Annotated in this window: 52 protein-coding genes (2 of these 52 cut by a window edge); 30 read left to right on the forward strand and 22 right to left on the reverse strand. The window is 42.5% G+C overall.

The features are described 5' to 3' along the window. From H8B21_RS05040 to H8B21_RS05070, 7 genes are all read right to left on the reverse strand, one after another. Positions 1-1,432: the 5' portion of a SusC/RagA family TonB-linked outer membrane protein gene (locus H8B21_RS05040; RefSeq protein WP_223814842.1), read on the reverse strand. The gene continues 1,892 nt to the left of window position 1, outside the view; the window shows 1,432 of its 3,324 coding nt (coding positions 1-1,432); the start codon lies at positions 1,430-1,432; the stop codon falls past the left edge of the window. A 186-nt stretch (positions 1,433-1,618) separates the two neighbouring features. After that, positions 1,619-2,803, reverse strand: a complete 1,185-nt coding sequence (locus H8B21_RS05045; RefSeq protein ID WP_190312663.1) for a FecR family protein — start codon at positions 2,801-2,803, stop codon at positions 1,619-1,621. Positions 2,804-2,878: 75 nt separating this feature from the next. Then, positions 2,879-3,442, reverse strand: a complete 564-nt coding sequence (locus H8B21_RS05050; protein ID WP_223814843.1) for an RNA polymerase sigma-70 factor — start codon at positions 3,440-3,442, stop codon at positions 2,879-2,881. Positions 3,443-3,529: 87 nt separating this feature from the next. Then, the gene (locus tag H8B21_RS05055; RefSeq protein WP_190312664.1) at positions 3,530-4,459 is read right to left on the reverse strand and encodes a dihydrodipicolinate synthase family protein; all 930 of its coding nucleotides are present in this window, start codon (positions 4,457-4,459) and stop codon (positions 3,530-3,532) included. 9 nt (positions 4,460-4,468) lie between these two features. Next, positions 4,469-6,031: a sodium:solute symporter gene (locus H8B21_RS05060; protein WP_190312665.1), complete on the reverse strand. Its 1,563-nt coding sequence runs from the start codon at positions 6,029-6,031 to the stop codon at positions 4,469-4,471. Continuing rightward, complete coding sequence (locus H8B21_RS05065) at positions 6,028-7,674, reverse strand: ribulokinase (protein WP_190312666.1); 1,647 nt, start codon at positions 7,672-7,674, stop codon at positions 6,028-6,030. The genes H8B21_RS05060 and H8B21_RS05065 overlap by 4 nt, the downstream gene beginning before the upstream one ends. A gap of 160 nt (positions 7,675-7,834) precedes the next feature. Continuing rightward, positions 7,835-9,442: a fucose isomerase gene (locus tag H8B21_RS05070; protein ID WP_190312667.1), complete on the reverse strand. Its 1,608-nt coding sequence runs from the start codon at positions 9,440-9,442 to the stop codon at positions 7,835-7,837. 147 nt (positions 9,443-9,589) lie between these two features. Between H8B21_RS05070 and H8B21_RS05075 the strand changes: the two genes are divergently transcribed. Further along, positions 9,590-10,444: an AraC family transcriptional regulator gene (locus tag H8B21_RS05075; RefSeq protein ID WP_190312668.1), complete on the forward strand. Its 855-nt coding sequence runs from the start codon at positions 9,590-9,592 to the stop codon at positions 10,442-10,444. A gap of 22 nt (positions 10,445-10,466) precedes the next feature. Here the strand turns inward: H8B21_RS05075 and H8B21_RS05080 are convergent, their stop codons facing one another. The 8 genes from H8B21_RS05080 to H8B21_RS05115 all read right to left on the reverse strand — a co-directional run bounded on the left by H8B21_RS05080 (position 10,467) and on the right by H8B21_RS05115 (position 23,494). After that, positions 10,467-11,969 (reverse strand): arylsulfatase, encoded by a 1,503-nt coding sequence (locus tag H8B21_RS05080; RefSeq protein WP_190312669.1) that lies wholly within the window; start codon positions 11,967-11,969, stop codon positions 10,467-10,469. Further along, a complete protein-coding gene (locus H8B21_RS05085) occupies positions 11,956-13,500 on the reverse strand; it encodes a sulfatase (protein ID WP_190312670.1) in 1,545 nt (514 codons plus the stop codon). Before H8B21_RS05085 ends, H8B21_RS05080 begins: the two co-directional genes overlap by 14 nt. Further along, positions 13,501-15,036, reverse strand: coding sequence for a sulfatase family protein (locus tag H8B21_RS05090; RefSeq protein ID WP_190312671.1), 1,536 nt, complete (start codon positions 15,034-15,036; stop codon positions 13,501-13,503). It lies immediately after the preceding gene. Positions 15,037-15,047: 11 nt separating this feature from the next. Then, the gene (locus H8B21_RS05095; protein ID WP_223814844.1) at positions 15,048-16,502 is read right to left on the reverse strand and encodes a sulfatase; all 1,455 of its coding nucleotides are present in this window, start codon (positions 16,500-16,502) and stop codon (positions 15,048-15,050) included. A 17-nt stretch (positions 16,503-16,519) separates the two neighbouring features. After that, positions 16,520-18,190, reverse strand: a complete 1,671-nt coding sequence (locus H8B21_RS05100) for a RagB/SusD family nutrient uptake outer membrane protein (protein ID WP_223814845.1) — start codon at positions 18,188-18,190, stop codon at positions 16,520-16,522. 2 nt (positions 18,191-18,192) lie between these two features. After that, the gene (locus tag H8B21_RS05105) at positions 18,193-21,531 is read right to left on the reverse strand and encodes a TonB-dependent receptor (RefSeq protein WP_190312672.1); all 3,339 of its coding nucleotides are present in this window, start codon (positions 21,529-21,531) and stop codon (positions 18,193-18,195) included. A 162-nt stretch (positions 21,532-21,693) separates the two neighbouring features. Continuing rightward, positions 21,694-22,839 carry a FecR family protein gene (locus H8B21_RS05110; protein WP_190312673.1) on the reverse strand — a complete coding sequence of 382 codons (1,146 nt, stop codon included), beginning with the start codon at positions 22,837-22,839 and terminating at the stop codon, positions 21,694-21,696. A gap of 52 nt (positions 22,840-22,891) precedes the next feature. After that, positions 22,892-23,494 (reverse strand): RNA polymerase sigma factor, encoded by a 603-nt coding sequence (locus H8B21_RS05115; RefSeq protein WP_190312674.1) that lies wholly within the window; start codon positions 23,492-23,494, stop codon positions 22,892-22,894. 403 nt (positions 23,495-23,897) lie between these two features. On the opposite strand from H8B21_RS05115, the gene H8B21_RS05120 reads away from it, so the two are divergent. After that, a complete protein-coding gene (locus H8B21_RS05120; protein ID WP_190312675.1) occupies positions 23,898-24,680 on the forward strand; it encodes a hypothetical protein in 783 nt (260 codons plus the stop codon). A 13-nt stretch (positions 24,681-24,693) separates the two neighbouring features. Here H8B21_RS05120 and H8B21_RS05125 read toward each other — a convergent pair whose 3' ends face one another. Then, a complete protein-coding gene (locus H8B21_RS05125; RefSeq protein ID WP_190312676.1) occupies positions 24,694-26,508 on the reverse strand; it encodes a hypothetical protein in 1,815 nt (604 codons plus the stop codon). A gap of 267 nt (positions 26,509-26,775) precedes the next feature. Here H8B21_RS05125 and H8B21_RS05130 point away from each other — a divergent pair, with 267 nt between their 5' ends. The 8 genes from H8B21_RS05130 (at position 26,776) to H8B21_RS05165 (ending at position 32,870) form a co-directional block, all read left to right on the forward strand. After that, positions 26,776-27,102, forward strand: a complete 327-nt coding sequence (locus H8B21_RS05130) for a YhgE/Pip domain-containing protein (RefSeq protein WP_190312677.1) — start codon at positions 26,776-26,778, stop codon at positions 27,100-27,102. Positions 27,103-27,123: 21 nt separating this feature from the next. After that, positions 27,124-27,549 carry an RCC1 domain-containing protein gene (locus H8B21_RS05135; protein WP_190312678.1) on the forward strand — a complete coding sequence of 142 codons (426 nt, stop codon included), beginning with the start codon at positions 27,124-27,126 and terminating at the stop codon, positions 27,547-27,549. Positions 27,550-27,616: 67 nt separating this feature from the next. After that, positions 27,617-28,165 carry a hypothetical protein gene (locus H8B21_RS05140; RefSeq protein WP_190312679.1) on the forward strand — a complete coding sequence of 183 codons (549 nt, stop codon included), beginning with the start codon at positions 27,617-27,619 and terminating at the stop codon, positions 28,163-28,165. 86 nt (positions 28,166-28,251) lie between these two features. Continuing rightward, positions 28,252-28,938, forward strand: a complete 687-nt coding sequence (locus H8B21_RS05145) for a hypothetical protein (protein WP_190312680.1) — start codon at positions 28,252-28,254, stop codon at positions 28,936-28,938. Between the two features lie 37 nt (positions 28,939-28,975). Beyond that, the gene (locus H8B21_RS05150) at positions 28,976-29,530 is read left to right on the forward strand and encodes a hypothetical protein (protein WP_190312681.1); all 555 of its coding nucleotides are present in this window, start codon (positions 28,976-28,978) and stop codon (positions 29,528-29,530) included. Positions 29,531-29,583: 53 nt separating this feature from the next. Further along, positions 29,584-30,156, forward strand: a complete 573-nt coding sequence (locus H8B21_RS05155; protein ID WP_190312682.1) for a hypothetical protein — start codon at positions 29,584-29,586, stop codon at positions 30,154-30,156. A gap of 22 nt (positions 30,157-30,178) precedes the next feature. Beyond that, on the forward strand, positions 30,179-30,877 hold the full coding sequence (locus H8B21_RS05160; protein ID WP_190312683.1) for a hypothetical protein: 699 nt from the start codon (positions 30,179-30,181) through the stop codon (positions 30,875-30,877). 40 nt (positions 30,878-30,917) lie between these two features. Beyond that, the gene (locus H8B21_RS05165) at positions 30,918-32,870 is read left to right on the forward strand and encodes a DUF1963 domain-containing protein (protein WP_190312684.1); all 1,953 of its coding nucleotides are present in this window, start codon (positions 30,918-30,920) and stop codon (positions 32,868-32,870) included. Between the two features lie 35 nt (positions 32,871-32,905). Here H8B21_RS05165 and H8B21_RS05170 read toward each other — a convergent pair whose 3' ends face one another. After that, positions 32,906-33,850, reverse strand: a complete 945-nt coding sequence (locus H8B21_RS05170; protein WP_190312685.1) for an aldo/keto reductase — start codon at positions 33,848-33,850, stop codon at positions 32,906-32,908. Positions 33,851-34,005: 155 nt separating this feature from the next. On the opposite strand from H8B21_RS05170, the gene H8B21_RS05175 reads away from it, so the two are divergent. After that, positions 34,006-34,515, forward strand: a complete 510-nt coding sequence (locus H8B21_RS05175; RefSeq protein ID WP_165294651.1) for a GNAT family N-acetyltransferase — start codon at positions 34,006-34,008, stop codon at positions 34,513-34,515. Between the two features lie 38 nt (positions 34,516-34,553). Here the strand turns inward: H8B21_RS05175 and H8B21_RS05180 are convergent, their stop codons facing one another. Next, positions 34,554-35,585, reverse strand: coding sequence for a threonine aldolase family protein (locus H8B21_RS05180; protein WP_190312686.1), 1,032 nt, complete (start codon positions 35,583-35,585; stop codon positions 34,554-34,556). A gap of 444 nt (positions 35,586-36,029) precedes the next feature. Between H8B21_RS05180 and H8B21_RS05185 the strand changes: the two genes are divergently transcribed. The 5 genes from H8B21_RS05185 (at position 36,030) to H8B21_RS05205 (ending at position 42,910) form a co-directional block, all read left to right on the forward strand. Next, positions 36,030-37,871 (forward strand): glycoside hydrolase family 2 protein, encoded by a 1,842-nt coding sequence (locus H8B21_RS05185; RefSeq protein ID WP_190312687.1) that lies wholly within the window; start codon positions 36,030-36,032, stop codon positions 37,869-37,871. 329 nt (positions 37,872-38,200) lie between these two features. Continuing rightward, positions 38,201-40,621 (forward strand): TonB-dependent receptor, encoded by a 2,421-nt coding sequence (locus H8B21_RS05190; protein ID WP_190312688.1) that lies wholly within the window; start codon positions 38,201-38,203, stop codon positions 40,619-40,621. Positions 40,622-40,653: 32 nt separating this feature from the next. After that, positions 40,654-41,589, forward strand: a complete 936-nt coding sequence (locus tag H8B21_RS05195) for a DUF4625 domain-containing protein (RefSeq protein WP_190312689.1) — start codon at positions 40,654-40,656, stop codon at positions 41,587-41,589. Positions 41,590-41,667: 78 nt separating this feature from the next. Next, on the forward strand, positions 41,668-42,150 hold the full coding sequence (locus tag H8B21_RS05200) for a DUF4625 domain-containing protein (RefSeq protein ID WP_190312690.1): 483 nt from the start codon (positions 41,668-41,670) through the stop codon (positions 42,148-42,150). Positions 42,151-42,208: 58 nt separating this feature from the next. Then, on the forward strand, positions 42,209-42,910 hold the full coding sequence (locus tag H8B21_RS05205; protein WP_190312691.1) for a hypothetical protein: 702 nt from the start codon (positions 42,209-42,211) through the stop codon (positions 42,908-42,910). An 88-nt stretch (positions 42,911-42,998) separates the two neighbouring features. Here the strand turns inward: H8B21_RS05205 and H8B21_RS05210 are convergent, their stop codons facing one another. Then, a complete protein-coding gene (locus tag H8B21_RS05210; protein WP_190312692.1) occupies positions 42,999-43,499 on the reverse strand; it encodes a hypothetical protein in 501 nt (166 codons plus the stop codon). Positions 43,500-43,598: 99 nt separating this feature from the next. Here H8B21_RS05210 and H8B21_RS05215 point away from each other — a divergent pair, with 99 nt between their 5' ends. The 9 genes from H8B21_RS05215 to H8B21_RS05255 all read left to right on the forward strand — a co-directional run bounded on the left by H8B21_RS05215 (position 43,599) and on the right by H8B21_RS05255 (position 49,301). Next, positions 43,599-43,781, forward strand: a complete 183-nt coding sequence (locus H8B21_RS05215) for a hypothetical protein (RefSeq protein ID WP_190312977.1) — start codon at positions 43,599-43,601, stop codon at positions 43,779-43,781. Between the two features lie 68 nt (positions 43,782-43,849). After that, complete coding sequence (locus H8B21_RS05220) at positions 43,850-44,338, forward strand: hypothetical protein (RefSeq protein WP_190312693.1); 489 nt, start codon at positions 43,850-43,852, stop codon at positions 44,336-44,338. Further along, on the forward strand, positions 44,338-44,835 hold the full coding sequence (locus H8B21_RS05225) for a hypothetical protein (protein WP_190312694.1): 498 nt from the start codon (positions 44,338-44,340) through the stop codon (positions 44,833-44,835). The genes H8B21_RS05220 and H8B21_RS05225 overlap by 1 nt, the downstream gene beginning before the upstream one ends. A gap of 6 nt (positions 44,836-44,841) precedes the next feature. After that, positions 44,842-46,044 (forward strand): GTP-binding protein, encoded by a 1,203-nt coding sequence (locus H8B21_RS05230; RefSeq protein ID WP_190312695.1) that lies wholly within the window; start codon positions 44,842-44,844, stop codon positions 46,042-46,044. Further along, positions 46,022-46,993, forward strand: a complete 972-nt coding sequence (locus tag H8B21_RS05235) for an NAD(P)/FAD-dependent oxidoreductase (RefSeq protein ID WP_223814846.1) — start codon at positions 46,022-46,024, stop codon at positions 46,991-46,993. The genes H8B21_RS05230 and H8B21_RS05235 overlap by 23 nt, the downstream gene beginning before the upstream one ends. A 35-nt stretch (positions 46,994-47,028) precedes the next feature. After that, positions 47,029-47,700 (forward strand): GTP cyclohydrolase I FolE, encoded by a 672-nt coding sequence (gene folE, locus H8B21_RS05240; RefSeq protein WP_223814847.1) that lies wholly within the window; start codon positions 47,029-47,031, stop codon positions 47,698-47,700. A gap of 6 nt (positions 47,701-47,706) precedes the next feature. Next, a complete protein-coding gene (locus tag H8B21_RS05245) occupies positions 47,707-48,117 on the forward strand; it encodes a Fur family transcriptional regulator (RefSeq protein WP_190312696.1) in 411 nt (136 codons plus the stop codon). A 69-nt stretch (positions 48,118-48,186) separates the two neighbouring features. After that, positions 48,187-48,600 (forward strand): CobW family GTP-binding protein, encoded by a 414-nt coding sequence (locus H8B21_RS05250; protein ID WP_190312697.1) that lies wholly within the window; start codon positions 48,187-48,189, stop codon positions 48,598-48,600. A 2-nt stretch (positions 48,601-48,602) separates the two neighbouring features. Continuing rightward, positions 48,603-49,301 carry a hypothetical protein gene (locus tag H8B21_RS05255; RefSeq protein WP_190312698.1) on the forward strand — a complete coding sequence of 233 codons (699 nt, stop codon included), beginning with the start codon at positions 48,603-48,605 and terminating at the stop codon, positions 49,299-49,301. Positions 49,302-49,428: 127 nt separating this feature from the next. Here the strand turns inward: H8B21_RS05255 and H8B21_RS05260 are convergent, their stop codons facing one another. Next, positions 49,429-50,085 (reverse strand): metal-dependent transcriptional regulator, encoded by a 657-nt coding sequence (locus H8B21_RS05260; protein WP_190312699.1) that lies wholly within the window; start codon positions 50,083-50,085, stop codon positions 49,429-49,431. Between the two features lie 389 nt (positions 50,086-50,474). On the opposite strand from H8B21_RS05260, the gene H8B21_RS05265 reads away from it, so the two are divergent. Genes H8B21_RS05265 through H8B21_RS05285 form a run of 5 tightly spaced genes read left to right on the forward strand, consistent with a single transcriptional unit; the run spans position 50,475 to position 55,862 of the window. Continuing rightward, positions 50,475-51,293, forward strand: a complete 819-nt coding sequence (locus H8B21_RS05265) for a ZIP family metal transporter (RefSeq protein ID WP_190312700.1) — start codon at positions 50,475-50,477, stop codon at positions 51,291-51,293. 27 nt (positions 51,294-51,320) lie between these two features. Beyond that, positions 51,321-51,746 carry a tetratricopeptide repeat protein gene (locus H8B21_RS05270; protein WP_190312701.1) on the forward strand — a complete coding sequence of 142 codons (426 nt, stop codon included), beginning with the start codon at positions 51,321-51,323 and terminating at the stop codon, positions 51,744-51,746. Positions 51,747-51,795: 49 nt separating this feature from the next. Continuing rightward, the gene (locus H8B21_RS05275; protein WP_190312702.1) at positions 51,796-52,896 is read left to right on the forward strand and encodes a PepSY-associated TM helix domain-containing protein; all 1,101 of its coding nucleotides are present in this window, start codon (positions 51,796-51,798) and stop codon (positions 52,894-52,896) included. Positions 52,897-52,909: 13 nt separating this feature from the next. Beyond that, positions 52,910-55,231, forward strand: coding sequence for a TonB-dependent receptor (locus tag H8B21_RS05280; protein ID WP_190312703.1), 2,322 nt, complete (start codon positions 52,910-52,912; stop codon positions 55,229-55,231). A 34-nt stretch (positions 55,232-55,265) separates the two neighbouring features. After that, positions 55,266-55,862 carry an HmuY family protein gene (locus H8B21_RS05285; protein ID WP_190312704.1) on the forward strand — a complete coding sequence of 199 codons (597 nt, stop codon included), beginning with the start codon at positions 55,266-55,268 and terminating at the stop codon, positions 55,860-55,862. 553 nt (positions 55,863-56,415) lie between these two features. Here the strand turns inward: H8B21_RS05285 and H8B21_RS05290 are convergent. After that, entirely contained in the window at positions 56,416-56,709 is a 294-nt protein-coding gene (locus tag H8B21_RS05290) for an HU family DNA-binding protein (RefSeq protein WP_190312705.1), read from the reverse strand. A gap of 736 nt (positions 56,710-57,445) precedes the next feature. Then, on the reverse strand, positions 57,446-57,671 hold the final stretch of the coding sequence (locus H8B21_RS05295; RefSeq protein ID WP_190312706.1) for a TetR/AcrR family transcriptional regulator. Its footprint extends 422 nt past the window's final position; only the last 226 of its 648 coding nucleotides appear in the window; the start codon falls outside the window, past its right edge; the stop codon is at positions 57,446-57,448.

A 57,671-nucleotide genomic window follows, 5' to 3' on the forward strand; every position in this document is an offset into this window, starting at 1 on the left:
TCGCCACATAGTTATCCTTTATATAGGAGCTCGTCATGTTGGCTCCAAACTTAAAGTAGGACGCTGTATGCTCTAAATTTAGCCGTGCACTGTAACGCTTATTGTCTGAATTAATCAATAGCCCATCTTGACCATAATAGTTGAGAGAAGTATGATATTTTGTACGTTCGTTACCCCCCGAGAACGATAGGTTATGGTTCTGAACTGGAGCATTTTTATGGTACATCAAACCTAGCCAGTCAGTCGAATTCCCGGTATTTTCAACTCGTTGCTCGGGGGTACCACCACCTGCATCAATAATTCCGTTAATTGCATCACGGTATTGTTCGGTATTTAAGATATTGATATCACGCTGTATATTTTGAACACCGTAATAAACATCATAATCCACTTTTAAACCATCTGATTTTCCTCTCTTAGTCGTAATCAAAACAACTCCATTTGCTCCTCTCGATCCATAAATTGCTGTTGCAGAAGCGTCTTTTAAGACTTCAATCGAGGCGATATCATTGGGATTAATTGCATTTAATGGGTTTCTAGCAGATCGCATTCCTGTAAAGTTAGCACCCGTACCGCTTACGGTCACAGAGTTATCAATAGGGAATCCATCGACAACATATAATGGAGAATTGCCGGCGTTGATGGAACCTGTTCCCCTTACGTTTACAGAAATTCCTCCTCCTGGCTCACCACTGCTTTGAACAACTTGAACCCCCGCTACCTTACCTGCCAATAGTTGTTCAGGCGAGGTATTAACTCCTTTGTTAAAATCTTCCTCCCCTAAACTGCTAACGGCTCCCGTAATATCACTTCGCTTAGCTGTACCATATCCAATGACCACCACATCGTCGATAGCTTCTTCCATAGGTTGCAAAACTACATCTATGCGATTCCGGTTGCGCACTGGTTGCGATTGAGCCGTATAGCCAACAAAAGTATAAGAAAGTGTATCCCCTGGATTGACAGATATGTTGTAAATTCCTTGTGCATCCGTAGAGGTACTGGTTAATCTATTTCTGACCCCGACACTCACGCCCTGCATAGGCTGATTATCCGGAGAGCGTACCGTACCCGAAACCACGTGCTGTTGCACTTCTTTTATTGCCGTTAGCTGATTTTCTGTTTTCGCTCTCGGTATTTCTTTAATGAACACCGTCTTATGCTCCTCATTAAGCACGACGGCGACGGCGATTCCGGCAAAACACTTTTCAATGGCATCTTTGAGAGCCACATCATGTAGATCCAAAGATACTGCACGAACCTTTTTCGACAGATGAGCGTCTGCAACGAAATTATAGCCCGTCTGCTTGGAAAGCTCATAAAACACGGTATTAAGAGGGGTTTTTGTTACTTTTATACTTACCTTTTGAGCAAATGTCATTGCATTTGCCTGAAAAAAAGTCACTATCAAAAGAATAAAGCTAAGCTTCATAATGATTAGTTTTTTTAGAATACAATGTGGTAGACCGCATTGCCATACGGTTGTTTTTTTATACATTTGAATTAGGATTTTTTGACGTTATTGACTCTTTGTTAATTGATCCTTTCTAAGCATTTGCTAGTATGGGAACAGGAGTGCTCGCAACACTTCTGTTCTTCATTAAGGTTTATGTTAGATTTACTCTTGATTCTTTCTCTTCACTATGATCCTCCTTTCATTGTTTTTATCTATAATCTCAAATTGTAGACTATTTGCCATTTCCATGGTCTTTAATAAATGCTTTACATCCCGCGTCCGTAGATAGTTCCCCTGAAACGCAACATCGGTCATATTCCCCATGTATTCCACCTCGAAACCGTACCATCTAGCAAGTTTCTTCATAATGTCTTTTATATTTTCATTATTGAAAATAAAGTACCCTTCTTTCCAAGCCTTCAAATCGGCCACATCAAACTCTTCTACCCTCAATTTAGCTCCTTGTTCACCATTTATCGCCTTTTGTCCGGGCTTCAGTAATACTTCATTGCCTGTTCCTGCAATAGACACCTTTACGGCGCCTTCTATCAATGCCGTTTCGATGATGTCATCATCCTCATAAGCATTTACACTAAACTGTGTACCAAGCACCTCCACTTCCTGATTTCCTGCTTTTACGACAAAGGGTATTCCATTGGACCGAGATGAACTGGATGTTTTTGGAGTCGAATAAGCAGGAACGATTTCAAAATGCGCTTGTCCGATGAGTTCTACCCGTCTTTCTTTTTCTGAAAAACGGACAGGATAACGTAATTGAGAGGCCGAACTAAGGAAAACATGGCTACCATCGGGCAATATAAGTTTATATTGGTGGCCTTTTGGGGTTTCAATAGTGTTATAGGCATCGCTTACTGATACCTTTTCATTTCCATCATCGATAACCGTGTACACAAGCTGTCCATCTACCGTTTGGCTTATGCTGAAATGGTCTTCGGTCACAATTTCTCCGATATTATTCTCTGATATTGTCACCTTCTTACCATCCGCCAATGTCAGGATAACAGCATTGGTCTCAGGCAAAAAATTTGACACAAATTGCTCCTCGTTCATCTTCTCTTCCGAGTTCATCACAAACCAACCTATTCCCAGAAATAACAGCAAACATGCGGCAATGGAAATAGGCAACTTAAATTTTATGACTTTCTTTTCTCGTAAGGCTTGTTGAAGTTTCTCCAAACCCAGTCTGTGTTCTTCAAGCAAATCCGCAGGTTTCAGATCAGATGGGGGTGTTTTGTATTTAAGGTACCAGCTCTCCACAATCGCTTTTTCTTTCGGCGTGGCTGTACCCGAATTATACTTCTCTATTAGTTCTTCCGCTCGTTTCATTGAAGTTTATGCCTGGTTAAAACTATTGCTGTTTATAGGTAAGACACGGAAATACGGGAGAGGGGGTATAAGGTTTTAAAAAAACAACATAAAAATACTCGTTCCCAATTTCACTCTTAGTATTCGAAGTGCATTTCTAACTTGGGTGCGGACAGTTTGGGGACTTATCTCCAATTCGTCTGCTATTTCCTTATGGGATTTTTCCTGAAACCGACTCATTTCAAAAATCAGGCGCATTTGTGGGGGTAGTGAGGCAACTTCCTGCTCTACAAGTTGAATCAATTCCTTTTCCCGTATCTTTTCTTCCACAAGCTCTTGTCCCGAGTCCATAAAACCTTGTAAAGATTGCATATATACATCCTGGACTTTCTTGTTTCGAAAAACGTTGAGTACCCGGCTACGAACAGCCGTATACAAATAAGCGGATAAGCTGGAGGTAATGGTTAGTGTATCTCTGTTCTTCCAAAGATAGATGAACAGCTCATGCACGATATCCCTTACCTCCTCCCTATCTGGCAATCGGCGATATGCATGGCTGTACAACACAGCATGGTATCTGTTATAGATTTGTTCTAATGCCGATTGGTCGCCGGTTTTCAGCAAATCAAAAAGTTCTTTATCTGTAACTGATGCATTCAATAGAATATAAGTTTATAACAAAAATAAATGTATCCGTTTTGATCAAGAAATAAAAATTTTTTCACCTTTTCTTCGTCAGACAAACCCCTACTTAACTGCCAAATTTATCTCATTAGATAAATTCACAAAATCCTGTCGCAACAAATCCAATTGTTTCTTTGTGTCCTCATTCGGCAGTACACTTCCATTTCTACAAGCCAATCCTATATCCAGCCCCCGTTGTTCCAGGATGTATTTTGCACTGGCCGGATAAGTATCATGCATCACATCCATATTGTTTGTAAAAAACTCCTGTACTTTGGCTACGTCTGCTTGCTTTCCCTGATTCGCGTAGTTGTCGCATAGCCATACCACAAGCTCCGGAAAATAGTTCCCTTGAATACAAGACAGGCCAGCAGATCCGGCTTTTAACGATTCTACCGCATGTACCATATAGGCATCGTACAACCCAAAGGTAGGCTCTGCTTCGGTAGCTGCTATTTTCTGACGAACGCTGACGATGTCCAGACAGGTATCTTTATGATACTTTACCCGCCCCGTCTCCACCAGTTCTCCTAACAACGCAGGGGATATAATACGTTTATAAGGCATCGGGCACTCATAAAATCCAACCGGAATGTTTCCCGTCAAGTCTAATAATCGAAGTACATTGCTTCGAAACACTTCTTCCGAATCCTCTTCTTTAGCTAACAGACCAGTAATCAGGATAATTGCCGAAACGCCCGTTTCGTATATCTTCTTTACATTTTCCGCTTGTTCCGCTATGGTGTCACCAAAAGAACCTGTTGCCACAATAGGAACACGTCCGTCAACACGCTGCACGATATAACGTACCGATTCCACCATTTCTTCTACCGATAAATGATACATCTCACTGGACTGGCAGTTGGCAAAAAGCCCTCTTGCTCCGCTCTCCAGATAAAAATCAACTAGCTGTCCCAACACATCATAATCAATGGACAAATCTTCTTTAAACGGCATTAACATGACCGGTACAAATTTTTTATTATTATTCATTTTAAAATATTAATATGTCTTTTCACTTCCACTCCATTTTGTCACCAGCATCCCCACCAAACAGATGGTCAGGGTGCCAATAACAATAATCATATTCGCATGTAACGGATATTTAAGGTGATCCAGGTTAGCAGGCATCAGGTAAGACAACGACATCCACAGAATAGTCAGCACACCAACCGTTACACCAATAATAGCCGCCCGGTTTGTAGCCTTTTTCGAGATGATGCCCAATAAGAAAAGTCCTAACATGCCTCCTGCGAAAATTCCGGACAATGTCCACCAGATATCCAATAAACTCTTCACACCAATCATCGCGATACCGCAGCACATGCCTAATACGCCCACCAATACCGTTGCCGTATATAACACTTTTAGACTCTTGCGCTCTGTACTCTGTTGGTTGATATAGCGCTTGTATATATCCTCCGTGAATACGGTGGCAGAAGCATTCATTCCAGAACTTATCGTACTCATCGCAGCCGATAGGATGGCGGAAACAATCAGCCCTAATAGACCTGTCGGTATCATATTGACCATAAAATGGGGCATAACCTTGTCACCATAATCTTCGGTTGACATCTGCTGTGCCAATGCCGCTACTTCCGAGGCAGATTCTGGCATGCCAAGACGTTCCGCAGCCGCCTGTAATTTCAAACCTTCAATTAATTCCGGATGCTGTTGATAGTACACAAAAAGGCAGGTTCCGATAATGAAGAACAATAAAGAAACGGGCACGTAAATCCATACACAAAGCCATACCGACTTATTAGCTTCCTTTGGTGAGGTGGCTGTATGATAACGTTGCACATAATTTTGATCCATCCCAAAATTGTTTAGGTTCATAAAGAATCCGTACAACAATACCACCCAAAAACTGGAGGAAACAAAATCAAAATTGAAAGTCCCTAAACTAAACTTATCGTTCTTTGTCGCCACAGAAATAATCTCCGGCAAACCACCCGGTATTTCACGTACGACCAAAAAGATGATAATAATAGCACCTAACGTTTTGAGGACACCCTGTACGACCTCGGTCCATATGACGGCTTCTATTCCTCCCATCACAGTATAGATCACAATACAGATCCCTGTTACGACCATGATAGTCACCAATCCGAATCCCGTCAATGCCTGTAGAGTTAAGGATATACCGAAAAAAATCGAACCTATCCGAGCCAATTGTGTCAATAAGAAACATACAACTGCGTATGTCCTGGCCCAGGTGCCAAATCGCTTTTCCAAGTTGGTATACGCTGATACCTCACCCGTACTTCTATAAAAAGGGACAAAATACTTCGTAGCCAACCAAGCAGCGAGCGGCATGGACAAACTAAATACAAAAGCATTCCAATTACCTCCATAAGCCTTGCCTGGAACACCCAAAAAGGTATTGGAACTCAAAAAAGTAGCATAGATGGAAATACCGATTGCCCATCCAGGGATTCGACCGGCCGCTCTGGTAAATTCATCGGCCGACGTATTGCGTCGAGAGAAATATACACCGACCAAAACCATTCCAACCAAATAGATTAGAATAATGCTTAAATCAAATAGGGGTAGGTTTGTCATGATACGAAAAGATTGGTTTTGGTTAAGACTTGATATTTCCGATATCGCTGTTCGTAAATCGCCACCTGTTTGGGTATAGGCGAAAAGGTACGGACCACATCTGCAGCGAGTTGTTTCTGTGCTTCAACAACATCCGGGTAGATCCCTGCAGCCACCGACGCAAAAATAACCGCTCCTAATGCACATGTTTGATCGTTATCCACAACATCTATCGGCATATTCAATATATCTGCCAGAACCTGTATGACGTAGGGGGATCTCGTCGCGACTCCTCCTGTCGCCAACACTCGCTCAATCGGCGTATTACTTTCTTTGAAACGTTCCATAATAGCTTTGGAACCGAAAGCAGTAGCTTCTACCAATGCTTTGAAGATATGAGCTGCCGTTGTGGATAAGCTAAACCCATGTGCAGAAGCCAGCACCGTAAAATCTGCGTCGGGGGTACGTCTTCCGTTATGATAATCGGTGAAAATCAAATCGTTTTCTGTTAACGGAAGCAGCTCCGCAGACTGCGAAAGGTGGCTCAACAGTTTCTCGTTCAAAAGGTTCTTTTGTTCTCTTGACAAGGTATCCGCCAAAACAGATACCGTTGGTTCCAATAATAATTTTTTGAACCAATGGTATATATCGCCAAAAGCAGACTGTCCTGCTTCAAAACCTACCGTACCGGGTACGATGGAACCATCCACTTGACCGCAGATTCCCTGTATTAATGGAATATCCGCTTGTTTGGGCAAGGTATACATATCACAAGTAGAAGTACCGATTACCTTGACAAACGTGGATGGTTTAATTCCGGCACCCACCGCACCATGGTGTGCATCAATTCCTCCCACCGCAATTAAGGTATCCTCGGAAAATCCAAACTTGTTCACAAAATACGGAGAAATGCTCCCTAACACCTCGTTAGAGGTAAACGTCTCCCGATACATTTTATTCACCAGATGATAAAAAGTAGGATCTAAAGAGCAAAGAAATTCAGCAGATGGAAGCCCGCCATGCTCTTCTGCCCACATCGCTTTATGGCCCGCGGCACAGCGGTTTCGTTTAACATTCTCCAACCGATCAGCACCTGCCAGATAAGCCGGAATCCAGTCAGATTGTTCCATCCAGCTATACGCGCATTCGAGTACCCGTTTATTGCGACGATTCGTGTACAATATTTTAGACCAAAACCACTCGGAAGAATAAATCCCCCCGCTGTATGCCGTAAAATCAACTGGCCATTTCTTTGCCAACGCATTGATTTCCTCCGCTTCCCTCACCGCAGTATGGTCTTTCCACAGGATAAACATCGCGTGGGGATTATCTTGAAATTCTTCTTGCAAAGGCAAAGGTTTGCCACTTTTATCCACTGCTACTGGTGTAGAGCCTGTGGTATTGGTTCCTATGGCGGTGATACGCTTACGGTCATCTCCGGTAAGATTCGCTAAAAGTTCCGTAAAAACTTCATCGATAGATTCTATGTAATCTAAAGGATGTTGACGATATTGATCTTTTGCAGGATCACAATACAAACCTTGCTCCCAGCGCTTGAAATAAGAAACAGATTTAGAGAGAATTTCTCCAGTATGTGGGTTTGCTAGTATTCCTCTCGCGGAATCGGTACCAAAATCCATTCCTATAACCAAATTATTATTCATCGTCTAATTTTTTATTTACGCACTGCACTATCCCCCCTTAACTTTTGATGTCGCATCCGGATGTTTTACAACTGTACAATCTCATCCTTAGTACTATCCCAAATGTAAAACATCCGAAGCGACGAGGTTTTGGTTCTTTTCACGGGGAAAAGAACATAAATTAAATACCGCAAAAATTCACCTTAATTCCCAGTGCCTGCAATGTCGCCGCTTTAATTTCTGCTGCTCGCCTCACCTCAAAATCACCGTCAACATAGGCGACTTGTATATGATTGGCTTTGTGCTTGGCCATCATCTGATCTCTACTCACACCATCCAACACCCCGTGCATAATCGGCCATTGCGGATCAGTGAGTGCCCATCGTCTTTCTGTTTCCTCTTTTGGCAACTCTACAGCGCGTCCTGTACCGATATCACACCATAATTCATCTTGCTCCATATATATTCTGCTCCACACTATTTTGCCTGGACGACTGACGCCACGGAGTGTTCCTCCTCCTTTTTTAAAGAACATGGGTGGTTGGCGCATGCTACTCGCATTTGCATACCCATCAACAAAATGGGAAGCAGGCACTGCTCCAGATATCAGGAATACCCAGACAAATTCTTCTTTTCCATCCACGACGAAGTTTTCGCCATAACGTAAGTCATGAAGCGTATTATCGCCGTTCAGCCCTAACTGTCTCCACAGATGATAGGTGACATACCCGTCGATACCCGCACATTCGTCTACTTCATTGAAATGCGGTAAAGCCTCGGCCGGATATAATTCTTTTCCCTTTTCATCATAAACAGGAGGTCGTTCCGTATTGTTTAGCAGGCCTTCTACCAAATCGCTCGCCGCCACCAAATCTTTCAGACCTTGTTGGTATTGTATACCAATGGTATCACATCCAAATTCATCCGCCAAACGAAGAGCCGCAATGTACATTTTGCACTGTTCCAGCGTCTGCTCTTTGGTCAGTTCGTTAACAGGATCTGTACCCCAACTGAACTTCATTCCTTTTTTCAGCAACCAATCCAAAACAGCATGCGCTTCTTCATCTGATACCGTCAACATCTTCGCATATAACGTCGACTGGCTGAGTCGTTCCTTGAAAATACCCAATTGATGAATCAGTGCGTCGGGTACAATAGCATTGAACATCCCCATACAACCTTCGTCAAAGACACCCATAACCACCTTCTCATCTTGTATACTTCTTGCGAATCCCGCTGCCAATTCACGGTCTGCAGCCTTCATCGATGCAGCCTCAAAAGCCTTTACATGCGTATAGTCATGTTCCACTGCACCTGTGTTCAACCACTCTTGAAGTTTGTCAATGAAAAAATTATCCGTGAAATCCTTACTCCATAGAAAACTATATTGCACATTCGCTTTTGTAAGCGAGCCTGTCAGATTCAGTGCACCGACTAATCCAGGATAGGTACCATCCCAATTGGCAACAATCAGAATTGGTCCCTCGTGGGAAATCAATCCTGCCAGAACATGATGGCTATACTGCCATACACTTTCAGCGACAATAAGCGGGGCTCTTTTATCAATCTCTCTAAAGATTTTAATCCCCACATGCTGATAGTCAATAAAACCATGCCCTTTTTCTTCATCGTATGTATGCGCCCGTTTGATCGTCCATCCTAGCTTTTGCAAGGCGATATCGAGTTTTTCTTCCATTTGCTGTTGCATGGGCCAACACTTGATATTTGCTGAAGGTCTTAAGTCTCCGCTACACACTAAATACGCTTGATTGTTATTCGTTGTTGTCATGTGATCTATATTTGGTATTACAAAGATGCATGGGAAAACCAGCCATTTCATGGCGTAATTTTTCCAAAGTATCCAACATTTTATCACATTTTTGCAGAAAATGGAGACTTTAGCTAAATTAGATGACACCATTTATAGATAATACAGATGAAAGCGAAGTTTCACCAGGTTCCAAAGCCCTTCAACAATGCCTTCAGTATAAGGCATGATATATTGCCCCATTTTGGTACGATATGGCATTACCATCCCGAAATAGAATTACATTATCTTATTAAAGGAGAAGGCGTACGGTTTATTGGTGACCATATCGACCATTTTCGCGAAGACGACATGGTTTTACTGGGTTCTAATCTCCCCCATACCTGGAAGTGCAACGAAATAAAACAGGGAGAAAACCATGTGGAAGCGCTCGTGCTGCATTTCCATCCAGAATGTTTTGGCAAGGAGTTTTTAAGCGTTTCCGAGACACAGGAAATTTTAAAACTGCTCCAGCTATCTAAAAACGGCTTGATTATCCATGGGGACACGAAAGAGCGAATTAAGGAATTAATGGCAGCAATGGAATACACTCGTGGTCTGGAAAAGCTGATTTATCTTTTTGCGATATTCCGTGTACTTGCTACCAGTGAAGAATACGAAACACTGTCCAGCAGCTTTGCCTATAGCAAACTGAACAAGATTGATGAAAGCCGCATGGATAAGGTATTCTCCCATACGTTAACTAATTTTAGGGAAAAGATATCCATAGAAGATGTGGCCATATTATGCAATTTAAGCACCACATCCTTCTGTCGCTACTTCAAGATGATTACTAACAAGTCCTATTTTGATTTTCTAACCGAGGTTCGCTTGAATCACGCTTGTAGGCTTATTATAGACTCCGACCTCACCATGCAACATATCGCCATAGAGAGTGGTTTTGAAAACACTTCCAATTTCTATCGGCATTTTAGAAATTTTAAAGGGATTACCCCCACGGAATACCGAAAGGGGTTGGTGTAATTATTATTCCTTAGGGATCATGTTATCTTCTATCCGATTTATTATCAATAATCTCCCATTCGACAATATGAGCCGGCCAGTGTTCCCATTTCACGATTTCATCTAATCGCATTAAAATATCAGGATGTTTAATCGCCACATCATGTTCTTCATACGGATCTTCATGCAAGTTAAATAACATCCAACGAGCATGAGGATCTTTCTTTAAATTCAGCTTTACACCTTTCCATTGTTGCATGCGGACAGCCAATTGTCCTCCTTTTTCGGGATATTCAAAGTACAAAAACTCATGTTCTTTCTGTTTTCCTCTTTGCAGCAATGTTGGCAAAAAAGAAATCCCATTCGTATTGGTTATAGAATATCCTACCAGCTCACCTAAAGTAGCCAACAAATCATATTGTGCGGAAACATGATCTGAAACCGTACTAGCCGCAATCTTATCCGGCCATCTTGCTATGAACGGTACGCGGATTCCTCCTTCAAAAACGTCCATCTTTAAACCTCGATAGTTACCGACACTATTAAAAAAGGCATAATCTACTCCTCCGTTAAAAGCTGTTCCATTATCGCTGGAAAATAAGATAAGCGTATTATCATCTAATCCTAATTCTTTAACCTCCTCCATCACTTTACCTATTTGTTCATCCAGATAGGTAATCATCGCAGCATATGCAGCACGTGGGTAACGATGAGCAGCATAGCCATCTTGCCCATAGTAAGGTGTATCGTTGAATTTATCTTGATATTTTTCCACATATTTGTCCGGCACCTGCAAAGAAACGTGCGGAATCGTATAAGGAAGGTAGAGAAAAAACGGCTCGTCTTTATTTTCATTTATAAAACCTAAGGCTTTCTCGGTCATTAGCTCGGGGGCATAATCATTCCCTTTAAAAAAATCAAAATCTTTATCTTGGACAGCGGTAGAATCCAAGGGTTGATGGACAATCTTTTCTAGATTATTCAAGGAATAACGTTGGTCATTTTCCCATAGATGACTTGGATAATAGTTATGTGCCTGTCTCTGGTCCAGATATCCGAAAAAATAATCAAAACCTTGCCTATTAGGGCTTCCGGAGCCATTGTGCATACCCAATCCCCATTTTCCTATAGCTCCTGTTTTATATCCCATGCGTTGAAACATGTGAGCGATCGTAAACGTCCCCTCGGGAAGGGGCATCTGTCCCGCTTCTAAACTATCTGTATTCCCTCCCAATGCATAGTTCCCTCGAATATAGGTCTGACCGCTATGTTTTCCCGTCATCAGCATACCTCTTGCGGGAGCACATACAGGAGAGCCCGTATAATGGTTGGTGAATCGCATTCCCTCTTTAGCCAACCTCGTTAAATGCGGTGTACGGATTTTTTCCTGCCCGTATGGTTCAATCTCCATAATACCCAAATCGTCAGCATAAATAAGAATAATATTCGGTTTTAGCTTATTACCTTGTGCTATCACGTGATGGCATAACAGGTTAACCAGAGCGCTTCCTAGAAGGAATATATATCTTATGCTAATATATCTCATTGGGGTAAGGTATTCTTGTATTCGTATTCTTATTGATGGGCATTTGAGCTTTCCATATTTTAAGCCGTTCCGTTAAAAGGTCGCTTAATTCTTTTGTTTTTTGTCGTTGTTTTAAAGCAAGATTGTTCTTTTCACCTATATCATTTTTGAGATTATAGAGTTCAACAGCACCGTTTTTCATGTTATACAACAACTTAAAATCACCTTTTCGCATCGCCGTAAAGAAGTTTATGCCCGGTCCATCATCTGGTATCCATTTATTGGGATAATGCCAAACAAGAGGACGTTCTTTCCATGATTTGTCCACCCTACCTTTCAATAGCGGAAGTATACTATGACCATCTATACTATTCAACAATAACTTATTATCTACACCGGTTATTTCTAAAATAGTAGGAAACAAATCTTCCATCATAACCGGCGTATCATTATTCTTTCTCTTTTGCTCTTCCACATCTTTGATAAGCAATGGTACTCTTATTCCTCCTTCGTAAAGAGAACCCTTTCCTGCACGTAAGGGTAAATTTTGGGTATGTCTTTCACCTCCACGTGGTGGACTTAAACTTAACCCACCGTTATCACTGACAAATACGATAACAGTGTTATCGTAGATCCCCTGTTCTTTCAAAAAATCCACTATATCGCCTATGCTTTTATCCATTCCTTCCACCAAAGAAGCATAAGCGGCCTCTACTTCAGATAATCCGTCGTCGATATATTTTTGAACAAAGCGTGGATCTGCTTGTATTGGAGTATGCACTGCATAATTCGAAAAATGCAGGAAAAACGGCTTCTTATTGGCAATTGGGCCTTCCAACGCTTTGCGCGCTTCTAGCGTTAGCGCTTCCGTAAGAAAAATAGTACTGCCGTGATAGGCGTTTAGATGTGGTACTGCTTGAATGTTTGTCTGCTCTGTGGTGTTACCAAAATTTTCTTTGCCATAATAGCTCCGGGGACTTCCTGCCGAATGCCCTCCTATGTTTACCATAAAACCTAAGTTTAACGGGTCTGCACCCGGTGTGCCCGCTGAGGCCCAATGAGCCTTCCCAATATGGATTGTATAATATCCGTTGTCTTTCAATAGCTGAGGAAGAACAGTCGCATGAACAGTATGGGGAATATTAGATATTGGACTCAGCCCGTTATAATTCCAATCCGGAACATCCAAAAATTCATCTTTTGCATCTGTCGGCCGATCCTGTCTCGGATTAGTCCAATTAGTAACGCGATGATGTGCTGCATTCAGTCCTGTCAAAAAACTCACGCGCGATGGTGTGCAGACTGAAGATGCATAAGCGTTTGTAAATTTAGTGGATACTTTCGCCAGCTCTTCGATATGGGGTGTTCGGAAACGTTTATTAATCGCTGTCTTCGTCGTGTGAAAAGGTTCGGACATATCCTGCCAACCCAAATCATCTACAAAAAAAACGACAATATTCGGTTTGTTCTCTCGTCCTATCGACTGGGCAAATACCCCTTGTTTCATAACAAGGGATAATACCAATACCATATAAATTCTTATGTATGACATTTATCGAGTCTTTTTATTTCTCTCGCTACGCAGTATTTCTTCTAGCTCTTTAACCTTCTCCGGATACTTCTTAGCGAGATTGTCTTTTTCACCGATGTCTTTGCTCAGATCATATAATTGAGGTTCTGGGCTATTGCCAAGTTCTGTATCCGTCAACTTCGCATAGGCCGGGCCATTGCTCGGTGCAATGTATTTCCATTGTCCCTTGACTACTGCCAATGTGCCAGCATGTTCTATAAAATATTCACGCCCCTGTTCGTTATGTCCTAGTAAAGTTGTGGCTAAAGCCTCACTATCCATTGCCTCCGGAGGAGTAGACATGCCGAGTAATTGTGCCGCCGATGCCAATATATCGATTTGGGAAAACAGCGCGTCTGATACTTTATTTTTAGCAACACCCGCACCACTGACTAAGAAAGGAACACGTGTCCCTGCTTCGAAGATACTATACTTACCGCCACGCAATGGTCCTGCCGGTGTATGTCCATTTAATTGTGTAACCGCCCCATCCACATAACCGTCATCAAGAACAGGACCGTTGTCACTGCTGAAGATGACAATGGTATTATCCGATATTCCCAGAAGTTCCAATTGATCCAGGATTTGACCTACAGTCCAATCCAATTGCAGAATAGCATCTCCCCGATACCCCAATCCGCTTTTCCCTCTAAAAAAAGTAGATGGCATACGAGGCACATGGGGTTCATTCAGCGAGAAGAAAAGAAAAAACGGATTATCCTTATTGTCTTTAATAAATTGTTGCGCGACAGACAAAAACGTTCCCGTTACCTCTTCATCGACCCATCTGGCCATATGGCCTCCGGACATAAATCCGATACGCCCAATGCCGTTAACAATCGTGTTGTTATGGCCCTGTCCGGGGGACGACTGCATCTTTAACAATTCCGGGTTCTCCTTCCCCGTTGGGTCATTACCTACTTTTTTCTCATAATCTACTTGAATCGGGTCTGCATCATCCAGTCCCAAAACACGATGGTTCTCCAAAAAAACGGTGGGCACTCGATCCGCTGTTGCCGGAAAAATAAAGGAATAATCAAATCCTACTTCATTAGGGCCGGGCTTGATATCCCCGTTCCAGTTTTTCTCTACCTGTGTCCCTAATCCCAAATGCCATTTACCTACAACCGCCGTTTTATATCCTGCGTTTTTAAAAACTTTGGGCAGCGTTGTTTTGTCCGTTGGAACAATGAGTTTAGCATCGCCCGGCAAAATCCCGGTACCCTGCTGTCTCCATGGATATACACCTGTCATCAGCGCAAAACGGGACGGGGTACAAGTGGCGGACGTACTATGTGCGTTTGTAAAACGTGTCCCCTGCGCCGCTAATCGATCCACATTTGGTGTTTTGATCTTCGTAGCCCCATAGCTACTGAGGTCACCGTATCCTAAATCATCAACATAAATGAAGACGACATTTGGTTTTTCCGGTCGTGTTTGCGTATAGGATACAAATATATGTTGGCTAAATACAAAGCCTATACTCGTCAAATAAAGGAATAATTTTCTTTTAAGCATATCTGAATGTTCTATTTAATTTTAGTTGTTACTTTCATTTCTTTTGATTCTTCATCTCTCGGTTTTATATATTCCGGATTATGTTCTTTCGGAATCGGTGCTTTCATTTGAGACAGCCAATCCGACAATTTCCCCTTTAGTTCATCTGCTTTTTGTGGATATTGAGCAGACAAGTTATGCTGCTCTGCCACATCCCGTTCAAGATCAAATAAAAGAACGTCTTGGTTCTCATAATAATAATGTAATTTCCATTTTCCCTCTCGTATTACACTTCCCGGCCGGGTTCTGAATCTGGGATCCACTGCTTGATCAAATACCGGATCATACGCTTCAAGATAAACCGGAAAATGCCAAAACAATGACGATCCAACAGGTTGTTTATGGACAAGGTTACTCCATAGAGAAACACCATCTAAGGTGTTGGTCCGCTTGTTTCCGATCATTTCTTTTATCGTTGGAAAAACATCCAAATGACTAATGACGGAAGCGCTATCGCTATACGCCGCGATTTTTTCAGGCCAGTATACCATAAAAGGTATACGTATTCCTCCCTCAAAATAAGTGCCTTTCCCTCCTCTAAGCGGCGTTTGTGGAGAGATGGCGCTAATACCGCCATTATCTGAACAAAATATGATGAGCGTGTTATCTGCGATCTTTTCACGATCCAAATAGCGTACTAATCTTCCGATATTTTCATCGAGAGATGCTATCATGGCAGCATACGTTCCATATGCCTTCCTTCCTGTACCCTCTTTATTATTATATTTCTCAACTAGGCTACCGGGCGCCTGGATAGGCGTATGCACGGCAAAGAAAGACCAATATAAAAAAAATGGCTGATCACTTGGACGATTATCGAGATATCGCAATGCTTCATCCGTCAGACGATCCGTCAAATACTCTCCGTCTGATCTATCCGGTATCGCATTATTCTGATAGGGAGAAAAATGTTGGTTATGCCCTTTGTGATTTCCCCCAAAATTATAATCAAAACCTTGCGATCGAGGGTCTTGTCCAATATGCCATTTACCTATGGAAGCTGTTGCGTAGCCTTCCTCTTTCAGCAATTCCGGAAGCGTTAAGAAATGATTATCCAGATTTTGCTTATTTTCAACAGGAATAATCTTCCGATCGGCAGCATGTCCTCTTGCAGAAGAACCCACCGTATAGATGCCGTGTCTCGGCGTATGCAAGCCCGTGAGCAAAGACGCCCTACTCGGCGCACAATTGGAGGCGGCCGCATAAGCTTGATAGTAAACATGAGATTTTTTTGCCATCTCATCTAAATAGGGCGTATCATAATGCACACCTCCCATGAACCCCGCATCTTTATATCCAAGATCATCGACCAAGATCAATATAACGTTTGGGCACTTTTCCTGTGCATTGGAAAAACCGACGATTATTTGATTAAATGTCATTGCTATGCTAACCAAGTAAAGAAATAATCGCCTTTTTTTCATCATATCAAATTTACTGTATCTTACTTTAATTTTGGATTAATGTCGATTTCCTTTTGTGGAATGGGCCAATAGCGATCTGTTGTTTCTCTGAAATTTTTGGATGTCACATACCAACGCTCATGGCTATCCCGTGGATTATTTCCTTTCACACGCAAATTTCTTGCCCCTGGGTAGGGAGCACCATAAAAATCTCCTTTAAGCACATCCTTCGCGATATCCCAACGCAAAAGATCCCAATAACGAAGTCCCTCAAAAGCAAGTTCTATCCTTCTTTCATTTCGTAGAATCTCTCGCAATATAGTCGGATTTGTTTCGATAATAGGCGGCATATCCACCGATGTTCTTCCACGCACGGCATTGATCGTCTGATCTAACAAAGCCCGATCTATGGCGTCTCCATTTTCCAATTTCGCTTCCAAATAGCTTAGCAAAACTTCTGCATAGCGGATAATAGGCACGTCTATGCCCGAGTTTTGGAGATTACCGCTGAAATTTTCATCATTGAATTTACGTAGCCCGTAACCTGTCCGGGTAGCTTGTTTAGTTGTGGTGAGTTGATCTTCCGATAAAGTCATATCCGGGTGTGTAATGTATTCCATTCCCTTAAATGTGTCTCCATTGGTCAATATGGAATACGCTAATCTCGGATCACGATCTTTCGTTAAATCCTGTGGATCATATCTCGAACTGTTGTAGCTAAACGGTGTACCGTCGTTGAATGCGTATGCTTCTACGAGATCGCCCAACGGACAATGCAGATGCCATCCACCCGCACCTCGCGGATAGTTATGTTGCAGCATACCATTGCCCGCTAAGTCCACTAAATATTGGGTAGCAAATAAAATTTCCTTACTACTTTCATTGCTGCCGTCAAAAAGGCTTGTATAGTCAGCATCGATAATATTTTCATTGGCTGATATGATTGTCTCGTATGTTTTCACAGCATCTTCAAACTGACGTTCTGCAAGCTGAAGCCGCCCCATAAAAGCCAACGCTGTCTGTTTGTTCGTCCTACCTCTTTCTGATGCGGGCAATGCGGCATAACCAGGTAACTGTTCTGAAATCTCTGCTAATTCAGTCAAGACAAAATCCACTACAGCCTGTTTGCTAGCTTTATCCACCGTATTCGCTTCCTCCAACGTCAAGGTAGTTGTTACTAAAGGCACACTTCCCCAATATTGGGACAGATAAAAATACTGACACGCGCGAATAAACCGGGCTTCCGCTTTAAAACGATTAAGTTTATCTTCCTCTAAAGGGGCTTTATCTACATTTTCCAGAAAAAAATTGGCTCGCGCTATTCTTCTATAAGAGAGATTCCAATAGTTGCCCAGTATATCGATACTAGAGGTAAGGGTGCCATCAGACAGTTTATTGAAAGCGGAGTTGTCTCCTCGTCTGTCGTAGGCGTTGTCAGACGCAAATTCCAAATACAGTAGTCCATGATAAGACCACCAATCTGTCGGGCTGAATTCGGCTAAACTATTCATTTGAATTTCTCCCCTATACAAGCCGGTGAGCGCCAATAAAACATCATTTTCACTATTCCAGAAAACGTCATTGGAAAATTTATCCAATGGGTTGGTATCGAGCTGTTTTTGACAGCTTCCAAGAAGAAGCATACAAGTAATGAGTACCGCCCAAATCTTTTGCTTTTTATATAATGTAGACCACATAACTATCGTATTCATGATTAAAAGTTTAAATTAACACCAAAGGAAAAATTACGCATGATGGGATAGTACGTGCCTCCGGTATTTATCTCCGGATCCCAACCTTGCCGATAATTGTGCCAGGTGAATAAATTTTCCGCATTGGCATGTAAACGAATGCCTTCTACCTTTAAACGATCTGTTATCGATTTTGGTAAGGTATATCCAAGCTGAATATTCCTCACGCGCAAATACGAGGCATTCAATATCCAGTAGTCGGAGACTACCGTATTTGGCGAACCGATACTAGCAAGCTGTTCCATCCTAGGATATGCTGCGTTACGATTGGGGTTGTCTGGTCTCCAACGTTCCTCATATTGCCAACGTTGTATATTACCGTTGCCATATAACGCCCAGCCCGCGTGATTATTCAGCATACCGCTTACACCCGATACACCTTGTAGTAGCACCCCTAAATCAATATTCTTATACCCTATATTTAAATTCATCCCATAACTATATTTGGGAATACGAGACCCCAAAAATGTCCGGTCGTAAACAGGATCTACTTTACCGTCCGGCACACCGTCAGGACCACTAATATCCAGATAGCGGACATCTCCGGGTTGTGGGTTAGGGTTTACCGCTGTCATATCTATCCACGATGCCACATCGGCTTCATCAACAAAAAGCCCGTCAGTCTTATAACCGTAATACATCTGCATCGGATGACCGATAAACAGCGTAGAGCCATTTCCGACTAATCCATTGGGTTGATTAACATTTCCTACGCCTAGATCCCTCACCCTATTTTTTACCGTAGAGAAGTTGAGCGTAGCGCCATACGTCCAATCGTCGATATTATCCTGGTAACCTAATGTAAATTCCCAACCGCTGTTTTTAAGCTTTCCAGAGTTTTGTAATCCCACCTCAAATCCTAATACACCAGAAACGCTCGCTCCTGGACTTACCAGAATATCATAGGTATATCGATCATAATAGGTGGCACTGAAATTTAATCTTCGGTTCAAAAAACTCCCTTCCAGACCTACGTCAGCTGTACGAGTAGACTCCCAACGCAGGCTGGGGTCAATAATCTGCGTTCGCGCGACACCTGGCGATATGGTATTACCAAAGGCATAATCTTTCCCTGTAACCAAGATATTCTGATAGGGATAATAGTTTGCCGTTCCATCTGCATACAGCATATTTTGATTTCCCAATACGCCATAAGAGGCTTTCAATTTCAGTTCATTCAGCCAGCCCACACGATCCTTCATGAAATGCTCTTCGCTGATCAGCCAGCCTGCCGCGATAGATGGAAAAACTGCATATTTCTTTGCTAAAGGAAAGCGCGACGACCCGTCGTAACGAACCACACCCTCTAAAAGATAGCGTTGGGCAAAATTATACTGTAACCTGGCGAAGAGTGACTCCAATGCCCATTCGGAGGCTGTCCCTTTATTTGTTTGCCCGTCTGGCGAGCCTACATTGATCTCTGTTAAGTCATTGGTTGGAAAATTCTGCCTGAAAGCCTCAAGATCTTCATCATAGCCTTTTTCGAAAGAATATCCTGCCAATACTTTGAAATCGTGCTGCGCAACCTGTTTACGGTATTCTGCCAATGCCTGAAATGTTTTATAGCTCCCGTAAGGACGATTCTCTTGAAGTGAAGACGGCGATAACATGATATTATCGTTCACCCTTTGGGATGCCCGGAATAGTTTTGTACGTATCGACTCCTGCGTGTAGCCCCCTATAGCCGATAAGGTTAAATCGGGAATAACGCTCCAGTCTAAGCGCATATTACCCCCTATATCCGAAGACTGTTCTTTATAAAAGGATTGACTTTCCAGAAAAGATATCGGCGTGCCTTTTTGAACTACTCCGGTGCCCCAATCGCCGTTACTCATCCTTATCGGATAAATAGAAGGGTAACGTACAACCTGTGAAATAAGCTGATCCATCCTGGCAAAATCTAATGTAGCTGGCACCGCCGGCTGATCGTCAGTCGTTTGAATGGCCGATAAGCGCGTCGTCAACTTTAGATTATCTCGAATATTGGTAATGATATTCAAACGTGCATTGTAACGGTCATAATCGTTCTTTTTGACGATTCCTTTTTGATTGAGATAGCCTAATGAAAACGTATATTGTACTTTTTCGTTCCGATTGGAAAGATTAATGTTATGCCCCGTTTGTTGCGCATTGCTCTTGAAAAACTCACCGATAAAATCACTATTCGCATAGTTGTCCGGATCGGATCCGTCTCTGAATTTCTGTATTTCTTCTTTGGTATAACCTCCTCCTCCGGCTACTGTTTCATTGATAGCAGTTGCATATTCCCAGGAATTTACGACCTCAGGAAAAGCAGTAGGCGTTTGTAATCCCCAATTGCCATTGTAACTGATCACCATTTTATCTTGGCTCGCACCCGCTTTCGTCGTCACTAGGATCACTCCATTCGCTGCCCGGGCACCATATATCGCGGCAGAAGACGCGTCTTTTAAAACGGATATGGAAGCCACATCATTAGGATCTATATCATTAAAGGAGTTGGTAGGAATGCCATCAACCAAAATGAGGGCACCGGTTCCTGCTCCGAAAGACCCTACACCACGTATCTGTATCTCGCCTCCACTCGCGCCCGGCTGTCCCGAACGCTGTATAACGGTAACGCCGGGCATCTGACCGGTAAGTGCTTGTGAAAGCTGCGGAACAGAACGCTTTGCCAATTTTTCGCCATCAACTGATGAAACCGAACCTATAAGCTCTTTCTTTGTCTGCACGCCATAACCCACCACGACAACCTCTTCCACTTCATGCAACACGGACGAAAGGGTGATATCCGGAACGGACGTGTTTGTGTACTGTATAGATAAAGGTTGATACCCCAGACTGTTGATATAGAGTGTACCTGCGTTAGGGGCTTTTTCAAAAACAAACTCGCCACGTTCGTTGGTAGCCATACTTTGCCCGCTCTCCACCAACGTGACGGTCGCGCCCACAACAGCATGCCCTTCTGTATTACGTACCGTACCTTTTAGTGTTTGCTGCTGTTCGCTAGTTGCATACATGGCCTCGGAAGGTAACGCCTGGATAAGTACTGTATTACCATTGATTTTATATTTCAGGTTTTGTGAATACAACAGTTGATGTAAGGCCTTCAGCCAAGGTTCATTCCGAACAGTGAAATTGACAATTTGATTCTCATTCACCTCCCGGGTGTTATACAGAAAATCCTTTCCGGTTTGCTTTCGGATCTTTCTCAAAATAGATTTGAAAGACTCCTTCTCCGCCCGGATGGTCACATTCTGAGCGTAGCTATTCGCCGAGACTTGGAGAGAAGCAATGGTTAGAAACAGAGCAATCAGTTTCATATATATCATAATTTTAACGGTACTATTTCCCATAGCATACCGTAATAAATAAGAAGTTTTATACATTTGATTAGGTAATTGATAAATTAAAGTTTCGTGCTTTATTGGTCGTTATCTGATGCGGGGGTGTTCCAGCACCCTCGCTTTTTTATTTATCGTGATTTATTTTTTCAATACATACACTCCTCCTTCTTTAATATTAAAACGTATGGAGGATACTTCTTCCAGATTACTTAGCAGCTCCTGTAGGCTACTGGTTCTTTTAAAAGTCCCTGAGAACCGATCTACACTCTCGTATTCATAGGTCACAAATGCAATATCGTACCATTCGTCTACAACATCCATCAAGTCTTTGATACTGATGTCATCGAAGTAAAAATCTCCCTGCTTCCAGGCTGTTGCTTTTTCGATATCGGCTTTCCGTTTATCCAGTTTCTCATTACCGAACGCCTGTTCTCCAGGGTGCAGCAAAACCGATTTGCTATCGTTAAAAACCCTTACAGAACCTTCTATTAAGGTTGTTTCTACTAGTTTTCCCGGCTGTGCGATAACATTGAATTGCGTTCCAAGAACTTCAGTCGTATTATAGGCGGTGATCACGCGGAAAGGACGTGAGGCCTGTGATGCAACTTCAAAATATGCCTCCCCTACCAATTGCACTTCCCGTAGATCCGAAGCAAATGCGAGTGGTAAATCTAACTCCGCGTTACTGTTTAACCATACCTTACTCCCATCTGGCAACAGCACCTGTTGTATCTGCCCTTGTTCTGCAGAGATCTTTAGACGGCGTCCTCTCTGTTTTTCGGGATCAGGAACATGCGCTATAATGAGCGCCTGATCACTGTTCATGGAAATTCCATATCGATACCATTCGTCCGCGGCCAGTGGGCTGGTGATTTCTTCACGATCTGAAACAGCTAACAACGGTCCAGTATGGGTTTTAAGATAAATTGGTGTGGTTTCACTGATATCAGGGGACTCGAGTCGCGTATCTACTGAAAATCTTGTATTATAGATAATGGCACCCAACACCACACAGACTAATACCGCAGCATATTTAAGATAGGGTTTCCAGCTATAAGAGGGGGCTTCTTTAGGTTGATTTTTAACGATTTCCTCCCATATTCTCTGCTTTTGAGTTAGTGGAAAAACTACTTCTGACGCATATTTACGATAATAAACATCAAAATATTCCAACAGCTCTTCCGACGGGTTTTCCAAAGCCTCCATAAGCCTATGCTCCTCCTCCGGTTGTAATGTATCTTGAAAATAGTTTTTTATTAAATACGCTAGTTCCTGTTTATCCATGGTTCGCTGCTCTCTATAATAAGAACAACATCTGAGGGGAGGAAGTACTATCCTACATGAAAAAAAATAAATAAAATAATGAAAGAGGCAGATCCTTTTCCAGCTTCTGCAGTTCTGACCGGACAACACGCAGAGCACTAACCATCTGGTTCTTAACGGTCTGTATAGATATTCCTAACCGATCGGCAATCTCCTTATGCGAAAAACCCTCAAGTCTACAGAGCCGAAAAATAAGCTGTTGACGTTCCGGTAGCTTTTCGATAATCTTTTCCAGTGTTTCGTGAAGCTCCTTCGCACTTCTGCTGTCATCCACTACATATCCGGTATGATCGTTTACATCGGTGAGTGGGGTAAAAAGCTGTTGTTGCCGTTTCATTACCTTTAGTTTATTAAAGCTTTTATTTCGGCAGATGACATATAAGTAGGCTTCAATATTCCCCTCACAATCTATTCCTTCCCGGCTGTTCCACACCTGCAGGAAAGTATCCTGTACAATCTCTTCAGCACTCTTCACGTCCTTGAGTACGTTGAAAGCCAACCTGTAAACAGATTCGCTATGCAGGTCATAGATCTGTTTAAATGCCAGTTGATTTCCTTTAATCAATTGTTGTAATATGGAGGTTTCACTTCCCAACACCGAGTTGTCCGTTAACAATTAAGAAACAAAACTATATTTAATTATCAACTTAACAAAACACTATCCCCCGCCCATCTAACCAAAATTATGGGTTCGGCAGTTCTTCGAAATCGTTTCGTACCTCCTTCGCTTTTTCTTCGTACCTGGTTTGGGACTTAAGCGGCTGTCTGTCGGGTTGGCTTCGGCGGGCATCCGATAATCTGTCGGTGCGCACCCGGAGATTTCCCTATAACCGACCGAGGCAGAGACGAAGGTGGTACGAGGAAGGGGCGAGTTAAACACGAAGTATATGCGGACTTAAGCGGACTTTAATGGACTTTGGTGGACTTCACCACACTTGTTTCTGTTTATACCTGGAATGTTTAGGGAATTTTCTTAACTTCGTAGGAAAGCAATACTGTGCAACTAACCAAAGTTACGTATGGATCACCTTATCAACAAGTTTATTTCTAAAAAATTACGCAAAAAGGGGGAAAATTATCTATTAAGCGAAAACAGTAAATCAACCGCACATACTTTTGGACAATTAAGCAGTATCGCATCCAAAATATACCAATACCTCATTGCGATCAGTCCCCGATTAAGGGATGGCGGTGTTTTCAACGGGCTGGTTGCTTTATTACGACAGATGCGTAATAATGACCAAACTCTTTCAGAAGAAGAAGCTGCTATTTACACGCATGCAAATATGCTGGCAGGTTTTTCACTCAACAAACGAGCGTCTTGGGATACCTTGTTACCTTGGCGACCACAATTTGACTTTGATGCCGATCAGCAGGTACAGGTCTCCTTACCGCTACAGAAAAATTGGATATTAAAAAATTTCCCTGTACGACTCAGCCGTATCGAGATCACTTTTCATATCATCGTCATTAATTTGGAACAACCCAAAGAAAAAGAGACGACCGTTCACACGAAGGCGCTCTTTGTCCATCCACATGACAAAGACGGAAGCTTGCGCACCATCCTAAAACCAGTCCTATTCACAGAGAGCTTGATTCTTGTTATCGGTGTTGCTCGATATCACCTTTTCGACACAGATGGTACCAGAAATAGCGTTTCTGGTAGCGCCTTATACAATGCAACAGATATCATGCAGACTTTTCATGTCCGCGATGGCAGGCTGTTGAAAGATGCACCAATTTCCCGCAACGCTTTGCCTCCATTGGCGCCTGATTTTGGAGAAGGCTCATCTTGGGAATAAACCCTTTCAGCACTTATTGCGGGTTTGGGCCACGTAAAAAAACTTCCAGATCCACGTCTTTTCCCAATCCGAATTTCTGCTTCAGCCGGTATTTGAACATCCGGACGCTCTGTGGTTCTACATGAAGTACCTGCGCTATTTGCTTCGTGGTCATCTGCAGGTATATATAAGCGCAGTACTTTAGGTCCAGAGCCGTCAGTTTCTGAACAGCCTTATCGCTTAGTTGGTTAAAGAACGTTGGATGCAGTTCCTGAATCTGCATTTTGATATCCTCGAAATCTGCGCGCATCAACATCTCTTCTTTTAACAACTTCTGTATATCCCCGGCTTCCCCATCTTGAATCTTTCCCTGAATCTGTTTAAGCATTTCGTTTTTATGCTCAATGATTAGTGAATTTGCCAAAGCTTCCTTCTCCAACTGTTCACGTTTCAGATGCAGCAGCTCCTGCTCGGCTTTCAGCCGGGCTTGTTCTTCCTTTTCGATCTGCAACTGTAGCGCCGTCTGATATGCAGCGTCCTCTTTTTCTTTCTGGAGTTTCTTCTCTCTTTCGATGGCATATCGCAGTCTAAAATGATAGGATACAAACATAAAAACAAGACCAAAGAGTAAGGCGGCAGCAATACCGCCATAGAGATAATTCTGTTTCTTACGGAACACCTCACGCTCTTCCAGTAATTTCAGTTGCTGATCCTTTTTTTCGGTTTCGTACTGTACCTCCAGCTTTTGCGCATTCAACAGTTGCTGTTCATCGAAAATTTTCTTCAATAGCGCTTCCGATCGTTTTTGGTAGGTCAGGGCAGCTTTTAGATCGCCCTTTTTTTCCGCAATCTTTGTCAGATCCTCATGGATAGCATATTCCAGTTTATAATGGTTGCCTGTTTCGCCCATCAGCATATTAAGTCCTTGCAGCAGATATTGTTCGGCCAGTTGCAGGTCCCCTTCCTGCTGGGCGAAACTGCTCTTGATACCGTAGACATTCACCAGCATATCGGCGGATGCTTCCCTTTTTTGTAATTTTTCCTCCGCCAAATACAAATATCGGAATGCCTCCTGTTTTTTTGTAGCCGAATCTTCAGTAGAAAAAATCAGATAATAGTTGGCCAGATTGATACAGGTAATGACAAAGGTATTGCCGCTTACTTTTCCCGTATGCTGTTCGTTCAACGCAAAAGACCTGCTCAGGTAATGAAAAGAACTATCCAGAAGACGCTGCTCCTGTGTTTTCCTATAACGGGCTTGGTACATACTAGAAATACCATTATTCACATTAGCCTGTAGGCTTACATTGTTTGCCTGTACGGCATATGCAGCACTGGCACGGATATATTTTTCCATCCGCTCCCCATCATCCCATTTGCTATAGGCACCGTAAAGCAAGTAGTTCAGCCCATATTTTGTTACCGGATCATCGTCGTTTTCCTCGACATATTTCAATCCGGTAAGCGCATCTTCTATTACCGCATCCGGCTGACCAAGGCCGTTGTTTAGAAATCCTTTCGCTCTATAGGCAATTGCTTTGGATGTATTTTTGGCTGATCGGGCTGCATTTTCCAAGCTCAGATCAAGGAATCTCTTCCCCTGCATAAGGCTGTCCTGCGAAACATACCAACTGCTTTTATAAGCGTAAAGGTAAGCGAGATCGTCCGGAGATCGTGTAGAAAGAATCGCCTCATCCAGCACGGGGAGCACCTCCTTTGTTTTATTTTGCAATTGCAGCTGCTCTACGCTATCCAGCACCGCTTGCGTTGAAGGAAGGATATGCTGCGCCTGGACAAGGGCACAGGATAGTATCAAAATAGTATAAAACAAGATTTTTTTTATGTCCATAGGCGTCAACAATTAAAACAAAGTAATGAAATCTACATAAATTGCTAATAAACAAAAATACATTAATAATTTATGTAAGCTTCGTTATGTTTCAAAACCCACACATCAACAAAACAATGTAATATATTAAAAATCAATAGTATACAAAAAACGTATATACTTTGTATATACAGAAGAAATGCCGGTAGATGCTTTGTGGAACATTTTATGCTTTGGTTTAACGGTTTATACGGAACTTCACTTCATCATTTTTTTAACGTATTTATCATGAATCCGAAAACACAATCTATTCTCGCTTATTTGGGCATTTTATGGCTGGTTGCTTTCTTTGGGGGCAAAGAAAAAAGAGACAGCTTAAGTATTTATCATCTCCGACAAGGGTTAGGTCTTTTGGTCGTCGCTATTCCCGTAAATGTGGTACTGAACGTTATTATTATGCTCGTACCTACATTAGGTACTCCGCTAAGCCTGGTGAGCATTGTATTCCTAATTTTGATGATATTCGGTATTATCAATGCAGCGAACGAAGTGCAAAAGCCGTTGCCTTTAATCGGCAAACTATTTGAAAACCAGTTCGCGTTTTTAGACCGGTAGCTTCTCAATGGTATGAAATATATGATGCCAACGATAAAAATACTGACGATAGGCCTATTAGGCCTGTTTATACTTTCGTCCTGTAAGAAGAACAACGATGATCCTGACGAAACTGAGCATACCCCAGGATCATATACGACACTCCCGGTCTATGCTACACAAGAATTCACCTTTGTGATAAAAGACAACGGCGAGCTTTGGGCCAGAGGGAAATACTATACACCTTGGACGGATAACAGCAGCGAGGTAACAACCTACGTTCCGGTCTATCCGCACAAAGTCGGGGATAACGCGAAAAAGGCATGGACAAGCACTCGTAATGCCTATTTCCTGCAAAACGACGGTACATTATGGTCCTGTGGTGGAAATGGATATGGAGTACAATACGATCATCCTCCAAAACGGTTGGATCAAAATTGGCGGGTGACAATCGGGAAAAGCAATTAAGCCAATCCGAAGAAGAGAAGTTTACTTCGTTTACGAAATTTACAATGCCTTAAAAAAAGAATACGTTATGTCAGAACCAAATTCACTCTACGTAAAGATTAAAATAACGAAAGAAAAATTGCAACAGTTCTTTCAGGACAAACCTCGGACACAGACTATCGATGAAAATTGGCTTACTTGGTGGGACAGCCGGGAGATGTATTCCAAACAACCGTTGGAAAATATTCCTGTCTATCGCATGTTTAGCAATAGACATATATTGGACGAACTCATTAAAGATAGAGATTTTGCCTGTTCCGAACAATATGATCCTATTTCTCAAAATTGGATTTTTGTATCCGTTTTCTTTAGTGAGAACTATACGGAAATATTACCTATGCTGGCTTTCCTAAAAAACTTGGCGAATTATCAGCATAATGACGGCGGCGGCCTTGCAATGATATATGATTTTTTATGGGGTGAAGGTTCTATAATGGCTTATTTGGAATTTTCCGGTCAGCAGGCTACACTTAAACCGTATACGAACATAACAGCATTGGAGCCGACAATATTGTATACAGCCAACCAAGCGCTTGAAAAAGCTGTCGATTCATTTAACAAAAACCTAGAAACGTAACACAACGGTATAAGACCAGAGTACTGAAACTATATAATCCAAAGGATAGCATCAAAACCACGAAGTAATAAAACAAATTAAAGATTATGTTTTTCACCATTCAAAAAATAGAACAAGCAGCACATCATACGGATAAGCTGCAAAATCCAAAGAATCCGGGCAATCCCATGGTATTAGGCATTTACCGGAACAAGGTTAGTACCATAATCTACACCGTATATACGAAGAAGACCTTTGGTGAGTATTGGGACAAAGTGGAAAACAAAAAGATTCCGAAACGGTTGTGGTCACCCGAAATGAAGGAATTCTATAAGCAAAAAGCACTGGAAGCACCCAAGCCACCTTTCATTTATAAGATGACGATTTTCGGATGGCTATTTGTTCTTTTCTTCATAGGAATATTCGGTTACTTAATTTATGATTCGGTCAAACCACCTTTGCCAAAATCAGAGGAATATGTGGCTATGGAAACAGCACCCGCAGAAGGAGATATCTACTTTGGTCGGTACGAGATCTATAAAGAAAAGGGAAATCCTCTGGGCATGGAGGGTCGTTTTGGTTGGTTTAAAGTCCTCAAAGTAGATGGAGACGTTTATCATATAGCAAAATCAACCGAAATGAACAGAAGCCACAAGCCGAAAGAACAACTCAACAGCACGGATTTTGAAACGGAAAGTATGTCGCCAGTGAAACTAAAGGAGCAAACAGGTTATAATATCCGCTTCTTATCAGACGATGGGTTGACGGAAATATACATTACGGACAAGAAATAAAAAATACTTAATTCGTATAACCATTTTATAAATTACTATGACGACAGGAAAAATTATGGGCATCATTGCGCTGGTCATTGTTGGTGGTATCGGGCTATTTATCTTCTTCCTGTACGCAACGATAAAAACTAAATCGACCAGTTTGAATAAATATGAACCTTTCAGCGAATGGATTGGCAAGACGGTCGTACTCCATACGGAAACTATGCTGTTCAAAGAACAGATGAGAATGAATCCTAATAGCAAGTATCCTTATACATTAGCTGATAGCTTGAACCCAGGTTGGGAATATATCTTAGCTTTGGTAGAAAATGGTAGCGTTACCAAGATAGCTACGCTTCCCGCTGGAACCGAACTGTCCTTAGAACGAGCCGTTCAATACACCAACGGGGTATCGGGCTCATCCTATCCGACGATATTCGGAACATTAAAGAGCAACGGAAAGGAATATAAGGTCGGCTATCAATGGGGTGATCTGGATTTGTCCAAAAACCATTACAAAATCGAAAAGAGCTGGAAATTCCATCAAGCTCCTTGGCAAGCGGAGCAGGATACGGCATTTTATGCGTTACCTAAAGCCGATTTTTGGTAAAATGTTAACGGGAAAAGTATAATTTTATAGCGGTATAAATCATTTTCATTCGTATGGACCCGATAAATATCTACATCTATGCACTTGCTTCCATTATCGGTATGGAGAGCATGAGCATTGTTAGCCAAAAAGCAAGCATTAGTATTAATCCCGTCGAACAAACCTTTGAAATCCATCAGGAAGATCTTTTCACGATTATCAGGACCGCAGAAGACAGCCTTGCGGTAGCCGATGAATTTCGGGGGATAGCAGATTTCCGCCCGAATACCGAAAATAAAACTATTGATGGTTTGATAGTTGAGAAAATCGAGTTAAGCAAGAAAGACGAGCAGTTGCATGCAACGGTAAAAGGTCGCTACACAGACCCGAAAGTATTGGCAGAGGCCGGCATCCATCTTGACACGACAAGCGTTGCCGAGTTTTCACTAATCAATATTCCCGAATGGAATATCCACTCTTCGGATGCCGTCCTGCGAGGAAATTACTGGGTTTGGCCGGCAAATAAACCCGTTACGATTTTAATGGAACCGTTCAACGACATTTCGGAGAAGTACCGGAAACATAGGCGGAGTATATTGCCCTACTGGGAGTTGTGGCAATTGGGCGGTAATAAACAAGACCACTAATAAAAAACAACACAAAGCTTTGATGATTAGGATGAATGTTGAAAGCAAAAAATATACCATGACACCAGCGGTCTTCAACCGACTTAACAAACGATCTGTTTTATCATTTGTGTTCATGGTACTTATAGGAAGTCTTCTGCTGTCTGCCTGTAGCACGAATGACGATAACGAGCCAAACGAAACAGCAGGTTCGGGCGTTCGGCTGAAGCACCTTGTTACTGCTGAGCAGGTTGCAGCTTCACTTGGCGAATCTATGCAGGGATACAGTCTGCAGGGAACAGGCGGTTTCACAAATACAGGAAATTATCCCGAAGTACCACATGTCTATTATTATACCGTCTATTTTCAAAAACACCTGCATCACGAACAATATGCCTCTCGTTCGATCAGTGCACAGGCCGGCATGGGAAAAGACACCAAAGATGAAATATTGGAAATGTTCGATGATATCGAAGAAGTTGCAGACGGAAGATTGGGAAAAGCACCTTACGAAAACGTATTTGCCCTGCGTTACAAGGATAATGAAAAACGTGATTGGCGGTACGAGCTATACATCAGGCTTGCCCATATCAATAATCAGGACAATCAGGTAATCACCTTATCCGGAACTTTTGGCCCTAGTTCCCATCCGGATACAGAAGCAATCGCTCCGGATCCGATGAGCGGTAGTGAAGCCGTATCGGCTATGTTGACTTTGGTTGAACCCGTTTCCAATCATTAATTTTGGTAATAAAAAAGGATGGAACAACGTTAAAATAGATATGTGTTATTTTATTATCGACGGAGAAAACTATCTAATAGATGCCCAAGAAAGCCAATGGAGCATTGGGAAAATGAGCCACACGCTGGTAACCGATATTACTGTGGAATCCACAAACATCGAGCGGGATAAACAAAAACTGTTGTTGAGCGAATACAATGACGACGGTCGCATAAAGATACATATAGAGGCATCCAGTATTTTTAATTGGGGAATACCCACCGGAAGCTTTAATTACCACGAAGACAAAGATGCCGATACATTTACCTATTTCCGAAAAGACGGCCTAGAATTCAGTTTGGATTTCTTCGGATCCGTAACCTACGAAAGCGGCAGCGTTCGTATCCAAGGTGAGCTGAAACCTCCTTATGACAAAAAACCATCCTTTAATGTAGACGTCTCCATCCAGTTTGACCCTGCTCTACTGGATTGGCGGCATTACCGTTTTAAGAGTCTAGCCGAGACATCGGGAGCAGATCCTCATCAGGTTTGTTTATTAGAAATAACGAATCCTTCTTTTCGTGACCTACCCTCTGAAATATTTGATTTTACAAATCTGGAATACCTGAGCATCGTCAATAAAACGAACTATTGGAACGATATTAAGCTGCCTTTGGAAAATCTGACAGAGCAATTTGGTTCATTGAAAATGTTGAAAGGACTCAGTGTTAACAAAGCCTCTATCAAACAGCTTCCGGTTTCTTTTGCTGAATTAGCGCTTTTGGAAAACCTCAATCTAAGCTTATGCGAAATACAGGAACTACCAGAATCCATCTGGAATTTGCCAAAATTACAGTACATGATTTTGATGGGCAACCAGCTGACGACAATACCGGATGAAATACAACTACCGGCTTTGCTTACGTTAAACATCGAAAAGAGTCATCTCACCACTTTACCTATCTCTCTGTTAAAACAACCGAACCTCCGAACAATTAAAGCATCCGGCAACCCGTTCGAATATCTTCCCGAAAGCTTTGGCTTCTTCAAAGGTTTGGAACTGACCATGCCAGAGAAAAAAAGATTGTTGGATACATCCTATAAAGGGGCCGATGGAAAAGGAACCATAAAATGGGATGATACGGTGTATGAAGCCGTGCATGATAAAACGCTGATCGCTCCCGTAGAAGACATTATTAAAGAAAACAAGCTGGGCAAATACAAAAAGGCTTTGCTATCACTCATCAAAAGAACAGTAGGATTTAACCAAACAGAACATGAAGACTATAGTGAAATAGGCAACCACCGCTTCGGCGGAAGGCCCGACCTACCACAAGACATAATCTTTCCTACATTCCACTTCCACGGTAAGGAGAAAAAAAAGCAGTTTCATTACGAATTTATTGCACAGATCAATTGCGAGCAGATTGCACATTTACAAGACTATCTTCCGCGCACGGGCAGCTTGTTCTTCTTTTTTAAAAGCATTCATTTTTTTGGTTTCGACAATAACGATCTTGCCAAAGTGATTTATATAGAAGACAATAGCACCCTTGCATCGGGAAAAAGATTCAAATTGCAGGAAGAAGATTTCTTCGAACTCTTCGATGGCGAATACGCTCCTTACAAGGCGGAGGCATTCGTTAGCGTCTCCGTTCCCTCTTTTTACGCTCATCATCAGAATACCTATTTGTTTGAAGGGAAAGCCAAATCTTTGGCAGACAAAGAAGATTTGTTAGAGGATTTATACGAAACTTACGAAGAGCCGGTTCGTTTTTTAAAAGAATTTGATCATGCGGTTAATAGCTATGGTTTTACACAGCATGAATCACCCGAATTGCAGGCTGCGCTTAGCTTAAAAGGAAATCCGCAAGACTGGATTATCCTTTTACAAGTAAAATCCCGTGGGGATTTTCAATGGGGTGATGCTGGCGACTTGTTCTTCGTTATTCACAAAAGCGACTTAACGAAGAAAGATTTTAGCAACGTGTTTATTACGATGGAAAGTTCTTAGCATTTAGCCCGCAACTTTAAGCCGCGGGCTAAATGTTATTTACTAGCCTCATCCAATATAGCCAGATCCTCGGCATCTAATTTCAGATCGGGCGCAGCAAACAAGGTTTGCAATTGGCTCTCACTAGTCGCGCTGACGATAGGTGCTGTAATCAATGGGTTTGCTAACAACCAAGCTAGAGCTACCGTAGCTTGCTTTGCACTATGTTTCTCCGCAACAGTATCCAGCGCTTTCAAAACAGCTTTCCCTCTATCATCGAAATATTTTTTAACGCTACCACCGCGGATCGTTTTATTAAAATCCTCCTCCGTTCGGTATTTTCCTGTCAGAAATCCAGCCGCCAATGACCAATATGGGAAAACGCTTAGATTATACTGTTCCACTAAATCTGCATAATCGGTTTCAAAGGTTGTACGTTCCACCAAATTATAATGCGGTTGCAAAGCGACATACTTTGGTAGACCGTTTTTCTCTGCAACTTCAAAACTCTCTGCAAGTCGAGCAGGGGAAAGATTGGATGCTGCAATATAACGGACTTTACCTGCTTTAATCAATTCGTCATAGGCGGATAGCGTTTCTTCTATTGGTGTGGCATTATCATCAAAATGGGTATAGTATAAATCAATACAATCGACTCCTAATCGTTTCAATGATTCATCGGCAGACTTCAAGATGTGTTTTTTGCTGATGTCAAACCCATGTTCCTTTGTTTCCGAACCTACTTTTGTGGCAATCACGACTTGGTTTCGATTGCCACGGTTTTTCAGCCATTTTCCAATAATTTCCTCGGATTGTCCTCCGGTTCCATTTACCCACCAGGCATAGGTATCCGCAGTATCGATAAAGTTGAAACCGGCAGCAGTAAACTTATCCAATATATCAAAAGATGCTTGTTCATCTAACGTCCAACCTAGCACGTTACCCCCAAAATTGATAGGTGCTATTTCTAAATCCGTGTTCTTAATTGTTACTTTGTTCATATTATGTACTATTTTAATATTCATATGCAAAAGGCATACTCACCCATTGACAGATAGCAATACATGGGTTAATCCAGCGTTTTAAATTTAGTAATTATTAAAAGAGACCATGTTATCTGTTTGTAATAAATAATGTAAATTTATATCATAAAAAAATGGAATATAGTTTTAGACAAGCGCAATCGGAGGATATACCCCAGATCTGGGAAATCTTGGAACGCGCCATTCAACGGCGAAAAGAAGAAGGAAGCAATCAATGGCAGGATGGTTATCCAAACGTTTCCGTTATCAGAACAGATATAGAAAAAGGACACGGATATGTATTAACAGATGGTGGTATCATAGCAGGTTATTGTGCGATACTGATAAATGATGAACCTGCATATGCCAATTTACAGGGACAATGGTTAACAGCGGGAGATTTTGTGGTGTACCACCGTGTTGCACTTGCCGAAGAATACCTAGGAAAAGGGCTGGCGCAAAAAATGTTGCTCTATATCGAAGATTTCGCCCGACAACATAACATATACAGCGTTAAAGCCGATACAAACTTTGACAATGGGGGCATGCTCAATATATTTAAAAAATTGGGCTACGCTTATTGCGGAGAAGTATTCTTTCGAGGAGCACCTAGAAAAGCCTTTGAAAAGGTTATAGCTCATTAAAAATCCACACTACTATAATATAATAATTTGCCACACACTTAGCTCGTTACTCCTTTCAGACTATCAATAAACGCATCTACTTTATTTTCGTCTGTAGCCCATGACGTGATAATTCGAACAACAGCGTATTGTTCGTCAATGGCTTTCCACTCGTAAAAATCATATTGTCGCATGAGCTCATCAATCACTGCTTTGGGAAGAATAGGGAAAATCTGGTTTGTGCGCGGTGGCGTAAGAAAAGAATAACCTTGTGCTTCTATCGCATGGGCTATTTTCATTGCCATTCCATTAGCGTGCTTTGCCAACGAGAAGTATAAATCGTCTCTAAACAGTTCTAGGAATTGGATGCCTAATAAACGTCCTTTAGCCAACAGTGCTCCTTTCTGCTTCAACATATAATCAAAATCTGTTGCAAGATCAGCTCTATTAAAGATAATAGCTTCGCCCAATAAAGCTCCATTCTTCGTCCCTCCGATATAAAAAACATCTGTAAAATGAGAAATATCGGATAAGGTCAAGTCATTGTTCTTTGCTGTCAATGCATGCCCTAATCTTGCACCATCCAGAAATAGATATAAGCCTTTGGATTTGCAGTAAATCGATAGTCGTCCTATTTCTGATTTGGTATAAATTGTTCCTATTTCAGTCGAATTGGAGATGTATACTAATTTAGGCTTCACAACATGAGGCCTAAGGGAGTACGCCTGTATAATATTTTCAATATCGCCAGGTTTTAGTTTACCATTTTCCGTTTCGACGGTGATTACACGATGCCCTGTAGCCTCGATCGCACCCGTCTCATTCGCGTAAATATGCCCTGTGTTGGCACTAATAACAGCTTCGTGCGGACGTAACAGAGATGATATGACGATTAGGTTCGTTTGTGTCCCCCCCGAAACAAAATAAATAGCTGCATCGGGGTTTTGTATTTTTTGCCGAAGTATTTCCTTTGCCTCTATAGAATAATCATCTTCGCCATATCCTGTTTGCTGTGTCAAATTGGTTTCAATAAGTTTATGGAGAATATTGGGATGCGCACCTTCTGCGTAATCATTTTTGAAACTGTACATATCACTATTTATTTTTTATCAAGGCAAAAGTAAACAGTATCCAAGGATTTCCCTACCTAAACTGAACGTATAACATAAAAATGTTGCGTTTCATTATGCTCAATTGGCTTACAACCTGCCGAAAGACATCACGATATTTACGGATGGAAAAGCCAAAAATATCCTTTTTCAGCAATCTATTACGCTGAGACCCGATCACGGACAATCTCACCATATCCTGGAAAAACATATTGCACACCGAATGATATTGACTCGTAAATATTTCATAATATGAATTTATATAAGGATATTGCTACTCACAAACTTAAATAAAGTTATGTACAAATACCAATAAGCTTATTCTGAGACGAATTTGCTATAAAATGATAACATTTGAAAAGCTTTTCCAAATTACTTAACTTATTTTTGAAGTATAATCAATCGAAGTAAACTAAAACTATAAATATGATAAAACAGTTTGTTGTAATTGTCTTTTTTCTAGCAATCAATTTAACACATGTCTTTTCCCAACATTGGAAACCAGCAGGAAATAAGATATTGACCGAGTGGGGAGAGAATCTAAATCCTAAGAACCCACACCCTGAATACCCCCGTCCACAGCTGGTCCGTAAAAACAACTGGCAGAACTTAAATGGAACATGGAAATATACGATAACTCCTAAAGAACAAACCGAACTGCCGAATAGCTGGGACGGCGATATATTGGTGCCCTTTGCTATAGAATCGGCATTATCTGGTGTAGGAAAACGTGTGAGCCAAAACGATGCCCTTTGGTACAACAACGATATCGTTCTTGACCTAAAAACAGACAAAAATAATTTGATTATTCATTTTGGAGCGGTGGATTGGCGATGTGATTTATATGTAAACGGCAAACATGTCGGTCAGCATGAAGGTGGTTTTAATCCTTTTTCATTCGATATTACCTCTTTTCTAAAAAAAGGAAAAAAACAGAATATTGCGCTTCGGGTTTGGGATCCGACAAGCGATGGTCCACAACCACGCGGAAAACAGATCAATAATCCACACGGAATATGGTATACACCTGTAACTGGCATATGGCAAACTGTTTGGATGGAATCTGTTCCAAAAACTTATATTGTTCGCACAAAACATACCCCTGATGTAGACGCTAAAGTGCTACATTTTGAAGCACAGGTGGAACAAGCACAACCGGGCGATAAGGTTCTCATAGAAGCGTATGACGGTGATAAGAAAATCAGCGAAACAAGTACCCCTGTTAGCGCTGCTGTCAAATTAGCAGTTCCAGAAGCTATCTTGTGGTCTCCGGACAGCCCAAAGCTTTATGACCTGAATATTAAGATACTGCGTAATGGTAAAATAATCGATGAAGCTAAAAGTTATTTTGCTATGCGAAAAATTACCATGAAACCGGATGAAAAAGGCATTCAGCGGATGTATTTGAACGATGAATTTGTTTTTCATTACGGTCCTTTAGATCAAGGTTGGTGGCCAGATGGCTTGCATACAGCTCCTTCTGACGAAGCCCTAAAGTTCGATATTATCAAAACAAAGGAAATGGGCTTTAATATGATTCGAAAACATATTAAGGTTGAGCCTGCTAATTGGTACCGCTATTGTGATAGTATCGGTATACTGGTGTGGCAGGATATGCCCAGCGGAGACCTTGAAGGTAATGCTTGGGATATGCATCCTGGAAAAATATCTGGAGGGTTACACGATAAGGTACGAACCCCGGAATCCGAAGCTATTTTTCGTAAAGAATGGAAAGCTATCATGGATGCACTTCACAACTATCCAAGTATAGTTGTATGGGTTCCTTTTAATGAAGCTTGGGGACAATTTAAAACCAGAGAGGTCACCGATTGGACTATCCAATATGACCCTTCACGTATCGTCAATAGTGCCAGCGGTGGTAATTTTATTTACACAGGTCATATGTTGGACATCCATAACTATCCAGATGCAGTTATGCCTGATCCGAAACTCTTTGGTAAGGACTATATATTAGCGTTAGGAGAATTCGGTGGGTTGGGGCTTCCTATTGAGGGACACACCTGGCAACAAAAAGACAACTGGGGCTATCAATCTTTCAAAAATAAACAGGAGTTGAAACAAAGGTACGAAGAGGTGATCAGTAACCTTGCTAAACTTATACCCCTTGGCCTTTCCGCTGGTGTATATACGCAAACGACGGATGTAGAAATTGAAACCAATGGACTCATGACCTATGATCGTAAAATTATCAAGATTCCAGAAGCAGATTTGAAAAATATACATCAGAAACTGTATAACTACAAATAGAATATTCTTCTAAACTATATTGTCCAATTGTTCGGCTTATGATATATTTTGACAGAGGTATACCATAAGCTGAACAAATAAATGCAACAAACTATCTTTCATAAGCTGGGTCATTAGTCCTACCAAACAATTGCACCTGCTCCCGATATACTGCCTGCCCCTTCCAGAGATGCGTAACTGCACACAATGATTTTCTAACTCAATTATTTCTCAGTACAGTTTTTAGTGCACACTATTAAACGCAATAAAATTGCGTTTAATAGATTAATCTACTATATTTGCATCTTTGTTGCGTCTATATGTTTCTGATGCAAAGGAATTGATAATTAATGAAGCGTTTAACTGCCTTGGCCTTTACTATCTTGATAATATCCTTTACATATGCCCAAGACAAAAGATTTACCTTGTCAGGTACCATAGTCGATACACAGGGAAAAGCATTGAGTAATGTATCTATTCGGGTATTGTCAGGAGGGCATACGGTCCAATCGAATGAAGAAGGGAAGTTTTGCATAAAAGATCTTCGACCAAAAATATATGCAATAGCGTTCAGCTATTTAAGTTTTTCATCTATAACTCGAAAAATAGAAATAAAAAACAGTTCAGTTGACCTAGGAAACGTCGTAATGACGAATGCTCATTATACCATAAAGGAAATAGACGTCCTGGGTGAAACCTATCCGACCACACTTACAGGTTTTTTGAACAGGGAGATTGTTGACCAACAGTACATTCACAAGCACTTGGGTGGAAGCTTGATGCAGACCCTTTCCCGTTTACCGGGCATAAGCAATATCGGCATCGGATCCGGTCAATCGAAGCCCCTGATCCGGGGTCTTGGCTTTAACAGGATTGTTGTCGTGGAGAAAGGCATCAAGCATGAAGGCCAGCAGTGGGGTGTTGACCACGGACTGGAGATCGACCAGTTTGCCACGGGAGATATTGAGGTGGTCAAAGGGGCGGCCTCTTTCCTGTACGGCTCAGATGCTATTGGTGGCGTTATCGATATCAAACCGGAAGCTCTACCGGAGAAAGGCACGGTATCTGGTTCTTTTGACCTAATCGGCAAGTCAAACAATGCTCTTTACGGAAGCTCTGCCAATATAAAGGGTCGGATAGAAAACTGGGTGTATGGCGCAAGGGTTACCTACCAGAACTATGGTGATTACAGGGTTCCGACAGACACGGTGCACGTATATGATTATCCTGTCCGGTTAGATAAACAGAAAGCGCGGAATACAGCCGGAAGGGAGTTTAATATTCACGCGAATGCAGGATACGTCACGGATAACTTTCGATCGGTTTTCTATATGAGCCGCAATTCCGCCCAAAGTGGCTTCTTTGCCAATGCCCACGGCCTGGAACCCCGTAGGGTAGACACAGACCTGCACGATGCCTCTTCCAGAGATTTCCAGATGCCTTATCAAGAAGTAAAACACCTAAAGGTTATTAACAGGAGCTCGTTATCTGTCGGAATACACCATCTGGAAATGGAGGCCGGTTTCCAGCATAATTTCCGGCAGGAATACAGTATGTATGTAAACCATGGGTATATGCCGCCTATTTATCCCGATACCATGAAGACACCATCTGATCTGGAACGGCAATATGATAAAAGAGTCTATTCACTGAATGTCCGTGACAGGTTTTCTGTTGGACAGCATACTTTTGTCGCCGGCTTCAACGGTGAGTACCAAAATAACGCTATAGACGGATGGAGTTTTCTGATACCCGGTTTTCGTCAATACACAGGCGGTGCATTTCTATATGACAGGTACAGACTGAATGAAAGGGTATTATTGCATGGCGCCTTGCGTTATGACCACAGCCATATTGAAACCGTGCGCTATACGGACTGGTTCCCTTCGGTAGTTTCCGAGGAGAACCGCGTTACAGAAACCGAGCATCTTGTCCGGGCAGACAATCTGCGACGGTCATTCAACAGCCTGGTCTGGTCAGTGGGATCCAGCTACCATGTCGGCGATTTCTCGTTGAACACAAACTTAGGTAAAAGTTTCCGTGTGCCGATTGCAAAGGAACTGGCTGCAAACGGTGTAAACTACCATTATTTCAGTTATGAGAAAGGAGATCCTACGCTCTCCCCAGAACAATCGTACCAGCTGGATATCGGAATCCAATACAGCCGGAACAGGTTTAGCTTTGGACTGCATCCTTTCTATAACTATTTCAGCAACTACATCTACCTGAACCCTACGCCTCGTCACGACCATTTTTATGGCTCAGGAAACCAGGTTTTTGAATATACGCAAAGTAAAGTACGGCGTTATGGTGGAGAACTGAAAGTAAATTACCGGTTATCGGAAAGCTTCCGTACCGAACTGCTTGCCGAATATGTCAAAGCCAAACAGCTTTCGGGCAGTAAAAAAGGATATACATTACCTTTCTCTCCACCTCCTTCGGTTTTAACCAACCTCAGCTGGCAACCGAGAGATACAGGGATTTTAAAGGACACTTATCTATCCATTGACTTGCATCTATTTGCCGCACAGAATGAGATCGTCCCTCCTGAAAAGAAAACTCCGGGATACGGTCTGGTAAACATCCAGACGGGTCATTCCCTTTTTATCGGCTGTCAGCCCGTAACCATAAATCTACAGGTGCAGAACCTCTTCGATAAAAAATACATGGACCATACCAGCTTTTATAGGTTGATCGAAATGCCGGAGATGGGTAGAAATATCGTGCTGACGCTTTCCTTGCCCTTAACAATTAAGAATACAGATAATTAGGCCCTTTTAAAGATAAAATTAATACGACAAAAATGAAAAACTGTAAAACGCTATTATTATTTATTGGTTTTCTGACGGCTGTCTTCACAGGATGTGACAAAGAAAGAGAGCCCGAACCAGAACTAACTAAACCTACTATCAGCGAGGTTGAAATAGGATTGGGTAACAACGAGATAGGTGTAATCGGGAAAGATTTTCACTTTAATGCCGAGGTACTTGCCGGCGACAAGATTGAAAATGTGCAGGTAAAGATCGTACCACAAAGCGATGAAACCTATGAAAAGGCATGGGAATTTGAGGTTACCTGGGAACAGTATAGAGGTGCCAAGAACGCGACTGTCCACAAGCATTTCGATATTCCGGAGGAGGCTGCTGAAGGCAAGTATGATTTTTTGATCATTGTCAATGACCAAAACGGAACGATGCTCGAAGAAAAGAGAGAAATAAACATTTACAAGGCCGAAAATCTGCCGGTTAATCCTACATTATCATTGCTGACTATAAACAATAACGGAACGTTCTTCTACCGGAACGGGGAATTTACGGTAGACCCCGCCAAGGTATCCAAAGATGATAAATTCAGTGCGCAGGCGACAATCGACGGCGTTAAAGGTGACGGCCAAATGTACCTGCTCCTGATCAACAAAAAGCTGCAACACAGGCCGGAAAGCATCGACCAGATAGATTTTGAAAAAGCGATCGTGTTAGATGTTTATGAACACAAAGACTGGGAAGAGGGCGGAAGTTTTTCCAATGCAGTTTTTGACGAGAACACGTTTACCTGGGTGCGCAGGATATCTCAACTGGATATCGGAGCCGCCAACGACAATAATGCCTTGGAAGCAAATCCTATCGACGGCGCAAAATCCTGGGAATCGGGCACATACTATTTCGGTGTGCTGTACAAAAATACAACCTATAATATGAGCTACTTTGAGTACCTCGAATTTGGGGTGGACGGTTTTTAGAAAACAAAAATATACAAGTGTATTCTTTATCCAGTTTTTGGAAGACGAAGGCAACATAAGCAAGTAATACTAATGATCATGACTAAATACAACAGATTTCCGATCTCGATTTTCTTACTCCTGGCGCTTTTTATTTCCGGATGTGAAAAGGGGAAAGAAGATATCATCGATGACGTACCTCCCGAAATACATATTGATTTCGGGGAGGCTTTCCCCATCCAATGCAGTACGCTGAAAAAGGGAGAGAAATTTGCCTTTAGAGCAAGGTTCAGTGACAACACGGAACTGGGAACCTATAGCCTGGATATCCACCATAATTTTGACCATCATAGCCATACTACGGAATTTGAGGAGTGTAACCTACAACCGAAAAAAGATCCCTTAAAGCCCTTTTTATTTATCAGATCCTATGATATTCCGAAAGGACAGAAGAGTTACGAGGCCGTGCAGGAGATAGAGATACCTTCGGACATCGATGCAGGGGATTACCATTTTATGATCATGGTAACGGATGCCACGGGCTGGAGCAAAATGATCGGACTCAGTATTAAAATCGAATAAATAAACAAAGACGAACTAGAAAAATTTAATAACAAAAATGTATAATATGAAAACAAAAATGACAAACAAATTTGGAATAGCCGTGATGCTATTAGGTTTTACTGTATTAGGATTCTCGTCGTGTAGCGATGATAAAGATATTCCTGATCCTGTAAAAGAAGGCATTCAGAAATCAACGCTTACGCTGACAGAAGTTTCGGGTGAGGCCGTACACGCCCATGGAGACCATTTTCACGGACTGGACGAAGGGACAGAAGGTGAGACTATTGTTATAGAGTTTGATGAGAACGGCATTGCTACCAAAAACGGACACCTTCATCTTGAAGCGGATGCTGTTTATAAAATAGAACTGAAGGCCTGGGACTATGAAGGCAAGGAAGTACAAAACAGTTTTATCGCAGACAAGGCTACAGCTGACAACTATAAAGCTTTCTTGATCGGAGGCGACTTTAAGCTTAATCCGGATTCGGAAACGGAAGACGGTGCAATCTTCCAGCCCCGTGAGCAAAAGTATGCCGACGGTTCTGCTGTGAACGGAAAGTACGAAACAACCGGAGTGCTAAGCTATTTCACAGTCGGGCATGAAAACGAAGGGCCTACCAAAGAGGTAACCTACGTTTTAAGGAAGCTTAATGACGGGGTAAAAGCCAAAATAGAACGTACCGATTGGAACCGCACAGATTACAGTACCGTTTTCGCCGGGGAAAATGTGCTCCAACTAAAATTTGAAATACATGCTGAGCACGGACATGCCCACTAAGGCCGTATCCGTTTCTTAAAGACGAAGCAAAAATTGTTTAACCCGGGCTGTCTCTAATAAGGGGCGGCCCATGTTGTTTTAACCTGACCTACCCTGCTTCATTTAGGATGACCGCATCTGTTATCCAGATTTCCAAGCGGTCTTTTACCCGCCGGTTCAGAACCGTTTTTCCTTTTATCGTAATAGGCCGGTCTGACATCCGCTCCTTTTTTCCATTGGAAAGGATTATTTCCACCATGGCGGGGATCCCATTCTGTCCACAGAACATACATTGTTGGATCGGAAGTACCGACAACATAAAACTATTATGCCTAAAGCCTGACTTCATGGGAATCATGTAACCCTGCAGCTCCACGGTCTTTCCATCCAGCGCTGCCAATGGTGGAGGAAAATGTGGTGTATAGATCGTTTTCCCGTTCTCTTTGGTCACCTTGTACATCAGCATATCAAACGTCTCCCATACTTTGTTCATCAACGGTTTATGATCTTGGATATGCTGAATTTCAGTAGGGTTCTGTTGCGCCCGCACATGATATGAAAACGATATAATAACGATTAGCGACGTCAGTAGGAATACAAATTTTAGCATGTCTGAATAACTAATGGTTGAAACACAAATATAAATATTTAATGCAACATTATTGCGTTTAAATATTTTATTCTTATTTTTGAATCAAAATGAGAGAACATGAGCATCATTCCGCAAAATTTTGACGACTGGAAAATCTGTATTGAAAAGAAATGTGGTATCCCCTTGACATTGGAATTCGCTAGTAAACGTCTGGCAGTATATGAAGACGAGGGGCTTCCCGAGACCAAGAAATTTATCAAACTGTACGGTAAGGATCATCTGGAGCATATAAAGCAATGATTCCAACAGGTAGTCGTTGAATACGAAATCAAAGGAAATATGTAACAATAAAAAAATAAAGAACCGTAATGGAAATAAAACAATTTAACGAAGAAATGGTCATCGACACCTTACAGCGCTGGTGCGACAATGTAGTGCTTATCGGAAAAGTCCATGCAGAAGGAGGAGACGTTGCCGCAGCAGCAGACAAAGTACTGAGCGACAACTACGATTATGACCATGGTAAAGTTTTATTCAAACCGACTTTAGCTTTTGGCCCACAGACGTTCAGGCCGACTAAAGAAGGGGCATTGGCTTACTTTATCGGTGAAAACAGCAATTTTCCTTATGATAAGGGGTTCAAATTAAAGCCTTGGGTAAAAGTCTGGTTCAACAAACTGGATTACATTTTGCATGGTGATATCGCCATCGTCCAATGCAACGTCCATTTTATCGGCGACGACGACAGCCATATATTTGTCAATAAAAGCTTTGTGTTCAAGATCTGCGATGATGGTAAAATCCGGATCGTCCTGCACCAATCATCATTGCCTTATAGCCCGAACCCGACTGCGTAATGCGAAAGTGTCTATATATGATCTGCCCTACCGACCACCTTGAATCTGTTATAAATTCCAGATTTGAGGGGCATAATTATTTTTATACCACATTGGGCAATAATGTCAAGCTGGATAAAGATACCATTGGGCAGATCGCATTACTTTTAGAAACAAATAGCATTCGTGAAATTACGTTTATTCTCTCTATAGATAATTGTATTTTACTTGATGCGTTGATCAAGCAACATTTCCGTAACATCGGCGGATTGGATGATTTTTATCTCTATCTACAGGAGCGCAAGAAACACATGTTCAATTCTTGGCAACGACATAATCACTATATTATACTATTTTCTTATTACCTGAACCATAAAATAAAAGAGTTAAAAACAGGACTTCGGGGAGTTATTCCCACACAACCTTCGATAAATGGAAAATTGTTTTCAAAGGATTACAACAAATTCAGCCCCATACATTCCGATTTGGTGTGCCTCCATTCCAGCAATTTAAATTAGAGCTTTATGAACATAGAAAAGAAATTACCCGTTACCGTCCTAAGTGGCTTTTTGGGTGCCGGAAAAACATCGTTACTAAACCATGTACTGCATAACAAGCAAGGTAAAAAAGTTGCCGTCATCGTAAACGATATGAGCGAGGTCAATATCGATGCACAGGCGGTCGAACGTGAAAACGTACTGTCTCGTACAGAAGAAAAGCTCGTCGAGATGAGCAATGGGTGTATCTGCTGCACGCTGCGCGAGGATCTGATGGTGGAAGTGGAAAGACTGGTAAAAGAAGACCGGTTCGATTATCTCCTGATCGAAAGCACGGGGATCTCCGAACCCATACCCGTGGCGCAAACATTCAGTTATGTCGACGAAAACAATGGTATCGATCTATCCTCGTTCAGCTATATAGATACAATGGTGACCGTTGTCGACTGTTTCAACTTTTTCCGGGACTTTGGCAGCGCCGAGACGCTCTGGGATAGAGAACTGACAGACGACGATTTGGATAACCGGACGATCGTCAACCTGTTGACCGATCAGATCGAGTTTGCAAACGTAATCCTTCTTAACAAGGCGGATCTGGTATCGGACGAAACACTTGGCGTATTGGAAGCGGCCATTCACAAACTCAATCCGGGCGCCAAAATTATCCGCACGCAATTTGGCCAGGTAGACCCAAAGGACATCATGGGAACCGGTTCATTTGATTTTGAGGAAGCCTCTGCCTCAGCAGGCTGGATAAGGGAGCTGGAAACAGAGCATACGCCGGAAACAGAAGAATACGGTATATCTTCGTTTGTTTTCCGGTCACAACGGCCGTTCCATCCTCAGCGCCTGCACAGATACCTTAATGAGGACTATCCGCATAGTATTATCCGTGCCAAAGGGCTGTTCTGGATGGCTTCACGCCCTGATATAGCTATCAGCTTCAGCCAAGCTGGCGGTAGCGTAAGATTGGAGAGCGCCGGCTCCTGGTGGAGCAGCATGCCCGAAGAAATGCGCTACCAATATCCCGTCTATGCAGAGATCAGGAGTGACTTGTTGAAACGGTGGCATCCTGAGTGGGAGGATAGAAAAAATGAACTGGTCTTTATCGGTCAAAACATCGATAAAGAGAAATGTATAGCTGAGCTCGAGGCCTGTCTATTGACCGAGGAGGAAGCGGACGACTGGCGTTTTACGTGGTGGAAAGATGAATTTCCAAAGAACATTTAAAATGAACTTCCCTTTTGGTGGACATGATAAAAGAAAGAATATGGAAGAAAAAACACATTTTGATGTTATTATCATTGGCGGCAGCTATGCCGGTCTCTCAGCCGCAATGGCGTTGGGGCGCTCGTTGCGCGATGTGCTGATCATAGACAATGGTCAGCCCTGCAACCGCTTCACGCCGCATTCCCACAATTTCATTACCCACGATGGAGCCATTCCTGCAGATATTACGGACAAAGCGAAGACACAAGTTATGGCTTATCCGACCGTAAGATTCTGCAAGGGGCATGCTGTCAGTGCTTCTGCCCAGGCGGGCGGCTACAGCGTCCTGATAGAAGGCGGTGCATTGTACAGCGGGCGCAAACTGATACTTGCCACCGGTGTACGGGACGTTCTGCCGGATATCCAAGGCTTTGCCGAAAGCTGGGGAAAGACGCTCATACACTGTCCCTATTGCCACGGCTATGAGGTCAGAGATAAAAAAACAGGCATCATGGCCAGCGGAGAACGGGGCTTCCATATCGCCTCACTGGTCAATAACCTCACGGAAGAACTGACCATACTGACCAATGGAAATGATGATTTTTCTAAAGAGCAGATCGCCAAGTTACAGAAGCACAATATCGGCATTGAACAGGAAAAAGTGGTGTCTATCTTACAGAAAAACGGTGAGATCAAGGGCGTCGTCCTTGCCGATGCCCGCTTTCTGTCATTTGAGGTAATGTATGCCGCCCCTCTTTTTGAACAGCATTCGGATATATATAGAGACCTAGGCTGTGAACGGACAGAAATGGGACATATCAAGGTGGATCAGTTTCAGCAGACTACCGTAAACGGTGTATTTGCCTGCGGAGATTGTTCAGGAATGCTACGTTCGGTCGCGTATGCGGTGGCAACGGGTAATATTGCCGGAGCTATGGTCAACCACCAGCTGGTACAGGAAGATTTTTAATAAAATGGAAGGGAGAAGAATATGAAGCAGTTATTATGATGAACTTTGAAACAACAACACCATTGCTTACGGCAGAGGAGATCGGCGACTCCCATATGATGACATCTGTGGATACGCCGGTACGGCAGGATGCTTTTGAACGATCGGACGAAGAAAAGATCGAACGGATAGCGGGACTGTTCCGCGGTATCATGGAAGAGCTGGGGCTCAACCTTGACGATGACAGTCTAAACGGCACCCCGTACCGCGTGGCTAAGATGTATATCAAAGAATTGTTTGATGGCCTTGACCCCAAAAATAAACCTAAGTTGTCAACTTTCGACAATAAATACGGGTACAGAAAGATGTTGGTGGAAAAGGATATACGTGTATCTTCGGCATGTGAGCACCATTTTTTGCCGATCGTGGGTCGGGCACATATTGCTTATATAGCAGAAAGCAAGGTCATCGGCCTCTCCAAGATCAACCGTATCGTGGAGTACTATTCCCACCGACCACAGGTGCAGGAGCGTCTTACTCTTCAGATCTACCATGCCCTCCGATCGGCGCTGGGTACGGACAGCATCATTGTGGTAATAGATGCGGAACATCTCTGCGTGTCGGCCCGTGGTGTAAAAGACGAGAATAGCCGGACGACAACGCTCGAATACGGGGGCGCGTTCGCTAAGGAGGATTATAGAAAAGAATTTTTTGACATCATAAAGTAGGTTCTTATGACCGATATGGTGGACATATTGAAAAAACACGGCGTCAGACCGACAAAGTTACGGGTCAGAATTCTCGAGGTACTCATCTCATCCGGAAAATCCTTTTCCTTTACCGAAATGCACAAGCATTTTGATGAAAAACAGGACAGGGTCACGATCTACCGCACTTTCAACGTGTTCTACGACAATCAGCTAATCCAAAAAGTCGTCGATGTGGACGGTATTGTTAGGTTTTATTATTGCCGAGAACAGATCAGTCTTTGTCCGTCCTTTCGGTGCCGTGAATGTGGAAGAATTACGACTCTGAGTCCTTTACCGGAATATTACAGGACCGAACTCGCAGCCCATGCTATAGACGACGTCCTGCTGCTGTTTTCGGGGATATGTAAAGGATGCAAAGAACACCATGGACATTAGCATGTTACCCCGAGATGTCGGTAAAGGAGTTATTTTTAAGATATGAGGGCTTCGTAAAACAATAAAATAATGCAGGAGAAAGAGATACGTCCGGTAACGGTATTGACCGGTTTTTTAGGATCAGGAAAGACTACTTTTCTCAATACCCTGATGGCAAAAAATCCGGAGAAACGTTATGCTATCATCGAAAACGAAATCGGGGAAATTAATGTAGACGGCAAGCTTGTATCCAATAATTATGACCAGCTCATCGAATTACAGAACGGCTGTCTATGCTGCACGCTGAATGATGATCTTTATGGCGCCTTAGAGATACTACACCAACAGGCCACTAGCTTTGACGAATTAATTATTGAATGTACCGGGCTCACTCTACCGGCGACCATTATCGAGCCCTTTACCGTACATCCTGTTTTTAAAAAATATTTCCCATTAAAAAGAACGATTTGCATGGTCTATATAAACACAGATAAAGCCAGCTAGACATGAAAAATTTATCAAAGTACATTATACCGGCCATGATGCTAATTATGCAGGCCTGTAGCCAGACTCAGCCGAATATCAAGTGGCTGTGGGAACAGACAGACGGTGAGAAACAATTTTTCGTAGGACAGTCCATTCCGCTGAAGGCCAATATATACGGTGGAAAAGGGGTGGATTCCCTGTGGTTACATTTAAAACCTGTTTCCGGAGGCAATTGGGAATATATATATCCGGTACCGTCGGAGCTATTTCACAACAACAATCACTTCAAGTTTGAAAAACAGGTGAGCATTCCGGGTACAGCCCATATCGGAAAATATGAAGTTGGGCTTTTTGCAATACTGAAGGACGGTTCAGAAATCAACAATATAACAGACATCCAGCTGAGTGTGGACGGTTCTTTTCCGTGGATAGCGGATTTGGAAATAGGTCTAAATGGCAGACAAGATGATCTACATCTGGCGGCAGATATTTCCGCTGCCAAACAGGTAGAAAAAATTACTGTTGTTATCGAGGGAATGACGTGGAAGAACAGTTATGAATTCACGGAAAAAAGTATACGGCATAAAGTCGAGGCACACTTCCATGAACATATCGACCTTAAATCAGCTCTGCCCGGCACGTACAAGGTGAAAGTTATCTTGGAGGACCGCGATGGGCGGGTCGCCAAGCAGGAGGGCAGTTTTACAAAAGAAAAGTGATAACGCCGTAATAACCTGTCATGGAACAAGATAAATACAAGGTGATCGAATTCTGTAACCCTAGGATAGAAGAAATACCAACAAAATTGAAGAGAATTAATATTTTCTCTATGATCTTTCTAAATATCTACTCTTTTTCCATAAGTAATTTCTCCGTTACTAGATTGCTTAAGACCTGGGATTTGTCAGTTGACGTTTTTATAACCATACTCTTATCGAAGCTTTCAATCGATTCGACTGTCAATTCCGTTCCTAATTTAAGATTCCTATGGTTAAGGAACTTCAAAAGTTCCTCTGAAGAATCTGCAATTGCTGCAAGTATAACAGTATCTTCCGGGGCACATTCAGCAAGTCTCACCAGTTTTCTAGATTTTATTTTTCCACCCTTGTCAGGTATAGGAGATCCATGGGGGTCGTGCTGTGGGTAGCCCAATAGTTCATCCATTTTATCGAAGAATTCCGGCGATTGTATATGCTCTATCTGTTCAGCGATAATATGAACTTCCTCCCATCCAAAACCCATCTTTTCAACCAGGTACATCTCTGTCAGCCTGTGCTTACGGATAACAAGTGCTGCCAATTTTTTTCCTTCTTCTGTTAGTTTTAAGGGCTTATAACTTTCGTAATGGACAAGCCCTTTCTCTGAAAGCCGTTTCATCATACCATTGACCGTAGGCATTTTGATGGAAAGGTGTTTACTAAGCTCATTGACCGTTATTTCTCCCTGTTCGTCCATAAAGCCGAACATAGCCTTTAGATAGTTTTCCTCCGTGTGCGAAATCATAAGTCAAAAATAGACAAAAGACGAGAAACCCTATGTCCATAAATAAATTTATTTATTAGTGACCACTAATTCATTAAATCAGTATACTAAGTTATTTGTTTACCTAAGTTAAAATTAGTGTGATGGTATCTGACTGACTTACAAAAACCATTATCCGTGGACATTTCGATGCAGAAAGTTAGTGTTAACTAATTTATTTGTTCATTATATTTGTTAGTTCAAACAAACTTATTACTTTTGTATTGTTAAGTTTTATAAAAACAGGATTAACAGTAAAAATGGAATACGCGACAGAACTATTGGAGAACGAAAAAAAATTACTGGAAAGCTTTTGGGATATCGTAAACTGGGATTTTGCAAACAGGAATTTAATCTAAGATAACATCGAAATGCTTGAAACCACCGTCCAATATTTAGAAAGTATCGACCCTGTATGGGCAGCACTGTACGCTACACTTTTTACCTGGCTGATCACGGCCATAGGTGCTGCGCTTGTTTTCTTTTTCAAAGGTATGAATAACAATGTAATGGACGGCATGCTGGGCTTCACCGGTGGTGTCATGGTGGCTGCCAGTATCTGGAGTCTGCTGATCCCCGCCATCGATATGAGCGAAGGGGAGGGATTTGTACAGGTTGTTCCAGCCATTATAGGCTTTCTGATCGGCACAGGGTTTCTTTATGGTATCGATAAGATGCTACCCCACCTCCATGTGAACTTCAAAAAGGTAGAGGGTGTAAAGACTTCCTGGCAGAAGACAACATTGATGATTTTGGCCATTACCCTGCATAATATCCCCGAGGGACTGGCGGTGGGCGTACTCTTTGGCGGAGTGGCTGCCGGTATTCCAGAAGCCAGTATTGGCGGTGCCGTAGCGCTAGCTCTCGGTATCGGACTGCAAAATTTTCCGGAAGGGATTGCAGTGGCCATGCCGTTAAGAAGGATAGGAATGAGCCGTAAGAAGAGCTTTCTGTACGGACAGGCATCTGCCGTAGTGGAACCTATTGCCGGCGTCTTAGGCGCAATGGCCGTGACCACATTCACACCAATATTACCCTATGCACTGGCTTTTGCTGCCGGGGCAATGATATTTGTCGTGATCGAGGAGGTTATCCCTGAAGCGCAGCAGAACAAGGATTCGGATGTGGCCACCATCGGTTTTATCTTCGGGTTTTTGGTCATGATGACACTGGATGTGGCTTTGGGGTAAAAGGAGGGATATAAGAGTAAGACATGTATGAGACATATTGAATCATATTGGGAACAGTTGACGCTATCTTCCAACGAACTTTTTCAGAACAGAAAGTTCAAACAGGCACTGGCAGGATATAAAGAGGCTCTGTACCGGGCGGAGGTCATGAACGATCACCGGGAGGCTTGTTTACGACTGGAAATACCTTATATGCAGCTCTATATCATTTCCTGTAATAACCTATCCAATACCTATATCGAATTGGGACAACTCCCCGAAGCAGAAAATCTATTGAAGCGTGTTATATATTATCTATTACACCTCTCCGGTGACACCGACCTCAACAAGGACGAGATCCTACTAGAGCTCCGGCAGGCCACAGTAGAACTTGTAGTGTTCGGGAAAGAGTACTGCGATCAAAGAACACAGGAATCGACTTTCGAGTTAATTAGAGAAGAAATCATAAAATAGAAAAATATGTGCAAGAGTTTTACGGGTTAGGAATAAAAATTACTAAAGAGTGTCAAAGTTAAAGAGAATAATAAGAGAAATACACGGCATAACAGGACTATTGGTGGGTATAGTCATTATCATTGTCGCATTGAGCGGTTGCGTGTACTCGTTCCAGCGCGAGATTAGAAGTGTACTTTATCCACATCTTTTAAAGGTCAGTGTTCCCAAAAATACAACACGGCTATCAGTTGACAGCATAGCATCTATTGCTTCTTCACATCATTCCAAAACTAGAATAAGGGAAATTGTGATAAGCCATGATCCCGAGAAATCGGTCAGGGTCTATATGGTTGGGCAGCACCTGCTTTATATCAATCCCTATTCGGGCGAAGTGTTAGGCATAAAGAATACCAAGAAAGACCCTTTTTTGATGGCTTGGTCACTGCATACCCAATTGGGGCTTGGTAACGTGGGTGGCACAATTGTAGGATGGGCGACATTTGCTTGTGTACCGCTGATACTAACCGGACTATGGCTGTGGTGGCCTGTCCGCAGTACATGGCGTAAAGCCTTACAGCTTCCGTTAGAAGGAAGATGGAAGCTGGTAAATTTCCAATGGCATAAAAACGCAGGTTTTTATACTTCCATTTTCTTCCTGTTCATCTGCATGAGCGGCATGATGATGTCCTTTAAATGGTTCGAGAACAGCGTATATTGGTTGACAGGCTCTCCGACTACACAACGGGTCATGCCTAAGCCTGTAGAAGCAGTACGGCAGGTGGGAAAAATCCAGAAATCCCTCGACTACACTCTTGGCAAATTCCCCGAAGTGAAAGAAGTAAGCCTTTTTTTTCCAAGGTCTGAAGACAGGGTTTTTATGTTCATTGCCAAATACGAAAACCGTCTGGGGCAACGGGAAATCCTCTATTTCAATCCGAAGGATGGTGAATTACTCCATGGTAGCTACACAGCGGACAACAGTACTGCGGATAAGCTAAAGGCCATGAACTATAATATTCATTCAGGTCAGATAGGTGGTCTACCCGGTAGGATTATTGCCTTTTCGGCAACCTTGTTTGCAGCTTATCTCGTGGTCAGTGGAACGATAATATGGTTTCAGCGAAATGTCAGACGGAAACCAAAAAAGTACAATTCAACAAAATCATAACCATTTATCATCTATGTCAATATTATTCGATACAAAGCAATACATTTTGCTGATAGGTACGGTATTCTTCTTATTCAGCAACCAGCTCTATGGACAGACTTCGACAGCTATACAAGGTAAAGTGAACAATACGAGCAAACAACCTATACAGGGGGTAACGGTCGAACTTGTCGGACAGAACCAAAGCACCATAACCGATGAAAGCGGTATATTCCGCTTTGCTGCTCCGGCAGGTATATATACCATCCGTATCAGTATGATGGGCTACGAAAGCAAAACCATTGAAAACCTGTTCGACAAAGACCATTTTCCGATGTTTGTGCTGGAAGCAAATGCCGTTGGTCTGGGTGAGGTCGTCATTACGGCCACCCGTACCGAAAAAAATGTGGATGATATTCCTTTGCCTGTAACCATTATTGGCAAAGAAGAAATACAGCAGAAAGCGATGTTACGGCTGGACGAGGTACTTGCCGAACAGCCCACCATCATACTTGTCGAAGACCACGGGACAGGCATACAACTCCAGGGATTTGAAGCTAAGTATACGCTGATCTTGATAGATGGAGAACCCGTCATCGGCCGATCATCGGGGACATTGGAGCTTTCACGCATTACCATGAACAATGTGGAACGTGTTGAGATTTTGAAAGGGCCGTCATCTTCGCTGTATGGTTCGGAAGCGATGGCCGGAGTGGTCAATATCATTACCAAAAAGCCTTTAAGGGGCAGCCGGATGGGTACTTCGGTACGGTATGGCACGAACAATGCTCTCGATATGTCATTGGACGGCAGCATAGGCGGGAATAAAACTTCTGTCTACGGCGCATTTAATCGCTTTAGCAGCAGTGGCTACAACTATGCCCGTGATAATTCATCCAACACGGTGCCACCTTTCCATGGATACACCGGAAATGTGAAAGTGGATTATAACATGACACCGAAACTGGAGCTGAAAATCGGTGTTAAATACAACGACGAACACGCCCAAGACCATTACATAACCAACACAGGCAGTAACGACCAACAGGTAACATCACAATTCCTACGAAGGGACATCGCTATTACACCTAGTGCGATGTACCGCTATTCCGACATGCATACCACTTTTCTGAGGCTCAACCAATCTTTTTATAAAACGGACACTCGGATCAGCATCACGGAGGACGGAAACCTTTACAGCCACGACTATTTCGATCAGAATTTTACAAGGGCGGAGTTGCAGCACGATTATAAGATCAACGATAGAGTGGTGGTAACAGCAGGTGGAGGAATTACCGATGAATGGTTAAAAGCGGTACGCTACGAAGATAAAAAAGAATTCATCGCCGGATTTGCTTATGCGCAGGCTGATGTGCGAATTTCCGATCGCCTGAACTTCATTGCCGGAGTGCGTTTTGATGCCCACAATGTATATGCTTCACAGTTCAGCCCCAAGCTGGCGGCACAGTACAAAACTTTGTCATGGCTAACGGTACATGGTACTATGGGAAGTGGTTTCAAAGCACCCGATTTCAGGGAGCTTTATCTCAACTGGACAAATCCCACACAAGGGTATAGCGTGTTTGGAGCAGAAGACGCGGCGTACAAGTTGAACCGATTGGTAGAAGCAGGCGAAATAGCCGAAGTACTGTACGATCCCTCACTGATAAAAGCACTGGATGCGGAACGCTCATGGAACTATCAGGCGGGGATTAAACTACATCCGGGAACAGGTTTTGACGGCGGAATAAGCCTGTTCCGAAACCATGTCAACAACCTTATCGAAACCTTTGTAATAGCTACCAAGACCAATGGTAGGTCGGTCTACACGTATTCCAACCAGGAGAATGTTATCATACAGGGTGCGGAAGCCCATGTAGGCTACAAATGGCGAACCCTGCATATCAAGACCGGAATTCAATACTTGGATGCAGTCAATAGAGATGTGCGGGACGCCATTAATGAAGGCAGAGGCTATTATACCCGGGATGCGAAGACAGGGAGTAGCCGATTAGTGAAGCCTGGCGAATATGGCGGTTTGCTCAATCGTTCCCGCTATACGGCCAATACAAGCATTATCTACAATTGGACCAAGCCTGATTTGGACATTACCTTTCGCTGGGCATACCGCAACCGTTTCGGAGTGCGGGATATTGACGGCAACGGTATCTTGAACTTGGACGAAGAGTACGCTCCAGGTTATTCCATGTTCAATGCCTCTGCCGTAAAATCGTTTTTCAACAAGCGTTTTTCCGTATCGTTATCCACGGAAAATTTAGGAAATATCAGACATACAGGGGTCGCTACCATGCCGGGAAGAATGTTTTTCATCGGTGCATCTTATAGAACAAAGTAATTCATTAAATAAATTATATAAAAATAACAAAGCAATGATTAAACATCACATTTTTCAAAAAACGGGTTTATTTGCACTTATCCTTGGTCTTATTTTTACATCATGTAGCAAGAAAAATGACCCGGCTCCCGACGACGGTGACAATGTGCTGGAGATGGTTGCCATCAAAGACCTTAACGGTTTGGATAAAGGGCATGTGTGTTTCAGTTTAGAACAGAAGAAAGAAGTCGAGGAAAGTTCGAAAGACTGGGATATCAAATTCTCCGGTGCAACAATTAGTTTTGGTAACGGCGCAAGCGGCCAAATGGTAGAGGGTATTTTATCCTCCTATATGACCGCTCCTGAAGATGGGTACAGCGCCTCAGGCATCACAGGCAATGGGTCATATTACACAAACACAACCTCGCAAACTGTTCCGAACCATGCTATACTGATGAAACCAGGAATACTTATCGTAGTAAAGACAGCAAAAGGTAGGTATGCAAAAATAGAAATGATTGGTTATTACAAAGGAAATCCTGATATAGCCACTGCTGATTTTGCCGATATCCCTACCCGGAATGAGAAGTGGCCAAAACAGCACTATACCTTTAATTATGTATTACAACCCAACGGAACGAATAAGTTTTAAGGGAAAAGCTAGCATAAATCAAAATCCGGATGTTCGTAAAAAAGAAACGGACAAAAGAGGAATTTATGGTTCTTCGGAGTAAACATAATTTATGGAAGAAAAAATGAAAGAAAACATTTCACCACAGGAGCATGCTCATTTTTTATCGCGAATTGGCGCATATTTTGGTGTTTTGATCAAAAAAACGCTGCAAATATCTGATTTGCAGCGTTTCAATATTTTTTGATGTATTAAAAAGTAGCCCGTAGGGGAATCGAACTCAATTCTTAACGGTCTAATTTTCAGTATCTTGTGTGGTAGTTGTCGGGATACGCACCGAATTACCAACCTTTTGTTTGATGCAGATATTTACAAATCTTACATATCAAAAATACAAAAAAGAAACGGTAATATTCAAAATAAAAGCGATAATCTCGCTATAATTTGGTTCGTGAAGCCATCGGCAAAGTAAAGCAAAGTTTGTTGGCGATCTAAAGAAAAATACGTTATCCGTTGCCTTCGTATAGCTGATAAAGGCCAACCCTTCGGGTCACCCTTTATAAAATTCGACACGTTATTTCTTCTTTTTGTCGGGCTTATGGACCGCGTCCTTCAGGGCTTTTCCGGCAGAAAACCTAGGTAGCTTTTTGGCCGCGATCTTCAGCGCAGCTCCGGTCTGCGGATTGCGCCCGGTACGGGCGGAGCGTTCCGTTACGGAAAAAGTTCCGAAACCGATAAGCGTTACCGCTTCCCCGTTCGACAATGATTTGGAGACTGCGCCTGTAAAGCTGTTAACGGCGCTTTCGGCCTGCGACTTAGTGAGTCCCGTTTCCCCCGCGATGTGGTTGATCAGATCTGCTTTGTTCATGATGAATCTGTATTTTGGATTTAACAATAGTTTAAAAGTAGTAAAAAGCCTCAGAGTATTAAAACTCGTGTTATTTATTTCTATATATAGTGCTGCACTATTGGTGAAGGCAATGAAGTCGATGGGTCAAGGCTTCGCGGCTAAGCCCTATACATCGGAACGGTTGAAATATCAGGCCCCTTTTACCCTAAATACAGCGCCCGATAGGGCAAGAGCCTGCGCGGAGCGAGGCAGGCCGCAAAAGTGTGGAGGCCATCCACGGAACACATGATTAAGCTACGGCCGCCATAGGGGCGGCAGTGAGATGTATTTATAATAGCTGGACAACCCCCGGGCAATATGTGTTTGGCAAGGTTCACTATCCCCTCTGCACTGGGAGGAGCTGACGCCAGTTCCCCTTAGCCAGTCCGACCTAAGTACATAGACGTCAGTCCTTGACGCCAGTGCTTTCCTGAATTTATCGATATCCTTTCCCAACCTTTTGAACAACCACAGTTCTGCATAGGTCGGACTTTCACAGACCTCATTACGGACCATTTAATGGATCCACGAGGACCCGTTCCGGTATTTTCCTGTCCAAGGGCCCCATATCGGTAAAACCGATCCTCCCGGGGGCACGATATAGTATCAAGACCTGAAAAGATCAACTGTTGCCTCCGATGGACGGACAGAGACCCGATCCGATCCTATGTTTGACAGACTTACCATAAAGCTTACCTCATAGTTGTCCTGGAGCTTACCTGGCGGAATAGGTCCATTCCAAAATCTTGCTTACCGCTGCCCTGATCCTGTCCATTCCTTCCTTTGTTGAGACATCTATCTCACAGATCGTGCTGTTGGTATTTACTGAATGCAGGACGAGGTAATTGATCCCCGAAAGCAGTATTGCTGAAATCGCCCGAAGATCCAGATCCTTCTCCCTGTGTTCCCTGTCGGCGAAAGTAAAGAACAGTGCGAGCATC

Source organism: Sphingobacterium chuzhouense (assembly GCF_014692525.1).
Taxonomy (GTDB): domain Bacteria; phylum Bacteroidota; class Bacteroidia; order Sphingobacteriales; family Sphingobacteriaceae; genus Sphingobacterium; species Sphingobacterium chuzhouense.

Excerpts from the sequence above, each read along its gene's own strand:
- H8B21_RS05045 (WP_190312663.1), bottom strand. The coding sequence starts at position 2,803 with ATGAAACGAGCGGAAGAACTAATAGAGAAGTATAATTCGGGTACAGCC.
- H8B21_RS05055 (WP_190312664.1), bottom strand. The coding sequence starts at position 4,459 with ATGAATAATAATAAAAAATTTGTACCGGTCATGTTAATGCCGTTTAAA.
- H8B21_RS05060 (WP_190312665.1), bottom strand. The coding sequence starts at position 6,031 with ATGACAAACCTACCCCTATTTGATTTAAGCATTATTCTAATCTATTTG.
- H8B21_RS05065 (WP_190312666.1), bottom strand. The coding sequence starts at position 7,674 with ATGAATAATAATTTGGTTATAGGAATGGATTTTGGTACCGATTCCGCG.
- H8B21_RS05070 (WP_190312667.1), bottom strand. The coding sequence starts at position 9,442 with ATGACAACAACGAATAACAATCAAGCGTATTTAGTGTGTAGCGGAGAC.
- H8B21_RS05075 (WP_190312668.1), top strand. The coding sequence starts at position 9,590 with ATGAAAGCGAAGTTTCACCAGGTTCCAAAGCCCTTCAACAATGCCTTC.
- H8B21_RS05080 (WP_190312669.1), bottom strand. The coding sequence starts at position 11,969 with ATGAGATATATTAGCATAAGATATATATTCCTTCTAGGAAGCGCTCTG.
- H8B21_RS05085 (WP_190312670.1), bottom strand. The coding sequence starts at position 13,500 with ATGTCATACATAAGAATTTATATGGTATTGGTATTATCCCTTGTTATG.
- H8B21_RS05090 (WP_190312671.1), bottom strand. The coding sequence starts at position 15,036 with ATGCTTAAAAGAAAATTATTCCTTTATTTGACGAGTATAGGCTTTGTA.
- H8B21_RS05095 (WP_223814844.1), bottom strand. The coding sequence starts at position 16,502 with ATGATGAAAAAAAGGCGATTATTTCTTTACTTGGTTAGCATAGCAATG.
- H8B21_RS05100 (WP_223814845.1), bottom strand. The coding sequence starts at position 18,190 with ATGAATACGATAGTTATGTGGTCTACATTATATAAAAAGCAAAAGATT.
- H8B21_RS05105 (WP_190312672.1), bottom strand. The coding sequence starts at position 21,531 with ATGAAACTGATTGCTCTGTTTCTAACCATTGCTTCTCTCCAAGTCTCG.
- H8B21_RS05110 (WP_190312673.1), bottom strand. The coding sequence starts at position 22,839 with ATGGATAAACAGGAACTAGCGTATTTAATAAAAAACTATTTTCAAGAT.
- H8B21_RS05120 (WP_190312675.1), top strand. The coding sequence starts at position 23,898 with ATGGATCACCTTATCAACAAGTTTATTTCTAAAAAATTACGCAAAAAG.
- H8B21_RS05125 (WP_190312676.1), bottom strand. The coding sequence starts at position 26,508 with ATGGACATAAAAAAAATCTTGTTTTATACTATTTTGATACTATCCTGT.
- H8B21_RS05130 (WP_190312677.1), top strand. The coding sequence starts at position 26,776 with ATGAATCCGAAAACACAATCTATTCTCGCTTATTTGGGCATTTTATGG.
- H8B21_RS05135 (WP_190312678.1), top strand. The coding sequence starts at position 27,124 with ATGATGCCAACGATAAAAATACTGACGATAGGCCTATTAGGCCTGTTT.
- H8B21_RS05140 (WP_190312679.1), top strand. The coding sequence starts at position 27,617 with ATGTCAGAACCAAATTCACTCTACGTAAAGATTAAAATAACGAAAGAA.
- H8B21_RS05145 (WP_190312680.1), top strand. The coding sequence starts at position 28,252 with ATGTTTTTCACCATTCAAAAAATAGAACAAGCAGCACATCATACGGAT.
- H8B21_RS05150 (WP_190312681.1), top strand. The coding sequence starts at position 28,976 with ATGACGACAGGAAAAATTATGGGCATCATTGCGCTGGTCATTGTTGGT.
- H8B21_RS05155 (WP_190312682.1), top strand. The coding sequence starts at position 29,584 with ATGGACCCGATAAATATCTACATCTATGCACTTGCTTCCATTATCGGT.
- H8B21_RS05160 (WP_190312683.1), top strand. The coding sequence starts at position 30,179 with ATGATTAGGATGAATGTTGAAAGCAAAAAATATACCATGACACCAGCG.
- H8B21_RS05165 (WP_190312684.1), top strand. The coding sequence starts at position 30,918 with ATGTGTTATTTTATTATCGACGGAGAAAACTATCTAATAGATGCCCAA.
- H8B21_RS05170 (WP_190312685.1), bottom strand. The coding sequence starts at position 33,850 with ATGAACAAAGTAACAATTAAGAACACGGATTTAGAAATAGCACCTATC.
- H8B21_RS05175 (WP_165294651.1), top strand. The coding sequence starts at position 34,006 with ATGGAATATAGTTTTAGACAAGCGCAATCGGAGGATATACCCCAGATC.
- H8B21_RS05180 (WP_190312686.1), bottom strand. The coding sequence starts at position 35,585 with ATGTACAGTTTCAAAAATGATTACGCAGAAGGTGCGCATCCCAATATT.
- H8B21_RS05185 (WP_190312687.1), top strand. The coding sequence starts at position 36,030 with ATGATAAAACAGTTTGTTGTAATTGTCTTTTTTCTAGCAATCAATTTA.
- H8B21_RS05190 (WP_190312688.1), top strand. The coding sequence starts at position 38,201 with ATGAAGCGTTTAACTGCCTTGGCCTTTACTATCTTGATAATATCCTTT.
- H8B21_RS05195 (WP_190312689.1), top strand. The coding sequence starts at position 40,654 with ATGAAAAACTGTAAAACGCTATTATTATTTATTGGTTTTCTGACGGCT.
- H8B21_RS05200 (WP_190312690.1), top strand. The coding sequence starts at position 41,668 with ATGACTAAATACAACAGATTTCCGATCTCGATTTTCTTACTCCTGGCG.
- H8B21_RS05205 (WP_190312691.1), top strand. The coding sequence starts at position 42,209 with ATGACAAACAAATTTGGAATAGCCGTGATGCTATTAGGTTTTACTGTA.
- H8B21_RS05210 (WP_190312692.1), bottom strand. The coding sequence starts at position 43,499 with ATGCTAAAATTTGTATTCCTACTGACGTCGCTAATCGTTATTATATCG.
- H8B21_RS05215 (WP_190312977.1), top strand. The coding sequence starts at position 43,599 with ATGAGCATCATTCCGCAAAATTTTGACGACTGGAAAATCTGTATTGAA.
- H8B21_RS05220 (WP_190312693.1), top strand. The coding sequence starts at position 43,850 with ATGGAAATAAAACAATTTAACGAAGAAATGGTCATCGACACCTTACAG.
- H8B21_RS05225 (WP_190312694.1), top strand. The coding sequence starts at position 44,338 with ATGCGAAAGTGTCTATATATGATCTGCCCTACCGACCACCTTGAATCT.
- H8B21_RS05230 (WP_190312695.1), top strand. The coding sequence starts at position 44,842 with ATGAACATAGAAAAGAAATTACCCGTTACCGTCCTAAGTGGCTTTTTG.
- H8B21_RS05235 (WP_223814846.1), top strand. The coding sequence starts at position 46,022 with ATGAATTTCCAAAGAACATTTAAAATGAACTTCCCTTTTGGTGGACAT.
- folE (WP_223814847.1), top strand. The coding sequence starts at position 47,029 with ATGATGAACTTTGAAACAACAACACCATTGCTTACGGCAGAGGAGATC.
- H8B21_RS05245 (WP_190312696.1), top strand. The coding sequence starts at position 47,707 with ATGACCGATATGGTGGACATATTGAAAAAACACGGCGTCAGACCGACA.
- H8B21_RS05250 (WP_190312697.1), top strand. The coding sequence starts at position 48,187 with ATGCAGGAGAAAGAGATACGTCCGGTAACGGTATTGACCGGTTTTTTA.
- H8B21_RS05255 (WP_190312698.1), top strand. The coding sequence starts at position 48,603 with ATGAAAAATTTATCAAAGTACATTATACCGGCCATGATGCTAATTATG.
- H8B21_RS05260 (WP_190312699.1), bottom strand. The coding sequence starts at position 50,085 with ATGATTTCGCACACGGAGGAAAACTATCTAAAGGCTATGTTCGGCTTT.
- H8B21_RS05265 (WP_190312700.1), top strand. The coding sequence starts at position 50,475 with ATGCTTGAAACCACCGTCCAATATTTAGAAAGTATCGACCCTGTATGG.
- H8B21_RS05270 (WP_190312701.1), top strand. The coding sequence starts at position 51,321 with ATGAGACATATTGAATCATATTGGGAACAGTTGACGCTATCTTCCAAC.
- H8B21_RS05280 (WP_190312703.1), top strand. The coding sequence starts at position 52,910 with ATGTCAATATTATTCGATACAAAGCAATACATTTTGCTGATAGGTACG.
- H8B21_RS05285 (WP_190312704.1), top strand. The coding sequence starts at position 55,266 with ATGATTAAACATCACATTTTTCAAAAAACGGGTTTATTTGCACTTATC.
- H8B21_RS05290 (WP_190312705.1), bottom strand. The coding sequence starts at position 56,709 with ATGAACAAAGCAGATCTGATCAACCACATCGCGGGGGAAACGGGACTC.